The organism is Lysobacter sp. M2-1, from assembly GCF_022662495.1.
Classification (GTDB): domain Bacteria; phylum Pseudomonadota; class Gammaproteobacteria; order Xanthomonadales; family Xanthomonadaceae; genus JAKPBU01.
This window is the reverse complement of record NZ_JAKPBU010000011.1, coordinates 56,790-113,727: the sequence shown is the minus strand read 5'-3', so window position 1 is coordinate 113,727 and position 56,938 is coordinate 56,790. Positions and strand designations below refer to the sequence as shown.

48 protein-coding genes, 2 tRNA genes and 1 pseudogene (2 of these 51 only partly in view) are annotated in these 56,938 nt (G+C 67.1%); 23 read left to right on the top strand and 28 right to left on the bottom strand.

The window, feature by feature from the left end; translation table 11 throughout:
• The 5 genes from dapD to asnB all read left to right on the top strand — a co-directional run.
• A protein-coding gene (gene dapD / locus MC375_RS15785) for a 2,3,4,5-tetrahydropyridine-2,6-dicarboxylate N-succinyltransferase (protein ID WP_242104378.1) crosses the window boundary here: on the top strand, window positions 1–735 show its 3' portion. 198 nt of this gene lie to the left of the window's left edge; only the last 735 of its 933 coding nucleotides appear in the window; the start codon falls outside the window, past its left edge; it ends in the stop codon at window positions 733–735.
• Window positions 732–1,742 carry a glycoside hydrolase family 43 protein gene (locus tag MC375_RS15780; RefSeq protein WP_242104377.1) on the top strand — a complete coding sequence of 337 codons (1,011 nt, stop codon included), beginning with the start codon at window positions 732–734 and terminating at the stop codon, window positions 1,740–1,742. The genes dapD and MC375_RS15780 overlap by 4 nt, the downstream gene beginning before the upstream one ends.
• Window positions 1,739–2,101, top strand: a complete 363-nt coding sequence (locus MC375_RS15775) for a Spx/MgsR family RNA polymerase-binding regulatory protein (RefSeq protein WP_242104376.1) — start codon at window positions 1,739–1,741, stop codon at window positions 2,099–2,101. Before MC375_RS15780 ends, MC375_RS15775 begins: the two co-directional genes overlap by 4 nt.
• Entirely contained in the window at window positions 2,098–3,225 is a 1,128-nt protein-coding gene (gene dapE, locus MC375_RS15770) for a succinyl-diaminopimelate desuccinylase (RefSeq protein WP_242104375.1), read from the top strand. Before MC375_RS15775 ends, dapE begins: the two co-directional genes overlap by 4 nt.
• Window positions 3,226–3,545: 320 nt before the next feature.
• Window positions 3,546–5,240 carry an asparagine synthase B gene (gene asnB, locus MC375_RS15765; protein WP_242104374.1) on the top strand — a complete coding sequence of 565 codons (1,695 nt, stop codon included), beginning with the start codon at window positions 3,546–3,548 and terminating at the stop codon, window positions 5,238–5,240.
• Window positions 5,241–5,430: 190 nt separating this feature from the next.
• On the opposite strand, the gene MC375_RS15760 is transcribed toward asnB, so the two are convergent.
• The 5 genes from MC375_RS15760 to MC375_RS15740 all read right to left on the bottom strand — a co-directional run bounded on the left by MC375_RS15760 (window position 5,431) and on the right by MC375_RS15740 (window position 13,827).
• Window positions 5,431–7,932, bottom strand: a complete 2,502-nt coding sequence (locus MC375_RS15760) for a penicillin acylase family protein (RefSeq protein ID WP_242104373.1) — start codon at window positions 7,930–7,932, stop codon at window positions 5,431–5,433.
• 92 nt (window positions 7,933–8,024) lie between these two features.
• A complete protein-coding gene (locus MC375_RS15755) occupies window positions 8,025–8,681 on the bottom strand; it encodes a thiopurine S-methyltransferase (protein WP_242104372.1) in 657 nt (218 codons plus the stop codon).
• A gap of 145 nt (window positions 8,682–8,826) precedes the next feature.
• A complete protein-coding gene (parC, locus tag MC375_RS15750; RefSeq protein WP_242104371.1) occupies window positions 8,827–11,073 on the bottom strand; it encodes a DNA topoisomerase IV subunit A in 2,247 nt (748 codons plus the stop codon).
• A 91-nt stretch (window positions 11,074–11,164) separates the two neighbouring features.
• Entirely contained in the window at window positions 11,165–13,471 is a 2,307-nt protein-coding gene (locus MC375_RS15745) for a glycoside hydrolase family 3 N-terminal domain-containing protein (RefSeq protein ID WP_242104370.1), read from the bottom strand.
• A 269-nt stretch (window positions 13,472–13,740) separates the two neighbouring features.
• Window positions 13,741–13,827: transfer RNA gene (locus tag MC375_RS15740), tRNA-Leu, on the bottom strand.
• 194 nt (window positions 13,828–14,021) lie between these two features.
• Here MC375_RS15740 and rnr point away from each other — a divergent pair.
• The 3 genes from rnr (at window position 14,022) to MC375_RS15725 (ending at window position 18,457) form a co-directional block, all read left to right on the top strand.
• The gene (rnr, locus tag MC375_RS15735; RefSeq protein WP_242104369.1) at window positions 14,022–16,358 is read left to right on the top strand and encodes a ribonuclease R; all 2,337 of its coding nucleotides are present in this window, start codon (window positions 14,022–14,024) and stop codon (window positions 16,356–16,358) included.
• Between the two features lie 109 nt (window positions 16,359–16,467).
• Window positions 16,468–17,217 carry a 23S rRNA (guanosine(2251)-2'-O)-methyltransferase RlmB gene (rlmB, locus tag MC375_RS15730; RefSeq protein WP_242104368.1) on the top strand — a complete coding sequence of 250 codons (750 nt, stop codon included), beginning with the start codon at window positions 16,468–16,470 and terminating at the stop codon, window positions 17,215–17,217.
• 13 nt (window positions 17,218–17,230) lie between these two features.
• A complete protein-coding gene (locus tag MC375_RS15725; RefSeq protein WP_242104367.1) occupies window positions 17,231–18,457 on the top strand; it encodes a P1 family peptidase in 1,227 nt (408 codons plus the stop codon).
• A gap of 76 nt (window positions 18,458–18,533) precedes the next feature.
• Here MC375_RS15725 and rnt read toward each other — a convergent pair whose 3' ends face one another.
• The 10 genes from rnt to pstS (MC375_RS15675) form a co-directional block, all read right to left on the bottom strand.
• The gene (gene rnt, locus MC375_RS15720) at window positions 18,534–19,160 is read right to left on the bottom strand and encodes a ribonuclease T (protein WP_242104366.1); all 627 of its coding nucleotides are present in this window, start codon (window positions 19,158–19,160) and stop codon (window positions 18,534–18,536) included.
• A 41-nt stretch (window positions 19,161–19,201) separates the two neighbouring features.
• Complete coding sequence (locus MC375_RS15715) at window positions 19,202–19,948, bottom strand: putative DNA-binding domain-containing protein (protein ID WP_242104365.1); 747 nt, start codon at window positions 19,946–19,948, stop codon at window positions 19,202–19,204.
• On the bottom strand, window positions 19,945–20,769 hold the full coding sequence (locus MC375_RS15710) for a DUF692 domain-containing protein (RefSeq protein WP_242104364.1): 825 nt from the start codon (window positions 20,767–20,769) through the stop codon (window positions 19,945–19,947). The genes MC375_RS15715 and MC375_RS15710 overlap by 4 nt, the downstream gene beginning before the upstream one ends.
• Before the next feature lie 126 nt (window positions 20,770–20,895).
• Window positions 20,896–21,258: a hypothetical protein gene (locus tag MC375_RS15705; RefSeq protein WP_242104363.1), complete on the bottom strand. Its 363-nt coding sequence runs from the start codon at window positions 21,256–21,258 to the stop codon at window positions 20,896–20,898.
• A gap of 114 nt (window positions 21,259–21,372) precedes the next feature.
• The gene (phoU, locus tag MC375_RS15700) at window positions 21,373–22,083 is read right to left on the bottom strand and encodes a phosphate signaling complex protein PhoU (protein ID WP_242104362.1); all 711 of its coding nucleotides are present in this window, start codon (window positions 22,081–22,083) and stop codon (window positions 21,373–21,375) included.
• A 97-nt stretch (window positions 22,084–22,180) separates the two neighbouring features.
• The gene (pstB, locus tag MC375_RS15695; RefSeq protein WP_242104361.1) at window positions 22,181–23,008 is read right to left on the bottom strand and encodes a phosphate ABC transporter ATP-binding protein PstB; all 828 of its coding nucleotides are present in this window, start codon (window positions 23,006–23,008) and stop codon (window positions 22,181–22,183) included.
• Between the two features lie 19 nt (window positions 23,009–23,027).
• Window positions 23,028–23,879 (bottom strand): phosphate ABC transporter permease PstA, encoded by an 852-nt coding sequence (gene pstA, locus MC375_RS15690; RefSeq protein ID WP_242104360.1) that lies wholly within the window; start codon window positions 23,877–23,879, stop codon window positions 23,028–23,030.
• Window positions 23,879–24,847, bottom strand: a complete 969-nt coding sequence (pstC, locus tag MC375_RS15685; RefSeq protein WP_242104359.1) for a phosphate ABC transporter permease subunit PstC — start codon at window positions 24,845–24,847, stop codon at window positions 23,879–23,881. The genes pstA and pstC overlap by 1 nt, the downstream gene beginning before the upstream one ends.
• A gap of 79 nt (window positions 24,848–24,926) precedes the next feature.
• The gene (pstS, locus tag MC375_RS15680; protein WP_242104358.1) at window positions 24,927–26,015 is read right to left on the bottom strand and encodes a phosphate ABC transporter substrate-binding protein PstS; all 1,089 of its coding nucleotides are present in this window, start codon (window positions 26,013–26,015) and stop codon (window positions 24,927–24,929) included.
• Window positions 26,016–26,270: 255 nt separating this feature from the next.
• The gene (pstS, locus tag MC375_RS15675) at window positions 26,271–27,338 is read right to left on the bottom strand and encodes a phosphate ABC transporter substrate-binding protein PstS (RefSeq protein ID WP_242104633.1); all 1,068 of its coding nucleotides are present in this window, start codon (window positions 27,336–27,338) and stop codon (window positions 26,271–26,273) included.
• Window positions 27,339–27,476: 138 nt separating this feature from the next.
• Here pstS (MC375_RS15675) and MC375_RS15670 point away from each other — a divergent pair, with 138 nt between their 5' ends.
• Window positions 27,477–28,268 (top strand): hypothetical protein, encoded by a 792-nt coding sequence (locus MC375_RS15670; RefSeq protein ID WP_242104357.1) that lies wholly within the window; start codon window positions 27,477–27,479, stop codon window positions 28,266–28,268.
• Between the two features lie 89 nt (window positions 28,269–28,357).
• Here the strand turns inward: MC375_RS15670 and MC375_RS15665 are convergent, their stop codons facing one another.
• The 4 genes from MC375_RS15665 to MC375_RS15650 all read right to left on the bottom strand — a co-directional run bounded on the left by MC375_RS15665 (window position 28,358) and on the right by MC375_RS15650 (window position 31,574).
• The gene (locus tag MC375_RS15665) at window positions 28,358–29,500 is read right to left on the bottom strand and encodes an OprO/OprP family phosphate-selective porin (RefSeq protein WP_242104356.1); all 1,143 of its coding nucleotides are present in this window, start codon (window positions 29,498–29,500) and stop codon (window positions 28,358–28,360) included.
• A gap of 236 nt (window positions 29,501–29,736) precedes the next feature.
• Window positions 29,737–30,423 carry an endonuclease III gene (gene nth / locus MC375_RS15660; protein ID WP_242104355.1) on the bottom strand — a complete coding sequence of 229 codons (687 nt, stop codon included), beginning with the start codon at window positions 30,421–30,423 and terminating at the stop codon, window positions 29,737–29,739.
• Complete coding sequence (locus MC375_RS15655) at window positions 30,420–30,764, bottom strand: hypothetical protein (protein ID WP_242104354.1); 345 nt, start codon at window positions 30,762–30,764, stop codon at window positions 30,420–30,422. The genes nth and MC375_RS15655 overlap by 4 nt, the downstream gene beginning before the upstream one ends.
• A 27-nt stretch (window positions 30,765–30,791) precedes the next feature.
• A complete protein-coding gene (locus MC375_RS15650) occupies window positions 30,792–31,574 on the bottom strand; it encodes an enoyl-CoA hydratase-related protein (protein WP_242104353.1) in 783 nt (260 codons plus the stop codon).
• A 174-nt stretch (window positions 31,575–31,748) separates the two neighbouring features.
• Between MC375_RS15650 and MC375_RS15645 the strand changes: the two genes are divergently transcribed.
• The 3 genes and pseudogenes from MC375_RS15645 (at window position 31,749) to MC375_RS15635 (ending at window position 34,263) form a co-directional block, all read left to right on the top strand.
• Window positions 31,749–32,450 (top strand): FKBP-type peptidyl-prolyl cis-trans isomerase N-terminal domain-containing protein, encoded by a 702-nt coding sequence (locus tag MC375_RS15645; RefSeq protein WP_242104352.1) that lies wholly within the window; start codon window positions 31,749–31,751, stop codon window positions 32,448–32,450.
• 109 nt (window positions 32,451–32,559) lie between these two features.
• Window positions 32,560–33,380, top strand: a pseudogene (locus MC375_RS15640) (DUF1289 domain-containing protein).
• A 37-nt stretch (window positions 33,381–33,417) separates the two neighbouring features.
• Window positions 33,418–34,263, top strand: a complete 846-nt coding sequence (locus tag MC375_RS15635) for a sulfurtransferase (protein ID WP_242104632.1) — start codon at window positions 33,418–33,420, stop codon at window positions 34,261–34,263.
• 52 nt (window positions 34,264–34,315) lie between these two features.
• Here the strand turns inward: MC375_RS15635 and MC375_RS15630 are convergent, their stop codons facing one another.
• Together MC375_RS15630 and MC375_RS15625 are read right to left on the bottom strand one after the other, a co-directional pair.
• Window positions 34,316–35,074 (bottom strand): enoyl-CoA hydratase/isomerase family protein, encoded by a 759-nt coding sequence (locus MC375_RS15630; protein WP_242104351.1) that lies wholly within the window; start codon window positions 35,072–35,074, stop codon window positions 34,316–34,318.
• Window positions 35,075–35,084: 10 nt separating this feature from the next.
• Window positions 35,085–36,644: a DUF4139 domain-containing protein gene (locus MC375_RS15625; RefSeq protein ID WP_242104350.1), complete on the bottom strand. Its 1,560-nt coding sequence runs from the start codon at window positions 36,642–36,644 to the stop codon at window positions 35,085–35,087.
• A 37-nt stretch (window positions 36,645–36,681) separates the two neighbouring features.
• Here MC375_RS15625 and MC375_RS15620 point away from each other — a divergent pair, with 37 nt between their 5' ends.
• The gene (locus MC375_RS15620) at window positions 36,682–37,128 is read left to right on the top strand and encodes a copper chaperone PCu(A)C (protein ID WP_242104349.1); all 447 of its coding nucleotides are present in this window, start codon (window positions 36,682–36,684) and stop codon (window positions 37,126–37,128) included.
• Between the two features lie 58 nt (window positions 37,129–37,186).
• On the opposite strand, the gene MC375_RS15615 is transcribed toward MC375_RS15620, so the two are convergent.
• From MC375_RS15615 to MC375_RS15595, 5 genes are all read right to left on the bottom strand, one after another.
• Window positions 37,187–37,606 carry a thioesterase family protein gene (locus tag MC375_RS15615; RefSeq protein WP_242104348.1) on the bottom strand — a complete coding sequence of 140 codons (420 nt, stop codon included), beginning with the start codon at window positions 37,604–37,606 and terminating at the stop codon, window positions 37,187–37,189.
• Between the two features lie 68 nt (window positions 37,607–37,674).
• Entirely contained in the window at window positions 37,675–40,554 is a 2,880-nt protein-coding gene (gene uvrA, locus MC375_RS15610; RefSeq protein WP_242104347.1) for an excinuclease ABC subunit UvrA, read from the bottom strand.
• A gap of 156 nt (window positions 40,555–40,710) precedes the next feature.
• A complete protein-coding gene (locus MC375_RS15605; RefSeq protein ID WP_242104346.1) occupies window positions 40,711–41,631 on the bottom strand; it encodes a hypothetical protein in 921 nt (306 codons plus the stop codon).
• Between the two features lie 95 nt (window positions 41,632–41,726).
• Window positions 41,727–42,695, bottom strand: coding sequence for a hypothetical protein (locus MC375_RS15600; protein ID WP_242104345.1), 969 nt, complete (start codon window positions 42,693–42,695; stop codon window positions 41,727–41,729).
• A 69-nt stretch (window positions 42,696–42,764) separates the two neighbouring features.
• The gene (locus MC375_RS15595) at window positions 42,765–44,831 is read right to left on the bottom strand and encodes a S8 family peptidase (protein ID WP_242104344.1); all 2,067 of its coding nucleotides are present in this window, start codon (window positions 44,829–44,831) and stop codon (window positions 42,765–42,767) included.
• 424 nt (window positions 44,832–45,255) lie between these two features.
• Between MC375_RS15595 and rplU the strand changes: the two genes are divergently transcribed.
• The 3 genes from rplU to cgtA all read left to right on the top strand — a co-directional run bounded on the left by rplU (window position 45,256) and on the right by cgtA (window position 47,064).
• Window positions 45,256–45,591: a 50S ribosomal protein L21 gene (gene rplU, locus MC375_RS15590; protein WP_242104343.1), complete on the top strand. Its 336-nt coding sequence runs from the start codon at window positions 45,256–45,258 to the stop codon at window positions 45,589–45,591.
• A gap of 12 nt (window positions 45,592–45,603) precedes the next feature.
• The gene (gene rpmA, locus MC375_RS15585) at window positions 45,604–45,864 is read left to right on the top strand and encodes a 50S ribosomal protein L27 (RefSeq protein ID WP_242104342.1); all 261 of its coding nucleotides are present in this window, start codon (window positions 45,604–45,606) and stop codon (window positions 45,862–45,864) included.
• Between the two features lie 156 nt (window positions 45,865–46,020).
• Window positions 46,021–47,064, top strand: coding sequence for an Obg family GTPase CgtA (gene cgtA / locus MC375_RS15580; protein ID WP_242104341.1), 1,044 nt, complete (start codon window positions 46,021–46,023; stop codon window positions 47,062–47,064).
• Between the two features lie 104 nt (window positions 47,065–47,168).
• Here cgtA and rpsT read toward each other — a convergent pair whose 3' ends face one another.
• Entirely contained in the window at window positions 47,169–47,438 is a 270-nt protein-coding gene (rpsT, locus tag MC375_RS15575) for a 30S ribosomal protein S20 (protein WP_242104631.1), read from the bottom strand.
• A gap of 323 nt (window positions 47,439–47,761) precedes the next feature.
• Between rpsT and murJ the strand changes: the two genes are divergently transcribed.
• The 7 genes from murJ (at window position 47,762) to MC375_RS15540 (ending at window position 55,385) form a co-directional block, all read left to right on the top strand.
• A complete protein-coding gene (gene murJ, locus MC375_RS15570) occupies window positions 47,762–49,399 on the top strand; it encodes a murein biosynthesis integral membrane protein MurJ (protein ID WP_345779294.1) in 1,638 nt (545 codons plus the stop codon).
• Between the two features lie 87 nt (window positions 49,400–49,486).
• The gene (locus MC375_RS15565; RefSeq protein WP_242104340.1) at window positions 49,487–50,470 is read left to right on the top strand and encodes a bifunctional riboflavin kinase/FAD synthetase; all 984 of its coding nucleotides are present in this window, start codon (window positions 49,487–49,489) and stop codon (window positions 50,468–50,470) included.
• Between the two features lie 59 nt (window positions 50,471–50,529).
• Window positions 50,530–53,358, top strand: coding sequence for an isoleucine--tRNA ligase (gene ileS, locus MC375_RS15560; RefSeq protein ID WP_242104629.1), 2,829 nt, complete (start codon window positions 50,530–50,532; stop codon window positions 53,356–53,358).
• A gap of 87 nt (window positions 53,359–53,445) precedes the next feature.
• Entirely contained in the window at window positions 53,446–53,943 is a 498-nt protein-coding gene (gene lspA, locus MC375_RS15555) for a signal peptidase II (protein ID WP_242104339.1), read from the top strand.
• Window positions 53,944–54,017: 74 nt separating this feature from the next.
• Complete coding sequence (ispH, locus tag MC375_RS15550; protein WP_242104338.1) at window positions 54,018–54,977, top strand: 4-hydroxy-3-methylbut-2-enyl diphosphate reductase; 960 nt, start codon at window positions 54,018–54,020, stop codon at window positions 54,975–54,977.
• Between the two features lie 54 nt (window positions 54,978–55,031).
• Window positions 55,032–55,107: transfer RNA gene (locus MC375_RS15545), tRNA-Thr, on the top strand.
• 20 nt (window positions 55,108–55,127) lie between these two features.
• Window positions 55,128–55,385 carry a hypothetical protein gene (locus tag MC375_RS15540; RefSeq protein ID WP_242104337.1) on the top strand — a complete coding sequence of 86 codons (258 nt, stop codon included), beginning with the start codon at window positions 55,128–55,130 and terminating at the stop codon, window positions 55,383–55,385.
• 93 nt (window positions 55,386–55,478) lie between these two features.
• Here MC375_RS15540 and MC375_RS15535 read toward each other — a convergent pair whose 3' ends face one another.
• Window positions 55,479–56,938 carry the 3' portion of a GMC family oxidoreductase gene (locus MC375_RS15535; RefSeq protein WP_242104336.1) on the bottom strand. Its footprint extends 211 nt past the window's final position, so only the last 1,460 of its 1,671 coding nucleotides appear in the window; its start codon lies beyond the right edge, outside the window — the gene reads right to left on this strand; it ends in the stop codon at window positions 55,479–55,481.

Below are 56,938 nucleotides of genomic sequence, written 5' to 3'. Positions count from 1 at the left end.
CGCGTGATCGACGGCCTGGAGTCGGGCGAGTTCCGGGTCGCCGAACCCGACGGCAAGGGCGACTGGACGGTCAACGAATGGCTGAAGAAGGCCGTGCTGCTCTACTTCCGCACCCAGGACATGCAGCTGATCGAGGCCGAGCCGGCGCCGTTCTGGGACAAGATCCCGATGCGTTTCGCAGGCTATGGCGAAGCGCAGTTCCGCAAGCTCGGGGTGCGGGTGCTCCCCGGCACCGTGGTCCGGCGCGGCACCTACCTGGGCAAGGACGTCGTGCTGACGCCGTGCTTCGTCAACATCGGCGCGCATGTCGGCGCCGGTACGATGGTGGACACCTGGGCCACGGTCGGGTCCTGCGCGCAGGTCGGCAAGCATTGCCATATTTCCGGGGGTGCCGGCATCGGCGGTGTGCTCGAACCGTTGCAGGCCGCGCCTACGATCATCGAGGATCACTGCTTCATCGGCGCGCGCTCGGAAGTGGTCGAGGGCGTCGTCATCGGCCACCACAGCGTGATCGGGATGGGCGTGTTCATCGGCCAGAGCACCCGCATCTACGATCGCGCGACCGGCGAGATCAGCTACGGACGGGTTCCGCCGTACAGCGTGGTCGTCTCCGGATCGCTGCCGGCGAAGGACGGTTCGCATTCGCTGTACTGCGCGGTGATCGTCAAGCAGGTGGATGCGAAAACCCGGGCGAAGACTTCGATCAACGATCTGCTGCGCGGGCACGCCGAATGAGGCGAGGTCGCGACACAGCGCTGGCCTTGCTGGTCCTGGCGTTGTCGTGCGTGCCATGGACGCGCGCCGCCGCCGGCAACCCGGCGTTTCCGGGCTGGTACGCGGATCCGGACGCGCACGTGTTCGCGAACCGCTACTGGATCTTCCCGACCACCTCCGCGCGCTACGAAGACCAGACCCGGTTCGACGCGTTTTCCTCGACCGACCTGGTGCACTGGACCCGGCATCCCGACGTGCTGACCGCTGATGCGGTGAAGTGGGCGCGCCGCGCGATGTGGGCGCCGTCGGTGGTGGAGAAGGACGGCCGTTACTATTTCTTCTTCGGTGCCAACGATATCCAGAGCGACAAGGAACACGGCGGCATCGGCGTGGCCGTGGCGGACCGGCCGGAAGGGCCGTATCGCGATCTGCTCGGCAGGCCGCTGATCGACAGCTTCCACAACGGCGCGCAGCCGATCGACCAGGCCGTGTTCCGCGACGGCGAGGACTGGTACATGGTCTACGGCGGCTGGAAACACGCCAACCTGGTGCGGCTGAAGGACGACTTCACCGGCCTGCGGCCCTTCCCCGACGGCACGCTGTACAAGGAAGTCACGCCGGCGCCCGAATACGTGGAAGGCTCGCTGATGTTCGAGCGCGATGGCCGCTGGTACTACATGTGGTCCGAAGGCGGCTGGGGCGGTCCGGACTACTCGGTCGCCTACGCGATGGCGGACTCGCCGATGGGTCCGTTCAAGCGCATCGACAAGGTGTTGCGACAGGATCCGGAGGTGGCGACCAGCGCCGGCCACCATTCCGTGATCCAGGTGCCCGGGACCGATCGCTGGTACATCGTCTATCACCGCCGTCCGCTCGGGGATACCGCGCGCGATCACCGCCAGGTGTCGATCGACCGCATGCAGTTCGACGAACAGGGCCGCATCCTGCCGGTGAAGATCACCCACGCCGGCGTCGACGCCGATCCGCTGCCGGCGGCGAACGGCGCGCGATCGGATTCCGCACCATGACCACGATCCTGTACGGCCTGCAGAACTGCGACACCTGCAGGAAGGCGCGCAAGTGGCTCGACCGTTTCGGCATCGCGCATGCCTTCGTCGACTATCGCGAGCAGCGGCAATCGCCGGAGACGCTCATCGCGTGGAAGGACGCGCTCGGCGGCTGGGACGCGATGGTCAACAAGTCCTCGACTACCTGGCGCAACCTGCCAGCGAACCGCAAGATGCCCGGCAGCGACGCAGAATGGAAACTGCTGCTCAAGGAGTACCCGCAGCTGGTTCGCAGGCCTGTTGTCGTCACCGAGGATGGCCGGGTCACGCAGGGCTTCACCGATAACGGTTTCAAGCAGCGCTTCGGCGTCGCGAAATGAGCGAAGTCCTGGCCCTGGGCAAGGAGCTGATCCTGCGTCCGTCGGTCACGCCGGACGATGCCGGCTGCCAGGCGCTGATTGCCGAACGCCTGCAGCGCGCCGGATTCGCATGCGAGCATCTGCGTTTTGGTGAGGTGGACAATCTGTGGGCCACCCACGGCAGCGGCGGGCCGGTCCTGGTGTTGCTGGGACATACCGACGTGGTGCCACCGGGTCCGCGCAGCGCGTGGTCGAGCGATCCCTTCATTCCGGAAGTCCGCGACGGGGTGCTGTATGGCCGCGGCGCAGCGGACATGAAGGGCAGCGTGGCGGCATTCGTGATCGCGCTGGAGCAGTTCGTCGCCGCGCATCCGGATCATGCCGGCACGGTCGCGCTGCTGCTGACCTCGGACGAGGAGGGCGATGCGGTCGATGGCGTGCGTGAGGTTGCCGAACTGTTCCGCGCGCGCGGCCAGGCCGTCGACTGGTGCATTACCGGCGAGCCATCCTCGAAAGCGATTCTTGGCGACCTTCTGCGCGTGGGCCGGCGCGGCACCCTGTCGGCGACGCTCACCGTCCATGGCATCCAGGGCCACGTCGCCTACCCGGAGAAGGCGCGCAATCCGGTCCACCAGGCGATGCCGGCGCTGGTGGAATTGGTGGCGCGCCATTGGGACGATGGTTACGAGACCTTCCCACCCACCAGCCTGCAGATCAGCAACGTGCAGGCGGGTACCGGCGCCAACAATGTGATCCCGGGCGAACTGCAGGTGCTGTTCAACCTGCGCTACAACCCGCATTGGGACGCGTCGCGGCTGGAGACGGCGTGCGCTGCGATCCTGGACGCGCATGGGTTGGAATACGACATCGCCTGGCAGCGCGGCGGTGAACCCTTCCATACGCCGGAAGGGCCGCTGCGAGCGGCGGCGCGTGAGGTGCTGGCGGCATTTGCCGGCGCGCCGCCGGAGGAGAGCACCGGCGGAGGCACCTCGGATGCGCGTTTCATCGCCCCGCTTGGCGCGCAGTGCATCGAGATCGGCCCGGTCAACGCCAGCATCCACAAGGTGGACGAGCACGTGGCGGTGGCCGACCTGGAGGCGCTGCCCGAGCTGTATCTGACGCTGATCGAACGGATGCTCCGGTAGCTGCGGTCTTCGGCATCGCGACCGCGTCGGGCGGTTCGTCGTGCTCCGGTCCGGAACGTTCCGGCACACCCTTGCCGGGGAGGCTCGCCCAGTTGGAAGCACCAGGTTTCCAGCGCAACCATTTGCCGCTTGCCCGCGAGCCCGGCATGGGTTAGCGTCGCCGCATGCATCGCGCTGCCCGCAATCGCCGCAACAACAACCGGACGCCCTGGGGGCGGGACGGCGGTTAGGCGCGGCTGCAAGCACGCACGACACTTCCGAAACCCGCGCCTGGCGCGGGTTTTTCGTTGTTCGCTTCCTGATAATGCTGGAGAAACCTGATGTGCTCGATCCTTGGCGTGTTCGACTTCCGCCCCGGCGCGGACCTGCGTCCGCTGCGTCCGCTGGCGCTGTCGCTGTCCGCGCGCCAGCGTCATCGCGGCCCCGACTGGAGTGGCGTGCATAGCGACGCGAATGCGTTGCTGGTGCACGAGCGGCTGGCGATCGTCGATCCTGCCGGCGGCGCGCAGCCGATCCTTTCTGGCGATGGCGCACTGGCGCTGGCGGTCAACGGCGAGATCTACAACCATCGCGATCTCGAGCGCCGGCTCGCGCATCCCTATGCGTTCCAGACCGGTTCCGACTGCGAGGTGATCAATGCATTGCATCGCGATGGCGAAGCGCCGGAAACCTGGCTGGGCCGGCTCAACGGCATCTTCGCCTTCGCGCTGTGGGATGCCGACGCCAGGCGCGTGCTGATCGCGCGCGATCACATGGGCATCTGTCCGTTGTACTGGGGCCATGATGCCGACGGCCGGCTGTGGGTGGCATCGGAGATGAAGGCGCTAGTACGCGTGTGCGACGACGTGGCCGCGTTCCCGCCCGGCCATGTCTACGACAGCGCCAGCGGCACTCTGGTGCGCTGGTACAAGCGTGCCTGGCGCGAATACGACGCGGTGCAGGGCGTGGCCGCCGACAGGGCCGAGCTGCGCACGGCCTTCGAACGCGCGGTCCACCGGCAGATGATGAGCGACGTGCCCTACGGCGTGTTGCTGTCGGGCGGCCTGGATTCGTCGCTGGTCGCCGCCTGCGCGGCCAAGTTCGCGCGCAAGCGGATCGAGGATGACGATCGCGGCGAAGCCTGGTGGCCGCGGCTGCACAGCTTCGCCATCGGCCTGGAAGGCTCGCCGGACCTGGCCGCCGCCCAGGTCGCCGCGGACGCGCTGGGGACCGTGCATCACGGGTTCACCTATACCTTCGCCGAAGGCCTGGACGCACTGCCGGAGGTGATCCGCCATATCGAGACGTATGACGTCACCACCATCCGCGCATCGACACCGATGTACCTGCTGGCGCGGCGGATCAAGGCGATGGGGGTGAAGATGGTGCTGTCGGGTGAGGGCAGCGACGAGCTGTTCGGCGGCTATCTGTACTTCCACAAGGCGCCGAACGCGCGCGAGTTCCACGAAGAGCTCGTGCGCAAGCTCGACGCGCTGCACAGCTTTGATTGCCTGCGCGCGAACAAGTCGATGATGGCCTGGGGAGTTGAGCCACGGGTGCCGTTCCTGGATATCGAGTTCATGGACGTGGCGATGCGCATGGACGCGCGGCACAAGATGGGCGGCACGGCGCCGGACGGCAGCAGACGGATCGAGAAATCCGTGCTGCGCGAGGCGTTCGAGGGTTACCTGCCGCACGAGATCCTGTGGCGGCAGAAGGAACAATTCAGCGACGGCGTCGGCTACGGCTGGATCGACGGCCTGAAGGCGCATGCCGGGGCCAATGTGAGCGACGCCGAATTCGCCGAAGCCGAACGCCGCTTCCCGTTCAACCCGCCGCAGACGAAGGAGGCGTATTTCTACCGCCGCATCTTCGAGGAGCTCTTCCCGGGCGAGGCCTGCGCGCGCACGGTGCCCGGCGGCAAGTCGATCGCCTGCTCCTCGCCCGCCGCGATCGCCTGGGATGCGGGTTTCGCGAACGCGGCCGATCCGTCGGGGCGTGCGATCGCCGGCGTGCACAACGCCGCACTCGCCTAGATCGAGGAACCACCTGTGGGAGCGGCCTTGGCCGCGATTGCTTTTTGCTACTCACCCCGGGGGACCATCAAAACCGGGCCAAGGGGCGCCCACGCGGGGGCGCGCGCTCTCTTTTTTTTTTCCCCTCCCCCCGTCCCCACACACCCCCCCCCCCCCCCCCCCCCCCCCACGATGTGGGGTGGAGCGCGACCTACGGCGTGAGCCGCAGCGTGTGCTCCGCCTTGCCGGGCAGGAACGGCGTCGGCCGGCCATGCACCCAGTCGTCGTGGCCGGCGCCCCAGAAGGGCGAGAGGAAATGGCCGCTCTGGCCGCCGGGCATGTGGATGATGCCGTCCTCTTCGTGCCCTGGCGACACCACCATGCGTTCGGACGCGCCGAAGCGCGGACCCTGCACGCGCGGCATGGCCGTGTCGCCGGGCAACTGGTCGGCCGGCATGCACAGCATCCGCCTGCCGACCAGCGGAATCGCATTCGCCAGCGGATGGCAGATGTCGGCGGTATTGCGCTCGCCCCAGGTGCGGGCGGACAGCGGCCCCTGCGATGCGAGTTCGTCGTGGACTTCCTTCGCGGCATCCTCCAGCAGCGCGTCCCAGCTGTCGTAGCGGCGCGAAAGCAGATGCTGCGGGCGCTGGCGCAGCAGCGGCCAGACCACGCCCTCCAGCTGCGGCAGGTCGGGCATGACGAAGTCTTTGCCGAGCGCGGCCTGCGCCGGGGCGGTCAGGCCGTCGGCGATGCGCGCGTGCACGGCCAGGCGCCAGGCGCGGACGACCCGGTAGGCGACCGAACCGGTGCTCGCACGCCCGGTCCAGTCGCTGGCGGCATCCGAGAGCGCAGCCAGCGCCGGAGTGCGCGACACCGCGGCCTGGTGCACCAGCAGCTTCCACCAGCGCTCCAGGAACACGGCGCGGTCGTCGAGCTGGATCGCCAACAGATCGCGTTCGGTGAGCTTGTCCTTTGCGAAGAGGTCGTCGCGGATCTGCTTTGCACGCGCACCGAGTGCGTAACCGCCGTCGCCGACTTTCTGCAACGCTTCGCCGTCGAGGGTGCGGTTGTTGGCGGTCCAGAGGCGGTGCGAGTCCGGATCGGCAAGCATTGGCGTTTCCGCCGCTGTCATCGGGCGACCTTCGCAACCTTCACCTTCGCGCACAGCTTCCGTTGGGTCCGGATGCGTGGACTGTTGCCCTGCACCGATGCTCGGAAGTGAAGCGCCTTTGGCTTTGATGTCGCGAACTTCGTTCAACACAGGTCTGGGCTGCCCCAGCAATGCAAGCGCATAGCGATCGCATCCCGGGACGTGAGTCGGAACGTTTCCGGAAATCATCCAGGCGATACGCCCAGTCCGATCCGCGATGACAAAATTTTGCGCCGGCAATCCGATCAGCGGGCTACCGAGGACATTGTCGACCGAACGCATCGTGGCGGTCCTGGCCAGATCGAGCGAGATCGCGTCCGGAGAGTAGGCCGACCACAGGTTCGCGACCCAGATATCGCCGGGTGGAGTCTGCGTGATCGGAATGGCCGACCGAGTGCCGGGCCATTGCAAGGGCTGAAATTCCGGGATGTGCAGGTCCAAGGGCGGCGAACCGCGGACGAGGATGCGTTCGATATCGATGCGTGCGTTTTCGGATTGTGCTTCCAGACACGAGTCATGTGCTTTAACGCAGGGAACTCCGGCATCCGAGTTATCGACATAACCGTTGGTGAAACCCCAAGCCACATGACCGTTGCTGCCAACGATGACGGCCGGTAACCCAGGCAGCGTGAATCCTTGCACGTCGGTCCTACCGCCAGGTGCGGCCGGATCGCGATAGCGCAGGCGTGCACGAAACCAGATATTGGGTGCGCGCAGTCCTAGATGCATGTCATCGGCAACGATCGCGCGCCCATCAGGAGTCAGTTCGCCAGAAACGGCGAAGTTGTTGCTTCCTGGGGTGCCTTTGGACGCCAGCGCTTGCACGCCGTCGCGCGGCGGCGCGGGCAGATCGCGCAGATCGACAAGAGCTGCCTCAGGCAGCTGCGCATCGCCTCGCGGTTCGCCGAAGAGGGGTGCGTCCCAGCTGGTGCCATCGCGGGCGAGCAGTGCGAACAGCGCAGGCGGCAGATGCGGCCGGATCTTTATCAATGCGAGTTCGCGCGTGTTTTGCGCATCCTGCAGATCGAAATACATGGCGAATCCGACCAGTGCGGAATCCACCATCTGCCACGGTTCCGGTTTTGCGCGCAGCAGCAGGTAGGGCCATGGGCGTACATCCAGGGCGAAGAGTCCGGCGTGGACGCCGTCGGTGTATGCCTGCAGCTGCGGGAGTTTGTCGCCCGCGATCCGGTCGAGGTTCTGCATCACCCGCGCCCGCATCCGATGCATACGGTGCTTCTTGTCGGTCTCCAGCGCGATCGGCCCGAACAGCTCGGACAATTCCCCCGCGGCAGTGCGCCGCATCAGATCCATCTCGAAGTAGCGCTCCTGCGCATGCACGTACCCGAGCGCGCGCATCGCGTCGGTTTCGTTGGCCGCATCGATGGTGACCACGCCCAGCGCGTCGCGCTGGATCGTTACCGGTGCGGACAGGTCGCCGAGGACCACCTCTCCGTCGAGCTGCGGCAGGCTGGCGCGAAGCAGCCACCAGGCGAGGATGGCGAATACAAGGATCAGCCCGAGCAGCAGCAATGCCAGACGCCTGAACCAGCGGACCATGCGTTTACTCCCCAGATGCATCCGTCATTGTAGGAGCGCCGCTACGGTGCGACGGGCTTTCGTGATGCGGGCCGTCGCGGCCAGGGCCGCTGCTACAGGCGGCGCTCGATCCGGTAGGCGCAGGTGACCAGCGCGGTGACGCCTTCGGCCACGAAGCCCGGTTCGCGCGCGAGGATGTCGCGTTGCTCGAGCAGCGCAACCGACCATTCGGCCTGGAACAAGGAAACAACCTCGGCTTCGCTCACCGAGAACGGCGGCCCCGACTTTTCGTGCTGGGGGTATTCCAGCGTGACCACCAGGCCGCGGCAGTGTGCGGGCAACAGGGCGTACACACCGGCGTAGCGCCGGCGCATGTCCGGCGGCAGCGCGATTAGGGCGGCTCGGTCGAACACTGCGGCGCACCCGGCCAGAGCATCCGCATCGAGGTCGAAGACATCTCCGCAGATGATCTCGACGCTGCCCGCCGCGTAGTGGCGCCCGTACCTGGAGTCGCGGACCTCGGGGTCGAGCCCGTGCTCGGCGAAAAACTGCTCCACCGCCTGTTGCGACAGCTCCGCGCCGAGCACGCGATGGCCACGCGCGGCGAGCCAGGACATGTCCAGGCTCTTGCCGCACAGCGGCACGAACACGCACGATCCGGCCGGCGCGTCGATTGCGTCCCAATATTGCTCGAGCAGCGGGGTGGCCTGCTGCTGGTGGAAGCCGATCTGTCCATCGCGCCAGCGTTGCAGCCAAAAATCAGCCTTCATCCATCCTCCATTGCGTGCACTGTATGCACGATGCCGTGGGAGCGACATCTGTCGCGAACGCTGTCGGGGCTGTCGGAAGCGGTAGCGAAGGCATTCGCGGCAAAGCCCGCTCCCACGGGTACATCGTGCCGGGGGTAACCCCGACCTACTCGACGGAGAGACCGTCGACCTTCTGCCATCCTCGCGGCAACAGTCCGCCGCGCTGCCCACGACTGCCGAGGTAACCGTCCAGTTCCTTGAACGACAGTGTCATGGTGCGCGTGCCGGATTTGAGCGCCAGCTTGCTTCCCGGTGGAACCACCGCCACCGCTACCACGCGTTCGGTGCCGCGCTTGGCCTTGGGGATCTCGATGATCTTGTTGCCCTTGCCCTTGTCGAGTTCCGGCAGCTCCGCCACGGGGAAGGCGAGCAGATGACCGGCACTGGTGACCGCGACGATGCGGTCGGTGTCGACCCCGGCGACCATCGCCGGCTGCAGCACCTTCGATCCCGGGGTGAGCGAGAGCATCGCCTTGCCTGCCTTGTTGCGGCCGGTCAGGTTCTCGAAACGGGTGACGAAGCCGTAGCCATGCGATGAGGCGATAACGAAACGGTCGTCGTTGCCGCCGCTGGCAAGCGCCTGGAACGTGCCGCCAGGCGCGGGCGAGAAGCGGCCGGTCAGCGGTTCGCCATTACCGCGCGCGGAAGGCAGGGTATGGGCGAGGGTCGAGTAGCTGCGGCCGTTGGAATCGAGGAACGCCACCTGCTGTGTGCTGCGCCCCTTCACCGTCGCCAGCAGGCTGTCGCCATCACGGTACGAGAGCGTGGTGGCATCGATGTCGTGGCCTTTGGCCGCACGGACCCAACCCTTCTCGCTCATCACGATGGTGACCGGCTCGCTGGGGACCAGTTCGGTCTCGTCCAGCGCCTGCGCCGCGCCGCGCGCGACCAGCGGCGAACGCCGCGCATCGCCGAACTTCTTCGCGTCGGCGAGCAGCTCGTCCTTGATCAGCTTCTTCAGCTTGGCCTTGCTGCCCAGTGTAGAGATCAATCGGTCGCGTTCGGAGTCGAGCTCGTCCTGCTCGCCCCGGATCTTCATTTCCTCCAGCCGCGCCAGCTGCTTCAGCTTGGTATCGAGGATGTAATCCGCCTGCTCCTCGCTCAGGTCGAAGCGGGCGATCAAGGCGGGCTTGGGCTCATCCTCGCTGCGGATGATGCGGATAACCTCGTCGAGGTTGAGGAAGGCGACCAGCAACCCTTCCAGCAGATGCAGGCGGCGTTCTACCTTGTCCAGCCGGTGCTTGAGGCGACGCGTCACCGTGTCGGTGCGGAACACCAGCCATTCGGACAGGAAGGTCTTGAGGTTCTTGACCTGCGGGCGGCCGTCCAGGCCGATGATGTTGAGGTTGACCCGGTAGCTCTTCTCCAGGTCAGTGGTGGCGAACAGATGCCCCATCAACTGCTCGACATCGACCCGGTTGGAACGCGGGATCAGCACCACCCGCACCGGGTTGGCGTGGTCGGATTCGTCGCGCAGGTCTTCCAGCCACGGCAGCTTCTTGGCGCGCATCTGCTGCGCGATCTGCTCGATCACCTTGCTCGGGCTGACCTGGTAGGGCAGCGCGGTGATCACGATGTTCTGGCCTTCCCTGACAAACGTGGCGCGGGCGCGCACGCCGCCGTTGCCGGTTTCGTAGATTGTGCGCAGGTCCGCTGCCGGCGTGATGATTTCGGCCGTGGTCGGGTAGTCCGGCCCGAGCACGTGTTCGCACAGGTCGCGCACGCTGGCATCGGAGTCGTCGAGCAGGCGGATGCAGGCACTGACCACTTCGTTGAGGTTGTGCGGCGGCACATCGGTGGCCATGCCCACCGCGATGCCGGTGGTGCCGTTGAGAAGCAGGTGCGGCAGCCGCGCCGGCAGCCAGGTCGGTTCCTCCAGGGTCCCGTCGAAGTTGGGGTCCCAGTCGACGGTGCCCTGTGCCAACTCGCCCAGCAGCACTTCGGCGATGGGCGTGAGCTTGGACTCGGTGTATCGCATCGCCGCGAAGCTCTTCGGGTCGTCCGTCGAGCCGAAATTGCCCTGGCCATCGATCAATGGATAGCGGTACGAGAACGGCTGCGCCATCAGCACCAGCGCTTCGTAACATGCGCTGTCGCCGTGCGGATGGTATTTGCCGATCACATCACCCACCGTGCGCGCCGACTTCTTTGGCTTGGCGCCTGCGGCCAGGCCCAGCTCGCTCATCGCGAAGATGATGCGCCGCTGCACCGGCTTGAGCCCGTCGCCGATGAAAGGCAGGGCGCGGTCGAGCACCACGTACATCGAATAGTCGAGATACGCGCGCTCGGCGTACTCGCGCAGCGGGATCTGTTCGAAGCCGTGGAAGGCGGGGCGCGGCAGATCGTCGGTCATCGAGAAAGGGCAGATTCGGTCGTGATGCCGATTCTACCGGTGTTGCCCGGATGGCGATCGCAGGAGCCATCGCAGGCGTGACCGTACAGCGTCAGGTGATCAGTTCGAACGTCCCGGACACGCCCTCCGCCTCCGCCGACGGCGCAATCCAAAGGTCGAAGCTGCCCGCTTCGACCGTCGGTTTCAGGTCCTGGCCGATGAACTGCAGGTCCTCGCGGCGCAGGGTGAAGCGCACTCTCTGGCTCTGGCCGGGCTTGAGCGTGATCTTGCGGAAATCCTTCAGCTCGCGCACCGGGCGGGTGATGCTGGCCGCGCGGTCGCGCACGTACAGCTGCACCACTTCCTCGGCCGCGCGTGTGCCGGTGTTGCGGATCCTGGCGCTCACGACGAGCTCGCCGTTTGCCATCAGCTTGCCTTTGCCAATGTCGAGATCGGAGTACGCGATCTTCCCGTAGGTCAGCCCATGCCCGAAGGGGAAACGCGACTCGTTGAGCAGGTTGCGGAAGCGCGCCTTGTATTCCTCGAGCTTTTCGGGCGTCGGATTTGGACGGCCCGTGGGCTTGTGGTTGTAGTAGTAGGGCGATTGCCCGGACTCCTGCGGGAAACTCACTGGCAGGCGGCCCGAGGGGCCGTAGTCGCCGAGCAGCACGTCGGCCAGGGCGTTGCCGGTTTCCGAGCCGAGGAACCAGCCGACCAGGATCGCGGGCGCGTCGAGCACCGCGCCCTCCAGGGCCAGCGCGCGGCCGTTGCGCAACACGACGACGATCGGCTTGCCGGTTTTGGCGACCGCTTCGGCCAGGGCCTGCTGCGCCGCGGGGATGACGACTTCGGTCCGCGACTGGGCTTCGCCCGAGAAGTTCGAGGGCTCGCCCAGCGCCAACACCACGACATCGGCGGCATTGGCGGCAGCGACCGCGGCCTCGATGCCGCCCGCGACCGGCGCCTCGATGCCGCTGCCTGCTACCACCGTCAACTGCGCCCTGGCGTTGCGCAGTCCGGTGGCCAGATCGATGGCGTCGTCATCCTTGCCGAAGACGGTCCACGGCCCGACCAGGTCGCGCTGGCCGCTGGCGAAGGGACCAATCAACGCGATCTTCTGCGACTTCTTCAACGGCAGGACGTCGCCCTCGTTCTTCAGCAGCACGATCGAACGCCGGGCGCACTCGCGTGCGAGTTCGCGGTATGCCGGTACGCGTTCACGCGTGACCTGCTGATCCTTCGGCGCCACTTTGATCCGCCGGAACGGATCGTCGAACAGCCCCAGCGCGTGCTTGACCGCCAGCACCCGGCGGACCGATTCGTCCAGTTTTTCCATCGGCACCGCGCCTTCGGCCACCAATGCCGGAAGGTGCTTCAGGTACAGCCCGCTCTGCATGCTCATGTCCACGCCGGCCAGGAAGGCGAGCTTCACCGCTTCCTTCTCATCCGCGGCAAAGCCGTGCGCGATCAGTTCCTGGTCGCCGGTGTAGTCGGAGACGACCAGACCGCGGAAATTCCATTCGCCGCGCAGCACGTCGCTGAGCAGCCAGGTGTTGGCAGTGGCGGGCACGCCGGAGAGCTCGTTGAACGAGGCCATGGTCGACAGCGCACCCGCTTCGAAGCCCGCCTGGAACGGCGGGAAATAGACCTCGCGCAGGGTCCGTTCCGACACGTCGACGGTGTTGTAGTCCAGGCCGCTTTCGCCCGCGCCGTAGGCGGCGAAGTGCTTGGGGCAGGCCAGCATGGCGTCGCGATCCGACAGTGATTTGCCCTGGAAGCCGCGGACCCGCGCCTGCGCGAAGCGCCGACCCACCAGCACGTCTTCGCCCGCGCCTTCCACGCCGCGGCCCCAGCGCGCATCGCGGGCGATGTCGACCATCGGCGCGAACGTCCAGTCCAGGCCGGCCGCTGTGGCTTCGACCGCCGCCGCGCGCGCGGTGCGTTCCGCGAGTTCCGGCTCGAAACTCGCGGACTCGCCCAGCGGGACCGGGAACACGGTGCGGAAACCGTGGATCACGTCGGCGGCGAAGATCATCGGGACCTTCAGGCGGCTTTCCATCGCCGCCTGCTGCAGGCGCTGGTGCCAGTCGACCTGGGAGCCGTTGAAGATGCCCGTAAGCCGGCCGGCGCGGGCGGCGGCCAGCTGGCCTTCCACTGACGCCTCGACCTGCGGGTTGATCGCCGCTGCCGCCGCGTCACCGAACAGGGCGGTGCCCAGCAGGGTGAGCTGGCCGGCTTTCTCCTCGACCGTCATCCGGCCGATGAGGGCCTCGATGGATGCGGGCAGGACCACGCTGGACGGGCCGAGCGCCCAACCCAGCGGCGAGCGGCCGAGCAGGGCCAGCGCACCGGCCCCGGCAATGAACCCGCGGCGGGAAAAGCGCGAAGCCGGCGGCGCGGCGGACGTCGGTAGGGTCATGGCGGCTCGGGTTGTAAACGGTTACAGCGACCTTAGCGGAGGCCGCTCCCATTGCAAAGTCCCTTCAGATGGACCGCAGCTTGGGCCCGCGCGAAGGGTGGGGAAGCGAACGCATGCGAACGCGGCGCAACGCGCGGGGAAATCGGGTTCGAAACCCGGACAAGTGCGCCGCGTTGCGCGATCCATGGCGGATGCACACGCGTGTGCATCGGAGGCGAATACGGGCAACAAAAAACCCCGCTTTCGGCGGGGTCTCTTGAATCTGCATATGGTGCCCGGGAGAGGACTCGAACCTCCACGAAGTTGCCTCCGCTAGCACCTGAAGCTAGTGCGTCTACCAATTCCGCCACCCGGGCGGGTGGGCGCGTATGTTGCGGTGCGGGGCAGGCGATGTCAACGCACACCGGGGCTTGCCGGAGCGCCGTGTACCATCCGCGCGATGACCAAATCCCCAGGCAAGCGCGGCGGTGGCCGCCGCGGCTCGACACCGTCAAAACCGTCGCCGTCCGCACCCCAGAACAGGCGCGCCCCTTCCAAACGACCGCCGTGGATGCCCGAGCCGGGTCCGTCCGATGTCCCGGGTCGCACCGGTCGGGGCCGCTCCGACCGGTCGGCCTCCGCGCCACGCAACGACGGACCGTTCCGTGACCCACATGCCGGCCGCGAGGCCGAGCGTTATGCCGACCCCATCGCCAGCCGCGAGGCCATCCTGCAGGTGCTCGCCGCCGCGGACGGCCCCATGGATGCCGACGCGCTGGCCGCGCACCTCGGCCTGGACGCCCCGGACCGGCGCGCCGCACTCGACAAGCGGCTCTCGGCGATGCGCCGGGATGGGCAGCTGCTGGAAAACCGGCGCGGCCACCTGGCACCTGCCACCCAGCTCGACCTGATCCCGGGCACGGTGATCGCCAATCCCGAGGGCTTCGGCTTCCTGCGGCCCGACAGCGGCACCGGTGACGATCTGTTCCTGCCGCCCTCCGAAATGCGCAAGGTGCTGCATGGCGACCGCGTGCTGGCCAGCGTCACCGGCGTGGACCGGCGTGGCCGCAGCCAGGGCGCGATCGTGGAAGTTCTCGAGCGCCGCATCAGCCGTCTGATCGGTCGCTTCGAATCCGAGGCCGGGATCAGCTACGTCGTGCCCGACGATCGCCGCATTCAGCGCAACGTGCAGATTCCCGCCGACGCGAGCCAGGCCGCCAGGCACGGGCAACTGGTGGTCTGCGAGATCGTGCAGCCGCCCACCGCGCAGCGCCCGCCGATCGGCCGGGTGCTTACGGTGCTCGGCGACAAGCTCACGCCCTCGCTGGTGGTCGAGGCCGCGATCCACGGGCACGACCTGCCGCACGAATTCCCATCCGCGGTGCTGGCCGAAGCCAGCGCCGTGCCGCTGGAAGTCGATGCCGCGACCGCGGCGCGGCGCGTCGACCTGCGCGCCCTGCCGCTGGTCACGATCGACGGCGAGGACGCCAAGGATTTCGACGATGCGGTGTATTGCGAACCCAACCGCCATGGGTTCCGGCTCGTGGTCGCGATCGCCGATGTGTCCCACTACGTCCGTCCCGGCACGGTGCTGGACGAGGAGGCGACCCGGCGCGCCACGTCGATCTATTTCCCGGGTTTCGTCGTGCCGATGCTGCCCGAGACCCTGTCCAACGGCATCTGCTCGCTCAATCCGCAGGTCGACCGGCTGTGCATGGTCTGCGACATGCAGGTGGGGCGCGATGGCGAGGTGACCGAATCGAAGTTCTACCCGGGGGTGATGAACTCGCACGCGCGCCTGACCTACACCCAGGTATGGAATGCGGTCGCGCCGGAGACCGCGGTACCGGTGGATGATCGCGACGCCGCGCTGGCGCGCATCGGTCGCCTGCTGCCGCAGGTCGAGCGCCTGCACCAGCTCTATCAGGTGCTGGCGAAGGCGCGCAGGAAGCGCGGAGCGATCGAATTCGAATCCTCGGAAGTGCGCTTCGTGATCGGCCCGCAGGGCGAGGTGGTGCAGGCCGGCATGCTCCAGCGCAACGATGCGCACAAGCTCATCGAGGAATGCATGATCGCGGCCAACGTGGAGGCGGCGAAGTTCCTGCTCTCGCGCAAGGTGCCGGCGCCGTACCGCATCCACGACCGGCCGCCCGAATCCAAGTACGCCGACCTGCTCGAGTTCCTCAAGGAATTCAAGCTGTCGATGCCGGCATGGTCCAAGGTCCATCCCGGCGATTACACCCGCCTGCTGGAGAAGATCCGCGACCGCCCCGACGGTGCGCTGATCGAGTCGGTGCTGCTGCGCAGCCAGTCGCTGGCGGTGTACCAGCCCGACAACCTCGGTCACTTCGGCCTGGCGCTGGGCGCCTACGCGCACTTCACCTCGCCGATCCGGCGCTACCCCGATCTGCTCGTGCATCGCGCGATCAAGCATGCGCTCGATCCGCAGGATCCGACCGGGCATGCCTACACCCCGCGCGAGATGGCCACGCTGTCGCTGCAGAGCTCCGAGCGCGAGCGCCGCGCCGACGAGGCCGAGCGCGAAGTGGACGAGCGCTACCGGGCTGCGTGGATGGAGCAGCACGTGGGCGGTCAGTTCGACGGTGTGATCAGCGGCGTGACCAGCTTCGGCCTGTTCGTGGAGCTGGACGATTCCAAGGTGAACGGCCTGGTCCACGTCACTCAGCTGGCGAACGACTTCTACCATTTCGATCCGATCCGCAAGACCTTGAGCGGCGAACGCCGCGGGCGCGAGTACCGCCTGGGCGATCGGGTGCGGATCGTCGTGCTCAAGGCTAGCCTGGAAGAGCGCAAGATCGATTTCCGCCTGGTGGAGGAGGGCGTCGGCGAACCGAAGCCGCGTCCGCCCCGCGGCGCGCCGGCGAAGCGGAGCAAGAAGAAGTATTGACATAGGGCGGGCCCAGGCCCGCCATCGGATGGACCTCGGGCGGCCCCTGGCCCGCCATCGGGATAATGAGAAAGCGACGGCGGGCCAGGGCCCGCCCTACGGACGAGAGATGAGCAAAGATTCCCAATGGATCGCCGGCATCAATGCGGTCGCCTCGGCGATCGAGCATGACGCCGACAACGTGCGCGAAGTCCTGCTGGAAGCCGGCGCGAAGAACCCGCGCATCGGCGAGATCGAGGGCAATGCACGCCGCCATGGCATCGATGTGCGTCGGGTCGCGCAGCAGGCGCTCGATGGCGTGGCAGGCGGACTGCGCCACCAGGGCGCGGTCGCGCGCTATGCCGCCGCCAGGACCTGGGACGAGCACGAGCTGCCGGCGCTGGTCGAAGCCGCCGCGGGCCGGGCGCTGGTACTGGTGCTCGACGGCGTGCAGGATCCGCACAACCTCGGCGCCTGCCTGCGCAGCGCGGCAGCCGCCGGGGTCACCGCGGTGGTGATCCCGAAGGACAAGGCGGTGCAGGTCAATGCGACCGTGCGCAAGACCTCGGCCGGTGCCGCAGACAGCATCCCGGTGTTCCGGGTGACCAACCTGTCGCGCACCCTGCGCGATCTGCAGAAGCTGGGGGTGTGGATCTACGGCTTGGCCGGCGATTCGGATGCAACGGTCTATGCCACCGACCTGACCGGCAACGTGGCCCTGGTGCTCGGCGGCGAGGCCGACGGCCTGCGCCGGCTCACCCGCGAGTACTGCGACCGGCTGGTGTCCATCCCCATGCCCGGAGCGGGCAACGTCGAGAGCCTCAACGTGTCGGTGGCTGCCGGGGTGTGCCTGTTCGAGGCGGTTCGCCAGCGTCAATAAGGAGGGTGGGTGCATGGCCTGTTGCACGAAGCTGCGCGGCTGCCTGGTGCTGGCGGTTGCTCTGCTGGCGATCCCGATTTCGGTTCAGGCGCAGGAACGTCAGCGTGCGCGCGATCTCGGCGTCGCGCCGGGCATCTTTGCGCCCGGGCGCTGGAACGCCATCACCGACGTGGCGGGCGTGCGGGTCGGGCAGGTCACCCTGCACGAAGGCGAACGCATCCGCACCGGCGTCACCGCCATCCTGCCGCATGAGGGCAACGCCTACCGCTCACGGGTACCCGCCGCAGTGCATGTCGGCAACGGTTTCGGCAAGTTCGTCGGCATCAGCCAGGTCGCCGAACTGGGCGAACTGGAAACGCCCATCCTGCTCACCTGCACACTGTGCGTGTGGAAGGCGGCCGATGCGATGGCGGAATGGATGCTGGAACGGCCCGACATGCGGCAGGTGCGCTCGATCAATCCGGTCGTGGGCGAGACCAATGATGGCGGACTCAACGACATCCGTGCGCGCCCGCTCTCTGCCGAAGCGGTGCGCCGCGCGCTGGAAGGTGCGCGCACCGGCCCGGTGCAGGAAGGCAGCGTGGGCGCGGGAACGGGCACCGTCGCATTCGGCTGGAAGGGCGGCATCGGCACTTCATCCCGGGTCCTGCCGGAATCGCTCGGCGGCTGGACCGTCGGGGTGCTGGTGCAGAGCAACTACGGCGGGGTGCTCCAGGTGCTCGGGGCGCCGGTCGGGCGCGAGCTGGACCGTTACGCCTTTCAGAATGCGGTCGCGCAACAGCGCGGCGATGCGAGTCAGGCTTCGGGTCCGGCCGACGATCGCGGCGACGGTTCGGTGATCGTGATCATCGCGACCGACGCCCCCGTCGACGATCGCAACCTCGGTCGGATCGCCTCGCGCGCGATGATGGGCCTCGGGCGCACCGGCAGCTCCGCCTCCAACGGCAGCGGCGACTACGCCCTGGCGTTCTCCACCGCCGCGTCCGTGCGCCGCGCCTACGACGCGACGCGCCTGCAGACCGCGCAACTCGCGAACGAAGAGATGAGCGCGCTGTTCCAGGCCTCGGTCGACGCGGTGGAAGAGGCGGTGTACAACTCGCTGTTCATGGCGACCACGGTCAGCGGCAACGGCAAGACGGTCGAAGCGATTCCGCTGGACCGGGTGCGCGAGATCCTGTCCCGCCACGGCGTTCGATCGGCACCCGGCGATGATCCGGCCGCGGCCGGCGACGCACGCTGAGCGCGGGAGCCGGCGACATGCGGGCCGTAGCCCGCCCATGATCTCCGAGTCTTTGGTGCGGAGATTCGCTGTGCGGTTACGGCGCCGGCCAGGCGTTGGCGATGGTGCAGAACAACCGCGCGGTTTTTTCCGCGTCGTAGACCGCCGAATGCGCCTCGTCGCTGTTCCAGGTGTCGCCCGAGGCCTGCACGGCGCGCGCGAGCACGGTCTGCCCGTAGGCGACTCCGGCGAGCGAGACCGTATCGAACACGCTGAAGGGATGGAACGGATTGCGCTTGTGACCGCTGCGCGCGACCGCAGCGTTGACGAAGTTCAGATCGAAGTGGGCGTTATGCCCCAGCAGGATCGCGCGCTGGCACTCGTGCTTGCGCACTGCCGTGCGGACCGCTGCGAACACATGGTCCAGCGCCGCACGTTCGGGCTTGGCAAGGCGGAACGGATGATCGAGGCGGATGCCGGTCACTTCCAGCGAGATCGGATCGATCTCGGTGCCCGGCGCCGGCTCGAGGTGCGCGCTGGCGGTTTCACCGCACACGTAGCGCCCGGACTCGTCCAGGTCGATCGGCACCACCGCGATTTCCAGCAGCGCATGCCGGTTCCAGTCGAAGCCCCCCGTCTCCACGTCCACCGCAACCGGCAGGAAGCCGCGGAAGCGCTGTTTCATCGGCCGGATCGCGGCTTGCGTGGCGAGGAGATTTTCCATGCAACAAGCCTAGCAGAGCCGTTCGAGTTGACTTGCGGGCGCTACCGGACGCCGAGGAGCACGCCTTCGCCGCGCAACCGCTCCAGCATCGCCGCGCCTTCCTGCAGGAATGCATCGCGATCGGCGGCCTGCGCTTCTTCGGCGAGCCGGGACAGCGTTTCCGCGCCCGTGCGGGCAGCGTCCTCTTCCAGCAATTCAAGCAACCGGTAGACCAGCGGCGAGAGTTCGGAAAAATGCACCTCGCCGTCGGCGCCTCGGCGTACCAGCAGCAGAGTGGGCGCGGGCGGAGGTTCATCAGGCAGCTGGTCCGGCCCAATCGCATGCACCGGCCAGCGATAGGCCAACGGCCAGGCCAGCGGCGAGGCGACCGGGATGCCAGTCAGCAGGTTTCCGTGCGGGTCGTGAGCTGGCACGGTGGTGGCGGAGATCTGCAGCGCCAGTTCGATCCATTCGTAATGGGCGAGTTCGGCCAGCCAGGCCGGGTCGTCGGCGCCGGCCTGCTGCCGCTGCTGCAGGTAGCGGACGAATTCCTCGCCGATCTGCGGAAACAGCGGCGTGTGGCTGCGAAAATCCGCGAAGAAGTCGTGCACCAACGCAGCCCAGCGGTCCTCAGCGAGGGTCCGGCGGATCACCGGAAAATTGCCCGCAAGCAAGGTGCGTATGTTGTTGGCGAACAGGTCGCGATAGACCGCCAGCCGCCGGTCTTCGATGCCCTCCGGCGGCGGACTCCGCGCCGGATCGCGCAGGTGTGCGGCGAAAGCATGCAGCTGCCGACCGAGTTCGCTCACGGCGACGCAGCCTGGAGTTCGCGGATCCGGGCGACTTCGGCCAGCAACTCGGCAAGCGGTGGAAAGTGGAAGTCGCGTTCAAGCAGGGTCGGACGCACTCCGTGCAGGCGATAGGCGTCGCCGAGCAGGGACCACACGTCGTCCTTCACAGCGGTTCCGTGGGTATCGATCTTCAGATCCTCGGCCTGGTCGTAATGGCCGGCAATGTGATAGCTGGCGATGCGCGATGCCGGCATCCTGGCCAGGAAATCGCGCGCGTCGTAGCCGAAGTTGATGCTGTTGACGTACACGTTGTTGACGTCCAGCAGCAGGTCGCAGTCGGCTTCCTCGAGCACGGCGTTGATGAAGTCCGCCTCGTCCATCGCCTGCCAGGGAGCGGCGTAATAGCTCACGTTCTCCACCGCGATCCGACGCCCGAGCGCGTCCTGCGCCTGGCGGATGCGCGCAGAGACGTGTTTCACCGCTTCCTCGGTGAACGGAATCGGCATCAGGTCGTAGAGGTGCCCGCCGTCGGTGCAATAGCTCAGATGTTCGCTGTACAGACTTACGTCATGACGGTCGAGGAACTCGCGCGTGCGGCGCAGGAACTCCTGGTCCAGCGGGTCGGGGCCGCCGAGCGACAGCGAGAGACCGTGGCAGGTGAGCGGATGGCGTGCGGCCAGCACCTCCAGTGCCGCGCCGAGTTTTCCACCCACGCCGATCCAGTTGTCGGGCGCGCACTCGAGGAAATCGATGCTGCCGGGCGCAGCTTGTCCTAGCGGTTCGAGCAGGGCGCGGCGCAGGCCCAGGCCGGCGCTCTTGTCGGGCGTGATGGCGTTCACGCCGGTGACGCTATCTCAAACATGGGGCGATGTCCGGTGCGACGGCGGTCTGCGGGCGTGAGCCCGCGCCTCGCCGGAAACGCGAACGCCCGCGCGGTGCGCGGGCGTTCGGTCTGTCGCAAGGGCTCAGGCGCTGCCGCCGCACTTGCCCTCGCCGCACTTGCCTTCCATCTTGGCCTTGTCGCCCTTGGCGTCCATGTGCGCCTTCATCTCGTCGGCGTCGACGAAACCGTCGCCGTTCGAGTCGTGTGACGCGAACTGGTCGTCCTTGCCGTCATGGGCGGCGGCGAACTCGGCCTTGGAGATCTTGCCGTCCTTGTCGGTGTCCATCTTGTCCATTCCGCACTTGCCTTCGCCGCACTTGCCTTCGGCGGTTTTCTCCCCGCCGGGGGCATTCATGTAACCGCCGGCCAGGGCGTTGAAAGCGAAGGAAGAGCCGGCCAGGACCAGACCACCGGCAACCACGAGGGCGAGGGGTTTCTTGTTCATGCGTATGCTCCGCTGGGGCGGGCGCCGCGCCCGCTGGGAGGGGCATCCTACCGCTTTGGCCGGACCTGCGCCCCTGCCGGAAGTGCTGGCGTTTCGGCCTTCCTTAAGGGTTCGTTATTCGACCCCGAAGGTATTGGATTCGTCCCGCTTTTCCCGGGGCGGCAGTACCTGTTCGCCGTGCAGCCGGAACCAAATGTTTTCGGCGATGTTGGTGGCATGGTCGCCGATCCGCTCGAGGTTCTTGGCCATGAACAGCAGGTGCGTGCACGGCGTGATGCTGTGCGCATCCTCCATCATGTAGGTCAGCAGCTCGCGGAACAGGCTGGTGTATTGCGCATCCAGCTCGGCATCCCGGGCGCGTACGCGCAGCGCGGTGTTGTCGTCCAGGTCGCGATACGCCACCAGTACGTCGCGCACCTGTTGCAGGGCCAATTCGCCGAGCGAGCGCAGGCCGCGGGTATGCGGCAGCGGTGGCGTGCGGTTGAGCGTGAGCGAGCGCTTGGCCACGTTGGCCGCGTAGTCTCCGATGCGCTCGATGTCGGCCGAGATGCGCAGCGCCGCCAGGATGATCCGCAGGTCCGCGGCCAGCGGTCCGCGCAGGGCCAGGCGCATCACGTCGTGACTTACCTCGCGCTCGAGCGCATCGATCGCCTCGTCGTTGGCGATGATGCGCTCGGCCGCCTTGTCGTCGCGTCGTTCCACCACGTCCAGGGCGGCACTGAGCTGGGCGCAGGCCATCTCGCCCATGCGCAGGATCTCGCCGGTCAGGCGTTGCTGTTCCTCGTCATGGCTCTTGACGATGTGGTCGTGGGGCTGGTTGTTCATGGTCTGGAATCCTGTGAGCGTCGCTTAAGGTGGTATCCGCAGCCGTCCATGGCGGGCGTTCGGCAAGCTGCGCGGCAATGCCGCGCGGGCAACTGCCTCACCCAAACCGGCCGGTGATGTAGTCCTCGGTCTGCCGCTTCGAGGGATTGGAGAAGATCGTCTCGGTCGTGTCGTGCTCGATCAGGTCGCCCAGGTACATGAAGGCGGTGAAGTCGGACACGCGCGCCGCCTGCTGCATGTTGTGGGTAACGATGGCGATGGTGTAGTCGGCTTTCAGTTCCTCCACCAGCTGCTCGATGCGGCTGGTGGAGATCGGATCCAGGGCCGAGGTGGGTTCGTCGAGCAGCAGCACGTCCGGCTTCAGCGCGACGGCGCGCGCGATGCACAGGCGCTGCTGCTGGCCGCCGGACAGACCCAGCGCGCTCTGGCCGAGCTTGTCCTTGACCTCCTCCCACAGCGCGCCCTGCCGCAGCGCGTGCTCGACCCGGTCGTTCATCTCCGACTTGGACAGTTTCTCGTGATGACGGATGGCATAGGCGACGTTCTCGTAGATGGTCATCGGGAACGGCACCGGCTTCTGGAACACCATCCCCACCTTGCTGCGCAGCCGGTTCATCGGATATTTCGGCGAGAGGATGTTCTCGCCGTCCAGCAGCACCTCACCGGTGGCGGTCATCTTCGGGTACAGGGCATAGATGCGGTTGAAGATGCGCAGCAGGGTCGACTTGCCGCAGCCTGATGGCCCGATCAGCGCGGTCACACGCTTCTCCGGGATCTCCAGGTTGATGTTCTTCAGCGCATGGAACTTGTCGTAGTGAAAGTCGAGCCCGCGTGCGGCCAGCTTCACGGGCGAAGCGTTGGCGGCTGCGCGCTGGGGTGTGGCGATGCGCGGTTTGGATGCGGTGCTGGCGTGGACATCGTTCATGACGGGCGATCCGGTCGGTTTAATCGTGGACCATCTTGTTGCGCAGCACGATGGCGCGCGCGACCAGGCTGATCAGCAGGACGAACAGGGTCAGGACGAAGGCGCCCGCCCAGGCAAGGGTATGCCAGGTGTCGTAGGGACTCATGGCGTACTGGAAGATCACGACCGGCACATTGGCCATCGGCTGGAAGATGTTGGTCGTCCAGTACTGGTTGTTGAGCGCGGTGAACAGCAGCGGTGCGGTTTCGCCGGTGATGCGTGCCAGCGCGAGCAGGATGCCGGTCACGATGCCGGGCAGGGAGGCGCGATAGAGCACCTGCAAGATCACCTTCCATTGCGGTACGCCAAGCGACAGCGCAGCCTCGCGCATCTGCGCCGGAACCAGGCGCAGCATCTCGTCGGTGGTGCGCACCACGACCGGCAGCACGATGAACGCAAGCGCGATGCCGCCTGCGAGCGCGGAGAAATGGCCCATCTGCGCGACCACCACGGTGTAGACGAACAGGCCGAGTACGATCGACGGCGCCGACAACAGGATGTCGTTGACGAAGCGCACGGCCTCGGCCAGCAAGCTGCGCTTGGAGTACTCGGCCAGGAAGGTGCCGGCGAGCACCCCGATCGGAGCACCCATCGCGATGCCCAACAGGCTCATCAACGCGCTGCCGGCGAATGCGTTGAGCATGCCGCCTTCGTCGCCGGGCGGCGGGGTCATCTCGGTGAACAGGGCGAGGTTCAGCGATCCGAGTCCTTTGCTCAGCGTGGTCCACATGATCCACACGAGCCAGAACAGCCCGAAGATCGTCGCCACGGTGGCCAGAATCTGGGCCGCGGCGTTCTTGAGCTGGCGCCGTGCGTGCAGCGAAGTCGACATCAGGTGCCCTCGCGTTTCTGCAGCTGGCGCAGCATCAGCCGCGCCACCGTCAGCACGACGAACGTGACCAGGAACAGGACGAACCCCAGCGCGATCAGCGCGGAGCGATACATCGCAGAATCCGCTTCGGTAAATTCGTTGGCGATGGTGGCGGCGATCGAATTGCCCGGTTCGAGCAGCGACAGGGTCATGAAGTGCGCGTTGCCCAGCACGAACGTCACCGCCATGGTCTCGCCCAGCGCGCGTCCGAGCCCCAGGAAGATCCCGCCGATCACCGCCGAGCGCGTGTAGGGCAGGACCACGTCCCACACGACTTCGGTCTTGGTCGATCCCAGTGCGTACGCGGATTCCTTCAGCCGGCCGGGCACGGTGAGGAACACCTCGCGCATCACCGACGAGATGAACGGGATCACCATGATCGCCAGGACCAGACCGGCGGTGCCCATGCCCAGGCCCAGCGGCGGGCCGGAGAACAGCGTGCCGAGCAGCGGCATCTGGCCCAGGTGGGCATCCACCCAGGGATAGACGTGCTCGGCCAGGAACGGAACCAGCACGAACAGGCCCCACATGCCGTAGATGATCGAGGGGATGCCGGCAAGCAGTTCGATCGCGCTGCCCACCGGGCCGCGCAGCCACTTCGGCGCGATCTCGGTGAGGAACATGGCGATGCCGAAGCTGACCGGCACCGCGATCAGCATCGCGATGAGCGCCGTGACCAGGGTGCCGTAGATCGGCACCAGCGCGCCGAACTGCTGCTGCACTGCATCCCACTGGTCGGTCCAGAGGAATGCGATGCCGAACTTCGCGAAGGCTTCGCGTCCGCCCCACAGCATCGACAGCGCTGCGGCGGCGAGCGACACCAGCACGAAGACGCCGGCAGCCGTGACCAGCCAGCGGAATCCGCGATCGGCACGCTGATCTAGGCGGTCGCGTTCGCTGCTGGGCAGAGGGACTGCGATGCTGTTCATTCGATTGCGTTCCTGGTGCTCATGCACGTCGAACGGTGGCCCGCCTCATGCACGTGGGCCGACTCGATCGTCCTTGCGGTCACGCCTTGATGTCGGAAGCCCAGTACGCTTCGACCTGCTCGACCAGTTCCTTGGGCAGCGGCACGAAGTGCAGCGCATCGGCCTGCGGCTGGCCGTTCTCGAGCGCCCACTTGAAGAAGTCCAGCGCGTTGCGGCTGCGCTTTGCGTCCTTGGGCTGCTTGTACATCAGGATGAAGTTGGTCGCGCTGATCGGCCAGGCCTGGGCCGCGGGCGAGTTGGTGATCACCAGGCTGAAGTCCTTGGCGTTCTTCCAGTCCGCCCCGGCCGCCGCCGCCTGGAAGGTCTCGGCGCTCGGCTGCACCCAGTTCCCGGCCGCGTTCTGCATTGCGGTATAGGCCATGTCGTTCTCGGTGGCGTAGGCCAGTTCCACATAGCCGATCGAACCCTTGATCTGCTTCACGTACGCGGCCACGCCTTCGTTGCCCTTGCCGCCGACGCCGGTGGGCCAGCCGACCGAGGTGCCTTCGCCCACCTTGGCCTTCCATTCCGGACTGACCTTGGACAGGTAGTTGACGAAGTTGAATGTGGTGCCCGAGCCGTCGGAACGATGCACGACGCTGATCTTGGCCGAGGGCAGGGCGACGCCGGGATTGAGCGCGGCGATCGCTGGATCGTTCCAGGTCTTGACCTTGCCTAGGAAGATGTCCGCGACCAGCGGGCCGGTCAGGCGCAGCTTGCCGGGCTCGATCCCTTCCACGTTCACCACCGGCACGACGCCGCCGATGGCGGACGGGAACTGCGCCAGGCCGGACTCGGCCAGTTCCTCGGGTGGCAGCGGCTTGTCGGACGAACCGAAATCCACCGTGCCCGCCTTGATCTGGGCGATCCCGCCGCCCGAGCCGATCGACTGGTAATTGATCTTGGCGCCGGTGGCCTTGTTGTAGTCGTCGGACCACTTCGACAGCAACGGATAGATGAAGGTGGCGCCGGCGCCGGTGATCTCGGCGGTGATCCTGTCGCCGGTCGGCGCCGTCTGGGCGCCAGCGGCCGTGTCGCCGGCTGCAACCGGGGCGTTGTTGTCCGCCGGCTTGCAGGCGGCGAGGGAAACGGCGATCGCCGCGGCGATGAGGGCGACGCGAACGTTCATACGGAACTCCGAGGGCATCGGGCGGCGACTGCCGCCGGGAGCCGCTATGAAATGATGTTTTTGTTACAGCCCAATGACATGCCCTGCGCGTGTGTTCTGCCTGCTCCGGGAGCGGCTTAACCACGTCGTGATGCCGGATCTCGCGTACAACCGGTTCTGCCCGGCGATGCATCGCGCAAAAAAAGCGGGCCCCTAAGGGCCCGCAGTTGCTCACTAAGCGAGAGAAGATTGTTCTGGGTAACGTCCGGGCCCGGATCAATAGGCCATGTTCTGCGACCAGTAGGCCTCGATCTGCGAGACCAGAGCGTCGGGGAGCGGCACGTAATCGAGCTTCTTGGCCTGCTCGTCGCCGTTGGCGTAGACCCATTTGAAGAACTCCTTGGCGGCCTTGGCGCCTTCGACGTTCTTGGGCTGCTTGTACATCAGGATGAAATTGGTCGCGGCGATCGGCCAGGAGTTCTCGCCGGGCGCATCGGTCATCACCAGGTGGAAGTCCGTGGCGCTGGCCCAGTCGGCGCCGGCGGCGGCGGCCTGGAAGGTCTCGTCGCGCGGCTGCACGAAGTTGCCGGCGGCGTTCTTCAGGCGCGAGAACGTGAGCTTGTTCTGCAGCGCGTAGGAGAACTCGACGTAGCCGATCGAACCCTTGATCTGCTTGACATAGGCGGCCACGCCTTCGTTGCCCTTGCCGCCGATGCCCGCCGGCCAGTTCACGCTGGTGCCTTCGCCGACCTTGGACTTCCAGTCGCCGCTGACCTTGGACAGATAGTTGACGAAGTTGAAGGTGGTGCCGGAACCATCTGAGCGATGCACCACTGTGATCTTGCTCGAAGGCAGATTGACGCCGCTGTTCAGCGCGGCGATCGCCGGATCGTTCCAGGTCTTGATCTTGCCCAGGAAGATGTTGGCCAGGGTGGGGCCATCGAGCTTCATCGCGCCTGACTCGACGCCCGGCAGGTTGACCACGGGCACCACGCCGCCGATCGCGGAAGGAAACTGCGCCAGTCCGGCCTTGGCCAGTTCATCGGGAGGCAGCGGCTTGTCCGACGAACCGAAGTCCACGGTACCCGCCTTGATCTGGGCGATGCCGCCGCCCGAACCGATCGACTGGTAATTGATCTTCTTGCCGGTGGCCTTGTTGTAGTCGGCCGACCACTTGGACATGACCGGGTAGATGAAGGTCGCTCCCGCGCCGGTGATGTCGGCGGCGAAGGCATTGGCTGCGAAAGCCGTCGCCAGGGCGAGCGCGGCGACGCGGAATTTCAGGGTCTTGAACACGAAAGCGCTCCAGTGGTGAATGCGGATCAGGGCCGCACTGGCGTGCATTCCATAACGGTTGTGTGACAGTGGCATGCCAGCGGCATGTCGCTCGCGTGACAGTACCTAGGGCCGGCCCCAGTTCCCGGCGTCGATGCGGCACGGGATGCTTCCCGTGTCGGAACCACACGCAAGCAGGAGGCCGCAATGGGGACCGAACTTTCATCCGCGCCGCCCTATCAGGGCAATCCCGACGTCAGCTATACCTCGGTGATGGAGGCGCAGCAGGGACAGGGGCCGGAGGGTCAGCAGGCTCCGGCGGGCACGGTGCCGGTGGCAGTGGAGCCAGGCGATACCATCAGCGGGCTGATGGCCCAGCAGGGTCTCGACTGGAACGACCCTGCGCAGCGCGCGCAGTTCATGGCCGACAACCCGCAGTTTGCGGATGCGGCGGGTGGCCGCAATCCCGACCTGATCTGGCCCGGCGAGGTCCTTTACGTCAGGCCCGTGTCTCCGCACAACGGCGCCGTGCCCGTCGGCGGCCCGGACGGAAACGGGCAGGTCGCCTACCAGAACTATCAGAATGGCCAGCCGGTCGGCGAACCCTACAAAGCCACGCCTGCCGCGAACGGCCAGCCGACGAATGCCGAGACCTTCGCTCCCAACGGCAATGCGATCACCACCGACAAGCAGGGCAATCCAAGGGATGGCTACTTCGTAGTCGACGGCGACAGCCGCGGCAACTGCCGCTGGGTCCGTTTCGAGAATGGGGTTCGAACCGAAGATTCGTTCATGACTTCGCCTTACGACGACACCGCCGATCCGGAGATCGATCCGGCGACAGGGGCAGCGCGGATCGAGACCGACGGAAACGGCATGGCCTTGAACGGACCGGTGAGCAGCACCGAACGCACGCCCGAAGGCACCTACCAGTCCGTGACGTCGCACTACGTCAATGGCGTTGTGGTCCGGACCGAGCGAGGACCCGAGTACGAATGACCGCGGCGCAAGCGCCCTGCGGCCAGCCTCCTGCACAAAAAAAGCGCGGCCTGAGCCGCGCTTTTTGTTTCGTCCGTTTGCTGGGTTGATTACCAGTAGAACTGTGCGCGTGCCTCGATGATGTTCGGATCGTCGCTGACGTCCTCGCGCTCGCTGTTCACCATCACGTAATTCAGCATGAACTTGAAGTTGGAGCGCCAGTACCAGTTCACGCCGGCGGTCCACGCATCCATCTTGCCGCCTTCGACATCGCCGTCGTTCAGGTCGATGGTGTCGTAACGCAGGCCCAGCTGCCACATGCCGCTGGCCGGTTCGCTCGGCAGCGGAGTGGTGGGCACGCCTGCCTTGTACCCCCAGGTCTCGCCGGTGATGTTCCACACCCCGCTGATGTAGCCGCCGGTGCTGGTGTAGTCGCCGCTTTCCATGCGGTCGATGGTGCTGGTGTAGTACTCGCCCTGCAGCTTGAACGGACCGTGCACCCACATCGCCTCGCCGCTGGTGGTGGCGATGCGGTCGGTGTCGGTCATGGTGCCGGCATCGATCAGGCGCACCGTGGCCAGGTCGGCATTCGGGCGCGAGCGCACGCGGAAGGTATCTGCATCGGTGTCGTAGTTCACGTACGCCAGGCCGAAGTGCAGGATGTTGCCGCTCTCGTTGACCGGAGCGAAGTTGCCGCGCACGCCCCAGCCCGAGCCGTGCGCCAGGTTGCGGGTCAGCTCGCGGCCGAAGTAGCTGGCGGTGATGCCCCAGTCGCTGGTGCCATAGCCGTAGGCGGCGCCGAGGCGACGGGCCACGGCGTAGGTATTGGTGACCGCGGCCTTGGAGATGAAGTCGTTGTTCTTGGTCGAGGACAGTTCTTCCAGGCTGTTGGGCTGCTTGTACTGGCCCACCTGCAGGAAGTGGTTGCTGTCACCGCCGAGTTTGTACTTGGCGTTGACGTCCAGGAACTTGTCGGCCTTGGCGTCGTAGCCCAATACCCATTCGAAGTTGCCGGGGCCCTTGCCCTTGAGCACGATCTCGGCGCGGCGCAGCTCGTACTCGCTGTCGTCGCCGTTGGCGCCGACGCCGTTGAGGTCCGCCAGATCGTTGTCGAACCAGTTGCCGTCGGCCTGGACCAGGCCTTCGAGACTGACTTCGGAGCCACCGATCACGTCGATGGCGATTTCCGCGTGGGCGGCGGGCGCGATCGCGGCGAGCAGGGCGACGGCGAGGAGATGGCGGGTGGCTTTCATGTTGGCAATGCCCTTGGGGCCTGGAAGATGAGCCGCAAGGCTAGGGCGTGAATATTTCGTTGCGATGACAACAACGCCGGCTCCACCGTCGCACCGACCTTCAGGCGGTCAAATGCTGCCTCATAAGTTCGTGAGCTTGTCAGGAAATCGACACAATTCGCCATTCGCATGTTCTGGACCGACTGGTTGCGCGCGCGGCCCGGGAGATTCCCGATCCGCCCGTGCATGCTGGCTGCTCACAGAAGAGGACTGTCGCCTGGTGTCTTGTCCGGATAGCGGCACAGGTCGCGGATCACGCACTTCGGGCAATCCGGTTTGCGCGCCCTGCAGGTGTAGCGACCGTGCAGGATGAGCCAATGGTGCGCGTGCAGCCGGTAGGCGTCGGGCACGCGTTTCTCCAGCGCGTCCTCGACCGCGCGCACATCCTTGCCCGGGGCCAGGCCGGTCCGGTTCGAGACCCGGAAGATGTGCGTGTCCACGGCAATGGTGGGCTCGCCGAACGCGACATTCAGCACCACGTTGGCGGTCTTGCGGCCGACGCCCGGGAGCGATTCGAGCGCCTCGCGGCTATTCGGTACCTCGCCGCCATGTCGCTCGATCAGCAGCCGGGACATGGCGATTACGTTGGCGGCCTTGGCGTTGAACAGGCCGATGGTCGAGATGTGGCGCTTCAGGCGTTCTTCGCCCAACGCCAGCATGGCCGCGGGCGTATTGGCGACCGGAAACAGCCGGCGCGTGGCCTTGTTCACGCCTACGTCGGTGGCCTGGGCGGACAGGATGACCGCGACCAGCAGCTCGTAGGGGCTGGAGTACTCGAGTTCCGTCGCCGGCTCGGGGTCGAGTTCGGCCAGTCGGGCGAAGAGCTCCTCCACTTCCGCCGCGGACAGCTGCGCGGTGCGGCGCGGCTTGCGCGCGGCACTCAAGGCTTGCCGGCCCTGGTCCTGGCCCGGGCCAGCGCCGCGGCAGCAGCGGGAGGCAGTGCCGATACGGGCGGGAGTCTTCTGCTTGCGCGTTCTTCGGCGCGTCGCTGCAGGCGCTGCTCGCGGGTGCGGAAGCGCTGACGCGCCTCCAGTGCCTTCAATCGGGAGGCGCGGGTCGACGAAAGCATGGCGATCTGTTCCAGGGAAATCCCCATGGAGCGAGCGCAATCCTCGCAGCCGTTCCAGTCCAGCAGGCCGCGGTCTAGCGCCAGGGCCACGTCGCCCTGCGCCAGCGCCTCCGCGACGCGAGGCAGGGCGTCAGCTTGCCCGGTGTCGATACCCATGCCGCAGCGGCTGCAAGCCGACATCGTTCAATGCCCCGCGAACGCCGGCTTGCGCTTTTCCAGGAAGGCGCGCGTGCCTTCGCGCATGTCCTGGGTGGCGAACACCAGCCCGAATTGCGCGGATTCGTATTCCAGGCCTTCCTCGATGCCGCATTCGCCGCCGATGTTGACGCAGTCGAGCATGCTGCGCAGCGCATGCGGCGCTGAACTGGCGAGCTGGTTTGCTAGCTGCATCGTTTCCGCTTCGAGTTCGGCCGCCGGAATTACCCGGTTGACCACGCCCAGCTGCAGTGCGCGGTTTGCGTCGATTGGCGCGCCGGTGAGGCACAGTTCCAGGGTCGCCGCGCGTCCGGCCAGACGCAGCAAGCGCTGAGTGCCGCCGAAACCCGGGATCAGACCGAGGTTGATTTCCGGCTGCCCGAGCCTGGCCGTGTCGGCGGCGACGCGCAGGTGACAGCACATCGCCAGTTCCAGGCCGCCGCCCAAGGCGAATCCATTGATCATCGCGATCACCGGTTTGGGCATGCGCTCGGCCCGTCGCATCATGCGCTGTCCGCGCAGCGAGAAATCGCGTGCTTCCATCGGCGTCAGATCCGCCATCTCGGCAATGTCGGCACCGGCGACGAAGGCCTTCGGCCCCGACCCCGTCAGCACCACCACCCGCACCGCCGCATCCGCCGCGGCCTGGTCGAATGCGCGGTGCAGCGCCTCCAGGGTTGAAGCATTCAGGGCGTTGAGCTTGTCGGGGCGATCGATGGCGATGACGCGCACGGCGCCGTGATCGGCGATCTTCAGGACGTTGTCGGACATTGTGAAAGGCTCGTAAATCGGGGTTCGGACGCGGAACTTGTCAGGCCCGGCGCAGTCGTAGGGGGTCGGTGTCAGTGGCGGTTAAGCCGGCTGCCCGGTATCCTAGCGTGTCCATTTCGAGTTACGTGCCCTCGGCGCCACGCGCCCGCACACCCCACCTGGAGGTTGTACCGCATGAAGTTGCGTTTGCTTGCCGCCGCGTTGACGGCCATTACCCTGACCGCCGGCGCTGCCAGCGCGCAGGACACCGCGTCCGAGAAGGGCAAGCTGAGCTACGCGCTTGGCTACGACCTCGGCCGCAATCTGGTCGAGAGCGGTGAACAGGTGGATCTGGCCACGGTTTACAAGGGCGTGCAGGACGGCTTCGGCAAGAAGCAGCCGACCGTGCCGGTGGAGCAGCTGCGCACGGCCGTGCAGGCCATGCAACAGCGCCAGCTGGCCAAGGCCAAGGCCCAGTTCGACAAGGCTTCGGCCGAGAACAAGACCAAGTCCGATGCATTCCTGGCCCAGAACAAGGCCAAGGCGGGCGTGAAGAGCCTGCCTAGCGGCGTGCAGTATCGCGAGGTGGAGAAGGGCTCGGGCGCCAAGCCGACCCAGAACAGCGACGTACAGCTGCAGTACAAGGGTTCGCTGGCCGACGGTCGTACGTTCGTCGATACCAACACGCCGCAGCAGGGCCAGCCGGCAGGACCGGTGACCATGAAGGTCAGCCAGATCCCGCTGACCGGCCTGCGCGAGGCGCTGGTCATGATGCCCGCGGGCGCCCGCTGGGAAGTGGTGCTGCCGGCCGACAAGGCCTACGGCAACACGCCGCAGTCTCCGATCGGCCCGAACCAGGCTGTCGTCTTCGACGTCAAGCTGGTGAGCGTGAAGTAAGCCCGAACGCAGCAGGTCGCCCGCCTCGGCGGGATGCGGTGAATCAACCTGCTGGTTTCATGGACCTGCTGGCGCCGACCACGAAGGTCGGCGCTTTGCTATCCGGAAGATGAGTTCCTTCTATCCCCCGTATCGCGCTGTTCTGAGCCCGTGCACCGGCGTATGCATGCTGGGCGAGGACGGTTATTGCCTGGGCTGCCATCGCACCGGCGCGGAGATCGCCAGCTGGCTTCAGATGGGTGACGACGAACGGTTGCGACTGATGGAGACCGAGCTGCCGCAGCGCGAAGCAGGTCGCGGATGAGTCCACATGCGGCCCGGATCGATGCGATCCGGCGTGCACTGCATCCGCCGCACGCCATCCCGACGGGTCCGGCCTGGAACCAGGCGGAACTGGAGGGTTTGCTGCCAGGTAACAGCGCCCTGGTTCCCGCGGCCGTACTGGTGGGCCTCGTGGCCAGGACCGATGCGCTCAATGTGCTGCTGACCCTGCGCACCGACGATCTGCGCAACCACGCCGGTCAGGTGAGCTTTCCGGGTGGACGGGTCGAGGCAGCCGATCCGGGCCCGGCAGCGGCAGCGCTGCGCGAAGCCCGCGAGGAGATCGGCCTGCAGCCGGCCCAGGTGGAGCCGCTCGGCTGGCTGGATCCGCTGGCCACGATCACCGGGTTCCGGGTGCTGCCGCTCGTGGGTCTGGTGCATGGGGACGCGGAACCGGTTCCCGACCCGCGCGAGGTTGCCGCGGTGTTCGAGGTCCCGCTGGCGCACCTGCTCGCCCCCGCCAACCTGCGACGGGTGCCGATCGACTATCGTGGACGCACGCGGTACGTGCTGGAATATCTACCGCACGACGGAGGGGCCCGGATCTGGGGAGCCACGGCGTCGATGCTGCACAACTTCATGGACCGGATGGACCGGCGCGCCTCCTGAGCGCGCGTTGGTGCGCCAGACAAGAGAAGGGATCCCAATGGCAGGTTGGACCACGCTGGTACAGGCCGAAACGCTGGCGATCGCTCTGCAGCGCGACGACGTGATCGTTGTCGACTGCCGTTTCAGCTTGGTGGATCCGAACGCGGGGGAGTCCGCCTACCGGGAGGCGCACATTCCGGGCGCGGTGTATGCGCATCTGGAAAGCGACCTTGCCGCGCCGGGCCAGGCAGGCGCCGGGCGCCACCCGTGGCCTGATGCCGAACAGTTTCGCGCGCGGCTGGAGCAATGGGGTATCAACGCCCAAAGCCAGGTCGTGGCTTATGACGATGCCGATGGCGCCTATGCGGCGCGCTTGTGGTTCCTGCTGCGCGTGTTCGGCCATGAGAAGGTCGCCGTGCTCGATGGCGGCTGGAAGCGCTGGACTTCATTGGGCCTGCCGTCGGAAAGCTTCACTCAGCGTCGGCTGCCGACCTCCTATCGCGGCGCTTTCGATCCGGCGCGACTCGTCGATGCCGGGCAGGTACAGGCGCATGTGGAGGCTGGTGGCCTGCTGCTGGACGCGCGGGCCGCTGAGAGGTTCCGCGGCGAGCAGGAGCCTATCGACCGGGTCGCAGGCCATGTGCCGGGCGCGGTCAACCGCCCCTATGCCGACAACCTGAGCGCTGGCCGGTTCAAGCCGCCGGCCCAGCTCGCGGACGAATACCGCGCCCTGATGCGGGGACGTGCCCCGGAGGACGTGGTCGCGATGTGCGGTTCGGGCGTGACCGCCTGCCATCTGCTGCTGGCAATGGAACGCGCCGGCCTGAAGGGGGCGAAGCTCTACCCGGGCTCCTGGAGCGGATGGATCGGCGATCCGTCGCGGCCGGTCGCCACCGGCGACTGACCGGATCGGGCCGACCGGTCCGGCCCATTCGCACCGCATCGCCGGCGCCGGACTATTTGCCCAGCTTCGCCACCAATGCGCGCAGTCCCGCCTGTGTGTCGGGTGCGCTCCAGGCGTCGAGGAACGTCTCCAGGCGAATGCGTTCGGGCGCCAGCGCCGCGACCAGGTCTGCGCGGGCGATGGCGCGGGTCTGCAGCATCGGCGTGCGCGGCAGCTGCAGCAGCGGTTCGAGCCAGGCGCGGGCGCGCTGGGCGACGTGATCGATGTCGGTCAGCTCGTCCACCAGGCCCAGGGCCAGCGCGGTCTCCGAGTCGACCATCTCCCCGCCGACCAGCAGCCGTTCCGCGCGATATGGACCGACCACGCGCCGCATCAGGTGCTGGATGCCCTCCGGAGCGACCAGCCCGACCTGGGTTTCGTTCAGGCCGATCCGGTACGGCCCCGAGGCCATCACCCGGTAATCGCAGCACAGCGCCAGCACGCAGCCGCCGGCGGGGGCGTGTCCGGCGATCGCCGCGACCACCGGCACCGCACTGTTGGCCAGCGCGCGCGCCGCCTGGAAAAACGCGTCCCAGGCTGCGGCGAGCGCAGCGCGGTTCTCGCCCAAGGCCAGCAGGAAGGGCACGTCCAGGCCGGCGGAGAAGACCTTCGGCCCGCCAGACAACACCAGTCCTTGCGCTCCCGCCGCCGCAGAACCGGTGATCGCACTCGTCAGTGCGCCGCACAGGTCCGGGTTCAGCGCATTGACTGGTGCACGGGCCAGCCGCAACTCGTGGATGGTGCCGTGATCGATGGTTTCGACGAATGTCATGGATGGTGCGTCATGGACGGATGCCGGGTGCCCAGCGGTAGCGGGCAGTGTAGGTGACGCGTGCCTCACCGTTGGCGGGCACCGTAACTTCGAACTCGGCGCGGTGGGCGTCGCGTTTCTTCGCCGGCACGCTGCTGTCGACGATCTCCCATGCGCTCCAGCGCGGGATCGGCTCGACCACCAGCACCGGCGTGGCAATCGGCTTGGCGTTCTTCAGCGTAATGGAGAAGGACTCGGTCATCGTGCGCCCGGTGCGATCGACGCGGAACGCGGTGCGCTCACGTTCGGCGGTCAGGTCGAACGCAGTGCCCACTTCGAGCCGGATCTGCGCACCCTTCGGCGTGTGCGCCAGCGTCGATTCGCCGAGGAAGTCGCGTCCGTCGAAGACGCGAACGCGGCCGCCCGGCAGGGCGCGATCGAGCGCCGAGGCCTTGTCCTTGTTCAGCGAGACGGTGCTCTTTACCGGCTGCGGTCCGGTCTGGTTGTTGAAGCCGGGTTCGATCAGCGGCTGCGGTGGTTCCCACAGCCCGATTTCGGGCGTGGTCTCGTAGGCACGTTCGCAGGCGACGTCGTTCAGCCGTGCGAACAACGGCACCCGTTCGGTGCTGCCATTGGCGATCTCGAAGCCGCCTGGCAGCTCGTAGGCGTGGTATTCGCCCGAAGTGCGTTCCTGCGGCACGTTGCCCGCCATCTGTTGCATCTCGGGTGCCGCGGAAGCCGCCGCGTCGTACCCGAATTCTTCGCGCTGACGCTGTTCGCGCGCCGGCTGACCGGCGACCAGCGTCAGTCTCGCATCACCGAAGGTGACGCCAGAACGGTTCGCCACCAGCGCCGCGCCGTCGAGATCGAGCCTGCAGCCACCGCCAGGCACCAGCGTGGCCAGGTATTCCGCGCGCCAGGCCATGCCGCCCATCGGATAGGACAGTTCGAAGCGGCCTTCGCCGGACTTCGCCGACTGCACGGTCCATTGCAGGGCCGCCTGTTGCGGTATGAGCGCTTCGGCTTCGACCAGGCTGAAGTTGTCGTACTCGCGAATCACCTTGATCCGCCCGTCGTTCAGCGCGAGGGTCAGCCCGTCGCTGGCGCTGACCAGGGTGCCGGTGTCGGTTTGCTTGGCGCCGCCGGAGGTGTGTTCGACCGTCACTCTCCTGCCGGCTGCAGCGGCCAGCACGTCGCGCGAACCTTTCGGTGGGGCGATATAGCGCTGCGACAGGATGCCGATGCCTGCGCCCAGCGGCCGCAGTGTCACGGCTTCGGCATCCATCGCGCGCGGGACGCCGGTGGCGCTGATGCGATTGACGCCGGACTTCAACGTGTATTTCAGCGCACGCTCCACCAGCACGAAACCGGGTGCCGGCCCCTGGAAATCGGCGCCGGCGGCGAGCTGTTCGTAATCGCCGCTGTAGATCGTCAGGTGGGTGCCGGGCTGGGCGGCTTGCGGACTCCTGGACGCCGCGAGGGGGAGCGGGTCCGCTCTGTCGGACTGCGGTGCCGCAGAAGGCGATGCTTGTTCGCGGGTACAGCCTGCCATGGAGCAGGCGAGGGCAAGCAGGGGTAGCGCACGATGCATGAGCGGTTCCTGTGAGGCCTGTCGTTATGATAGGCCGATGAACGCTCATCGCTTGGCTTCGGGGTTGGCTGCGTTTTGGATGTGTTGCATCGCGTTGAGCGCATGCGCAAGCGATTGCGCGCCGCGGGTGCGCGAGGGCTGGGTCAGGCTCACGCCAGGCGGCATGCCGATGCACGCCGGGTTCGGCCGGATCGAGAATTCCTGCGCATCGGCGGTGACGATCGTGGCCGCGAGCAGTCCGGCTTACGCCAGCGTGGAGTTGCATGAAACACGCATCGATGGCGGCGTGAGCCGGATGCGCGCGGTCCCCACGCTGCGGATCGCCCCAGGCGATGCCGCAGTGCTCAAGCCCGGCGGGCTACATTTGATGCTGATGCAGCCGAAAGCAGCGCTCAAGCCGGGCAGCAAGGTGGCGATCGAGTTCGAGCTGGCCAGCGGCGGCAAGCTGCTCGGCGAATTCGAGGTGCGCAAGCCGGCGTTGTAGGCGCGTCGCTTTAGCGCGACTGGAGAGCTGGTGAGGCGGTCGCGTCGAAGCGGCGCTCCTACAGCTCCTGCATGGACACGGCCTTCCGGATCGAGTCCGGCAACGGCCGTGGACGCCCGCTGGCACGATCGATCCACACCGCGACCACGTGACCATCGCAATACAGGATCGTTCCATCGTCGCTGGCGATGGCATGGCCGATCGTGACGCTGCTCGTGCCGACGCGATCGACGAACAGCTGCACGACGACCTCCGACGGATACGGAATCGGCTGCCGGTAATTGAGCTGGACCGCCGCAAGCAGCGGCGCGAACTCGTCGGTCACCCAGGCCTCGCCGATGGAGTCGAACCAGCGGATCCGCGCTTCCTCCAGGTAGGTGAGGAAGTTCGAGTTGTTGACGTGATTGAACGCATCCAGGTCGCCCCAGCGCAGTTGCAGCGGCAAGCGGAACAGGGCGGTGCGGTTGTCGAGGCTCATGCGGGCAGGATGTGGGAGGAAGAAAACAGTGACTGCTGGCGGCGCGCGCGCAGCGCCCGCCGCGTTGCTCAGGCCGCCGACCTGCGCCTGGCAGGCTTGGTGTCCAGGTTAAGCGCCTTGGCCAGGAACCGGCCGGTGTGCGATTGCGGCATCCGCGCGACGTCCTCGGGTGTGCCTTCGGCGATGATCTGGCCGCCACGATGGCCGCCTTCCGGACCCAGGTCGACGATCCAGTCGGCGGTCTTGATCACGTCGAGGTTGTGCTCGATCACCACGATCGTGTTGCCGTCGTCACGCAGCTTGTGCAGCACGGTCAGCAGGTGCTCGATATCGTGAAAATGCAGACCGGTGGTCGGCTCGTCCAGGATGTAGAGCGTGCGCCCGGTGTCGCGCCGCGACAGTTCCTTCGACAGCTTCACCCGCTGCGCTTCGCCGCCGGAAAGGGTCGTGGCACTCTGGCCCAGCTTGATGTAGCTCAGGCCCACGTCCACCAGGGTCTCGAGCTTGCGTGCGATGCTGGGGACCGGTTCGAACAGCTTGAGTGCGTCCTCGACCGTCATCTCGAGCACGTCGTGGATGCTGTGTCCCTTGTACAGGATCTCCAGTGTCTCGCGGTTGTAGCGCTTGCCATGGCACACGTCGCAGGGCACGTACACGTCGGGCAGGAAGTGCATCTCGACCTTGATCAGGCCATCGCCCTGGCAGGCTTCGCAGCGACCGCCGCGCACGTTGAAGGAAAAGCGGCCCGCGGCATAACCGCGTGCGCGCGATTCGGGCACCTGCGCGAACAGCTCGCGCAGCGGCGTGAACAGGCCGGTGTAGGTGGCGGGATTCGAGCGCGGCGTGCGGCCGATCGGCGACTGGTCGATGTCCACCACCTTGTCGAACAGGTCCAGCCCCTGCACGTCGCGGTAAGGCGCGGGCTTGTGCGAGGCACCGTTGATCTCGTTCGCGGCCAGTGCGTACAGCGTGTCGTTGATCAGAGTCGACTTGCCGGAACCGGAAACACCGGTGATCGCGGTGAACAGGCCGGCCGGGATTTCGACGTCCACGTTCTTGAGGTTGTTGCCCGAGGCACCCTGCAGCGTCAGCAGCATCTTGCGGTTGGGCTTGTGCCGCGATTTCGGCACCGCGATCTGGCGCTTGCCGCTGAGGTACTGGCCGGTGACCGAACGCGGCGCCTTGAGCACGTCCTCGAACGAGCCCTGCGCCACCACCTCGCCGCCGTGCACGCCGGCGCCCGGGCCGATGTCGACGATGTGGTCGGCCAGGCGGATCGCATCCTCGTCGTGCTCGACCACGATCACCGTGTTGCCCAGGTCGCGCAAGCGGGTGAGCGTGCCCAGCAGGCGCTCGTTGTCGCGCTGGTGCAGGCCGATCGAAGGCTCGTCGAGCACATACATCACGCCGACCAGGCCGGCGCCGATCTGGGAGGCGAGGCGGATGCGCTGCGCTTCGCCGCCGGAAAGCGAATCGGCCTTGCGTTCCAGGGTCAGGTAGTCGAGTCCGACGTCGACCAGGAAGCTCAGCCGCTCGGCGATTTCCTTGACGATCTTGGACGCGACCTCGCCACGCCAGCCGGACAGGGTCAGCTGGCCGAAGAACGCCAGCGCCTCGTCGATCGGCAGCACCACCAGGTCCGGCAGCGGCCGGTCGGCGACGAACACGTTGCGGGCGGAGCTATTCAGGCGCGCGCCGCCGCATTCGGTGCAGGGGCGTTCGCTGATGTATTTACTCAGTTCCTCGCGCACCGCGGACGATTCGGTCTCGCGGTAGCGCCGCTCCAGGTTCGGCACGATGCCTTCGAACTTGTGCTTGCGCTGATGGCGGCTGCCCGAATCGGAGATGTAGGTGAAATTCACCACATCGCGGCCGCTGCCATAGAGCACGGCCTGACGCACGTCCTCGTCCAGATCCTGCCAGGCGGTGTCGACCTTGAAGCCGTAATGCTTGGCCAGCGACTGGATCATGTGGAAGTAATACGCGTTGCGACGGTCCCAGCCGCGCACCGCGCCGGCGGCCAGCGACAGCTCGGGATGCACGACCACCCGTGCTGGGTCGAAGAATTGCGCCACGCCCAGACCATCGCAGGTGGGGCAGGCGCCGACCGGCGAGTTGAACGAGAACAGCCGCGGTTCCAGCTCCGGCAGCGAGTAGTCGCAGACCGGGCAGCTGTACTTGGAGGAGAACAGGATCGGGGCCGCGGTCTCGTCGTCCATCGACGTGACCAGTGCGCTGCCTTCGCCCAACTTCAGCGCGGTCTCGAAGGATTCGGCCAGGCGCTGCTTGAGATCCTCGCGCACCTTGAAGCGGTCGATCACCGCTTCGATGGTGTGCTTGACCCGCAGGGCTAGCGGCGGGACCGCATCGATCTCATGCAGTACGCCGTCGACCCTGACCCGCACGAAGCCCTGGGCGCGCAGCTGGTCGAAGACCTGGGCGTGCTCGCCCTTGCGATCGCGCACCACTGGCGCCAGCAGCATCCAGCGCGTGTCGCGGGTCTGCTCGTCCGCCCCCAGTGCCAGCACGTGATCCACCATCTGGCTCACGGTCTGCGCTTCGAGCGGGTAGCCGTGGTCGGGGCAGCGCGGGATGCCCACGCGCGCGTACAGCAGGCGCAGGTAGTCGTAGATCTCGGTGATCGTGCCCACGGTAGAGCGCGGATTGTGCGAGGTCGACTTCTGCTCGATCGAAATCGCCGGGCTGAGCCCTTCGATGTGATCGACGTCGGGCTTCTCCATGACGCTCAGGAACTGGCGCGCATAGGCCGACAGCGATTCCACGTAGCGACGCTGGCCCTCGGCGTAGATCGTGTCGAAGGCCAGCGAGGACTTGCCCGAGCCGGACAGTCCGGTGATCACGATCAGCCGCTCGCGCGGCAGGTCGAGATCGAAATTCTTGAGATTGTGCGTCCGCGCGCCGCGGATGCGGATCGTATCCAGCGCCATCAATGGGTCCGGGTTGCTGCGGAGAAGGGCATCACGCCCGCGAACGCCGGGCGATCGACCAGCGTAGCGACTGGGTGAGGTGGGGGCAAACTTGCCATTCGGCAAGATCGCCTGGCGGCGTCTCGCCCGCTGAGACGGCGGGTTGTGCGGCGCGGTTCAGTCGACGGGCGTGGGCGCCGCCGGTCCGGCCTCGCCTTCCGCAACCGGCTCGGTGCCGGTCGCAGGCTGGTCCGTCGCAGCGTCCAGCGGCGGCGCGATCGTGAATTCGACGATGTCGGCCTTGCCTCCACCGTTTGGCTCCGCCACGACGGCCTCGACCTGGTCCGCCCCGATGCCGCGCAGCGCCAGCTGGGTGGCGATCGCTTCGGCGCGCTGTCGGGCAATGGCAGCGCCTTCGCCGTCGCGCTCCGGGTAAACCCGCAGTCGCAGCCGCGCGACCGGTCCAGCAGCGCGGATCGCGCGCGCGCCGCGCGCCAGGCCTTCGATGCTGGCAGGGACGAGCAGGCCACTGTTGTCGTGGAACCGGATTGGAATGGCGTTCAAGAAGGCAAGCAGTCCGTCCCGATCGCCCCGCTCCGGTAGCGCCTGGCGCAGGTCGACGCCCATGAACTGTCCCGCCAACGCATACCCGGGATACAGGCGCTGTGCCTGCCTGAGCAGGGTCGCCCGGTGCTCCTGGCTGAGTTCGCCGATAAGCTCGATCCGTTTGCCCTGCAACTGCAGCTGCCCGCCGCTGCGCCTCAGGGCGCCCGCCAATGGGCCCAGCTCCGCGGCCCAGGGCGGGGGCAGGGTGGCCGGGTCCACGTCGATCGTGCCCTGCGCCGGTCCGGTGCCGTCCAGCGCATCGGTCAGCCGCCGGCGCGTGGCGGCGTCTGCGACGACTCCCAGATAGCGCAACGTGCTGCCCTCGGCGACCAGGGTCAGGCTGGCCTCGGCTTTCGGAATCGGCGTGTGCGGCAGCTCGGAAGCCTGCTGTGGGCGGCTGCAGCCAGCGATCACGGCCATCAGCCCGGCCAACGCAGCGACGAGCGCTGTGCGTCCGCGGCAGGCGGTGGCATACGGGATCGTGGGTGTCATCGGGTAGCGTCTGCGCCGGCTCGCGGCCGCGATGGAATCCGCACCTTACGACAGAGCGCATGACGCGCGACACCTTTGCGCGGTGCAACACCCTGTCAGGGCGTCGCCTGGGCGTTCACCAATGGTGAGGACTGTCCACTGCCCGGCCTGGCGTTGGCGGCCGCAGGCTCGGCTCGCGCCAGGCCCCTCGGTACGACCTCGGCCAGGGCGAATTCGACACGCCCGGCTTTGCCAGCCGGGCCGCCGTCCAGCACGGTCGCATCGAGCCTGCCGGGACCGATGCCGCGGATCGCCAGCTGCACCTTGATGGAGTTCGCGCGCTGGAAGGCGATGTCGCGGTCGTAGTCCGGCATGTCGCTGCGTTCCGGGTGAACGCCCACCTGCAGGCGGAGCTCAGTGTCCGCCGCCTGGATTGCGCGTGCGGCGCGGCTGAGGCCATCCAGACTGCCGGGGGAAACCACCCCGCTGTCGGCCTGGAACGAGATCGGGATGCGGTTGAGGAGGGCCAGCAAGGCAACGTGGTCATCCCCCTCAGGCAGCGCGTGATTGGTATCGACGCCTTCGAACAACCCGGTCAGCGCATGGTCCGGATAGAGTTCGCGCGCCTTGCGCAGCAGAGCGGCCCGGTTTTCGTCGGGCACCGCACCGCTGAGTTCGATGCGCTTGCCCCGGAAATCGAGCATGCCGCCGGGCACGCGGAAAACGAGGAACAGCTTGTCGAGCGCGCCCACCCAAGGCGCCGGATGGGTATTGGGGTCGAGCGCGATCGTGCCTTGGGCATCGCGGCCGTAGACCGATTCGAGACTGCGCAACAAGGACTCGCGCGTCGCCTGGTCCGCCACGATGCCTTCGAAATGGTAGCGCCCGCTGTTGTTGGCCACGGTCAGCCGCGCGTCCGTCTTCGGCAATGGACTGACCTGTGGTGCCTGCGCGAGTTCTCCGCTCGGCTGCTGCCCGCAGCCGGTGCCGATGACGAGCAGCGCAACCACTGCGAACGGCTGCGCAGCACGCAGCGCGGATCGTATGACCGTGCGGGCCTGAAGCGGAAGCGTAACAGCAGACATGTCGCCCCTCATGCTGGAAGTACTGGCAAGTCGAGGGCCCGGCGAACCGGGCCCTCGTACTGGCGGCAGTCAACGTCGCGAGTTGAACTCGATCTCGACCTCGTCCGAGCACTCTTCGGTGCCCTTGTTGCAGATCATGTAGGTCTTGGTGCCGGTGCCCACGATCCGGAAGATGTCGGTATACGCTCCGGTGTTGCGAGTGGTGGCATAGATCGCGCCGTCGCGGTAGATATCCACCTGGCGCTTGCCCGCATCCCAGGTCAGCAGCACCCGGGTGCGGTGTCCGGACAGCTGGGTCACCGTGGCCGCTTCGCCGCGCGGCCAGTTGGCATCCACGAAGCTCGGATATAGCGAAACGCCGGTCGCGGCGGAGAAGCCCTTGATCCGCACGTAGTAGGTGCCGCTCTCCGGCGCGGGGAAGTAGCAGGTTTCCTCGTTCCCGGAGCGGAACGGCCGGCAGTCGTAGGCCGTGTCGGTCGGTCGCTGGCCCCGGCGAACGTACATGTCGGCATCGCCGGTGCCGCCGGACATGCCGAAGAACAATTGCGACGCGCCGTTGGGCACCTGCAGTTCGTAGACGATGTCCGTGCCTTGGGCGACCTGGATTCCGGTCACCACCACGCCGTTCTGCAGCGGGATGCCCGGCGGCGGCGGCGGCGGCGGCGGGGGATCCGGCGGCAGCGGCTCGGATCCATTGGCCACCGCGATCGCCGCGCGCGCGTCGATGATGCCGGTGCCGCAGGGCTTGTCATAACTGCACCCGCCGGCGAAACCGCCGTTCGCGTAGGCGGTGTTTTCGAGAATTTCCTCGATCACATCGGGCGTCTTCGGCGTGTCGGCTGCGGCTTGCATCAGCGCGACAGTCCCGGCGACGTGCGGCGCCGCCATGGAGGTGCCCGCATACCAGGCATAGCCTTCGGTCGTCGGTCCCTGCGTGCCCAGGTTGAGTGTAGACAGCACGTTGTCTTCTGCCGGCGCCACCCCCGATCCGCCCGGGGCCGCCACGTCGACCAGGTTGCCAAAATTGGAATAACCCGCGAGCGCGCCGGTCGGACCGACCGCGGATACCGCGATCACGTTCTCGCAGTTGGAAGGGGTGTGGCCCGCGACGTCGCTGCTGCCGTTGCCGGCCGCAGTGACGATCGTGGTGCCGCGGGAGACCGCTCCGTCGATCGCGTCCTGCATCGCCACGGGGCAGGCGCCGCCGCCGCCGAGACTGAGGTTGATCACCTCGGCCGGGGTGGCGTTGTCCGGGACGTTGGCGACGCTGCCGCCTGAGGCCCAGGTCACTGCGTCGACGATGTCGGAGAAGAAGCCGCCGCACTTACCCAGCACGCGCACCGGCTGCACCCGCGCGCCCGGAGCCACGCCGGCCACGCCCGCGCCGTTGTTGGTCGCCGCGGCCACGGTGCCGGCGACGTGGGTGCCGTGCCAGCTGCTGTCCTCGGGGATGCCGAAGATGTTGCATTCGCCGTCGTGCCAGTCGCCCGGATCGCTGGGGTCGGCGTCGCGGCCGTCGCCGTCGACAGCGGTGTCGATGTCGGCGATGAAGTCGTAGCCGGCCACTTTCTGACCGTCGAGTTCGGAATGCGCGGTGATGCCGGTATCGAGCACCGCGACCACCACGCCGTCGCCCTGGCTGAGGTCCCACGCCGGCTCCAGATTGATCCCGCCGGCACCATTGCCGTAATGCCACTGCTGCGTGTACAGCGGATCGTTCGGGACGAAGGCGGGCTTCACGCGGGCGTCGATGTCGACCGCACGCACGTTCGGATCCTTGAGCAACTCGATCATCAGGCGTTTGGCGGCGGCCCTGCCGAGCTTGCGCTCGGTCCGGATCAGGCTCGCGCCGGTCGCCAGAGTGCGGACCGGCCTGATGCGCACGCCGAGCGCGACCGCTGCTTTGGACAGGGCCTCGTTGCGCGTAGCCGCGGTGAGCCGGGCGCCGCCGTCGCGATAGGTAACGATGAAGCGGTCGGTGCTGACCTGCTGTTTGGCCGCGAGCTGCGAACTGGCCGGCAGGCCGCGTTGGGCGAAGGTCGCCAGCTTGCCGCCGGAGTAAGCCACCGGGGCGATGAACACCGCGGTCGCCACGGCAAGCGCCGTGAGACCGGTGGAACGGGTGATGCGGATCATGCTTCTCTCCCGAACATCGTGAAGGGGCGTCCCGAGGGTCCCCCCTGTCCTTCGGGAAGTGCCTGATCGCCCCGCCATCCCGGCGGGGCACAATTGGTTGTAGGAATCGACCCGGACGACCCCGTTTGACCCACCCAGCGGTACGCGGCTGGGCATCCCCATCCCGGCGCCAGCGTTCAGGACCCGCTCGGCTGGCGTTCAGGTTTGACGACGCAGCCGATTCTCGATCGGCGCGGCGGTCCTGCAAGCTGGGGCTGACCCTAGGATCGACCGCGGATGCCGGCCGCCGCCGCTGTCGCGCCTGGTTGCCTGCCTGCGCGCCTTGCTGCAACTCGTTGTTCTGGATACAATTCCGCTTCTGTCCGCCCGGCTTTGCACCGGGCAGGGCGGGTCACCATTAGAAGAACTACAGAAGGAAACACCCATGTACGCAGTCCTCGTCACGGGCGGTAAGCAGTACCGCGTGATGCAAGGCGAGACGATCCGCGTCGAGAAGCTCGACGTCGAAGCCGGCAAGGAGATCAGGTTCGATCAGGTCCTGATGCTCGGCGACGGCGAAGGCGTGAAACTCGGCGATGCGCTCAAGGGCGCGCTGGTCACCGCCACCGTCAAGTCCCACGGCCGCGCCGACAAGGTGCGTATCGTGAAATTCCGCCGCCGCAAGCATCATCGCAAGCAGATGGGCCACCGGCAGCACTACACCGAAATCGAGATCACCGGTATTTCCGGTGACGGCGACAAATCCGATAAGAGCAGGTAAGGAGCAGCAGCCATGGCACACAAGAAGGGCGTAGGTTCCTCGCGCAACGGCCGCGACTCCAACCCGAAGTACCTGGGCGTCAAGATCTACGGGGGCCAGTCGATCGAAGCGGGCAACATCATCATCCGCCAGCGCGGCACCCAGTTCCATCCGGGCATGGGCGTCGGCCTGGGCCGCGACCACACGCTGTTCGCGCTGGTCAACGGGACGGTGGAGTTCTCGACCAAGGGCAAGGAAAAGCGTCGCACGGTCAGCGTGGTGACGGCCGCCTGATCCCGGCGACATCCGCGGAAAACCCCGCTTCGGCGGGGTTTTTCATTTGCGGAGGGCGCAATTGCCGCCTTGCCTTGGAGCGCCGGTGAAGCCGCGCTCGGACGACCCACTAGAATTCGCTGAACCCCGCTCACCGAACCTCGATTCCCACCAGCAATGAAACTCGTCGACGAAGCCGAAATCACAGTCACCGCCGGAAACGGCGGCAACGGCTGCGTGAGCTTCCGTCGCGAGAAGTTCATCCCGCTGGGCGGGCCGGACGGTGGCGACGGCGGCAAGGGCGGCGATGTCTGGCTGCAGGCCGACGAAAACCTCAACACCCTGGTCGACTTTCGCCACCAGAAGCAGTTCCGTGCACGCCGCGGCGAAGGCGGCATGGGCAGCCAGATGTACGGGAAGGGCGGCGAAGACGAGGTTATCCCGGTGCCGGTGGGCACAGTCGTGCACAACGTCGATACCGATGAGGTCATCGGCGACCTGACCGAGCACGGGCAGCGTCTGCTGGTTGCGCGCGGCGGGCATGGTGGCCTGGGCAACATGCACTTCAAGAGTTCGGTCAACCGGTCCCCGCGCCGCTCGACGCCTGGGGGCGAGGGCGAGCAGCGCACGTTGCGGCTGGAGCTGAAGCTGCTGGCCGACGTGGGTCTGCTCGGCTTTCCCAATGCCGGCAAGAGCACCTTCATCCGCGCCGTGTCGGCAGCCACGCCCAAGGTGGCCGACTATCCGTTCACCACGCTCTATCCCAACCTTGGCGTGGTCAGCGTCGAGCCGCATCGCAGCTTCGTGATCGCCGATATTCCCGGCCTGATCGAAGGCGCCGCCGACGGCGCCGGCCTGGGCAGCGTGTTCCTGCGTCATGTGCAGCGCACGCGGCTGCTGCTGCACCTGGTGGACATCGCGCCGATGGAAGGCGGGGTGGAAGCCAGCCCGGTCGAGCAGGTCCGTGCGATCGAGCACGAACTGCGCAAATATGACCCGGCGATGCTCGACAAGCCGCGCTGGCTGGTGCTCAACAAGTCGGACCTGATGTTCGAAGACGAAGCGCGCACGCTTGCCGAGCAAGTGGTCGCCGAGCTGGGCTGGACGCAACCCTGGTTTCTGACCTCGGCGATCGGCCGCGAAGGCACATGGCCGGTCATGCTGGCCGTACAGACCTTCCTGGACCGGCAGCGTGAAGAAGAACAGGAAGCGAACGGGTGAGCGCTGGCGCGGCCGCCTTGCCACGGCATCGCCGCGGCGGTGCAACGCAGGCAACAAAAAACCCGGCCGGGGCCGGGTTCTGGACGCAGCGGGTTTCGCGCGTGTTAGGCGGCCTGCAGCGCCTTGATGCGTGCGGTCAGGCGGCTCTTGTGACGGGCGGCCTTGTTCTTGTGGATCAGGCCGCGGGCCGACATCCGGTCGAGCAACGGCTGGGCGGCGGCGAAGGCGTCCTGCGCGGCCTTGGCATCGTGCGCGCCGAGCGCCTTGATCACCTTCTTGACGGCAGTGCGGAGCATCGAGCGCTGGGCGACGTTGCGCGCGTTGCGCACGATGGTCTGCTTGGCGCGCTTCTTGGCGGACTTGATGTTGGCCACGTTCGGAATCTCTGGAAAAAGCGGGTTGGAATGGGCGGGTTCGAAAGCGACGGCGCGCGAAAAGCGCAGCCGGCCGGTCAAACGAAGCGGGAAAGTATGGGCGATTCAGGGACTTGGGTCAACGGCCCAGGCGCCTCACTCGGGTTGGCGGGCGGCGGACCTCCGGGGGGAGCAGGCCTCATGGCCGTCACATCTGTGAGAGCGGGCTCGGCCGCGATCGCTCTGGATTCGGTCGGGATGTTGGAAAAGACAATCGCGGCCAAGGCCGCTCCCACGGGGGCCGGGCGCGGAGAGAGCGCCGATCGCCACATCCGGGGGTTGGAGTGAGCGACCCGGTGGATCCGAAGCTCGATCCGGCGGTCGTCTCGCCGGGAGGCGAGGCCGAGGCGTCAGGCAAGCCGCTGCCCAAGGCCAGCTTGCTGCGCTCGACCTCGATCTTCAGCGCCATGACCCTGTTGTCGCGGATCGCGGGCTTCGTCCGGGATGCGCTGCAGTCGCGCATCTTCGGCACCTCGGCGGCGATGGACGCCTTCGTCATCGCCTACCGGATTCCCAACTACCTGCGCCGGATCTTCGCCGAAGGCTCGATGCAGATGGCCTTCGTGCCGGTGCTCAACGAAATCCGCGAGCGCGGCGACCAGGCGGCCCTGAAGGAGTTCATCGACCGCATGGCCGGCGCGCTGTTCGCCGTGGTCCTGGTGGTCGCAGCCATGGGGATGCTGGCCGCACCGCTGATCGCGGGCGCGTTCGCACCGGGCTCGATGGACGAACCACAGAAGTTCGAATGGATCACGCAGATGCTGCGGATCACCTTCCCCTACCTGGTGTTCATCTCGCTGATGGCGCTGGTGGCCTCGGTGCTCAACAGCTTCGGCAAATTCGCCCTGCCGGCGGTCACGCCGGTGCTGCACAACCTGACCGTGATTGCGGCGATGCTGTGGCTGGCGCCGTACTTCGAGGTGCCGGCCAAGGCCCTGGCCTGGGGCGTGCTGGCCGCGGGCATCCTGCAGTTGCTGGTGCTGTGGCCGGCGCTGGGACGGCTGGGACTGCGGCCGACCCTGAAACCCGGCTTCAATCATCCCGACGTGCGTCGGGTGGCGAAGCTGATGCTGCCGACCCTGTTCTCCTCTTCGGTGGGGCAGCTCAATCTGCTGGTGGGAACGGTGTTCGCCTCGCTGTTGGTGACCGGCAGCCAGACCTGGCTGTATCTGTCCGACCGGCTGGTGGAATTTCCGCTGGGCCTGTTCGGGGTGGCGATCGGCACCGTGATCCTGCCGCACCTCTCGCGCCGGCATGCCGCCACCGATTCCGCCGGCTACTCGGCCGCGCTCGACTGGGCCCTGCGCCTGGCGCTGCTGCTGGGCGTGCCGGCGGCGCTGGGCCTGCTGCTGCTTGCCGAGCCGCTGACATCGGTGGTCTACCAGGGCGGCAAGTTCACGGCGCACGACACCCGCATGGCGTCGATCAGCCTTGGCGCCATGTGCTTGGGCATTCCGGCGTTCATGTTGAGCAAGGTGCTGTCGCCCGCGTTCTACGCGCGCCAGGACACGAAGACCCCGATGCGCGCGGCGCTATGGACCGTGGCGGCGAACGTGGGGCTGACCATCGCCCTGACCACGCCGCTCTGGTACTACCGTGTGGACGGCGCGCACGGGGGAATCGCACTGGCGACTGCGCTGGCCGGCATCTTCAACGCATGGCTGCTGTGGCGCTACCTGCGTCGCGCCGGGATGTTGCAGCCGCAACCGGGATGGAAGGTCTTCACCGCGCGCCTGGCCACGGCCTGCCTCACCATGGCGGCGGTGCTGGTGGCGATTCGTTGGTGGGTGGGCGACTGGACGACGATCGCGAGCATGTGGCAGCGCACCGTGTGGTTGCTGGCCGCAGTGGCGGCCGGCGCGCTGGTCTACGGGGCGACGTTGTTCGCCACCGGCCTGCGGCCGCGGCATTTGCGGCATTGACAGCGAAGCGTCCCGCGGCAGTACGCGGCTTTGCCCGGTCGCGGCCTCCGTCGCCATGCTGCACCGCAGCTATACTCGCCGGTCCTTATGAACAACCTGCTTCGTGACCGCATGTTTCGCGACGCGCAAGGCGGGCCACTGTGCCCCCAGGGCAGCGTGGTCTGCATCGGCGCCTTCGACGGCCTGCACCTGGGCCATCGTGCGCTGCTGGGCCATGCGGTCGCGCGCGCGCGCGCAGCGGACGCGCCCGCAGTGGCACTGAGCTTCGAGCCGCTGCCGCGCGAGTTCTTCGCGCGCGACGCCAAGCCGCCAAGGCTGATGCTGCCGCGCGCCAAAGTGCAGGGTTTGTTCGGATCGGGGATCGACCGGATCGGCCTGCTTCGATTCAACGCCGCCCTGGCTGCGATGTCACCAGAGCAGTTCGTGCAGCGCCTGCTGGTCTCGCGCCTGGCAGCGCGCGAGGTGTGGGTCGGTCCGGAGTTCCGCTTCGGCAAGGGTCGCGTCGGCGATCTGTCCACGCTGCAGGCGCTCGGTGCGGAACATGGCTTCGCCGCCGGCGCGATCGACCCGGTCGAACTCGGTGGCGAGCGCGTCTCCAGCACCCGCATCCGCGCCGCCCTGGGACAGGGCGACTTCGGGCTGGCCGCGCGACTGATCGGGGCGCCCTACGCCATCGGCGGGCGTGTCGTCCGCGGTAGCCAGCTCGGGCGCACGCTCGGGTTCCCGACCGCCAACCTGCGCTTCGGCAACAAGACGCCGGCACTGCGCGGGATCTACGCCACGCGCGTGCATGGCGTGGGCGCGCAGCCGTGGCCATCGGTGTCGTCGTTCGGTACGCGCCCCACGATTGATGGCACTGAACCGCTCCTGGAAGCGCATCTGTTCGATTTCGACGGCGACCTGTATGGCCGTCGGATCGAGGTCGAGTTCGTCGCCAGGCTGCGCGACGAAGAGAAATTCCCGGACCTGCCGACCCTGGTCGCGCAGATGCATCGTGACGCCGCCCAGGCGCGCGCGGTTCTTCAGCAGAATTCCCTCCCACAGCCAGCACCCCGGCGAGCCAGCGCGTGAGCGAAAAACAAGACAACCCGTACAAGTCCACGATCCTGCTGCCGGAGACTGCGTTCCCGATGCGTGGCGATCTGCCCAAGCGCGAGCCGCTCACGCTCGCGCGCTGGGAGGGCGAGGACCTGTACGCGCGTATCCGCGAGAAGGTGCAGGGGCGGGCAAAACGCTTCGTGCTGCACGACGGCCCGCCGTACGCCAACGGCGAGATCCACATCGGCCATGCGGTCAACAAGGTGCTCAAGGACATCGTGGTCAAGTCGCGGCTGCTGGCTGGCTTTGATGCGCCCTACGTGCCGGGCTGGGACTGCCATGGTCTGCCGATCGAGCACAAGGTGGAGAAGGAATTCGGCAAAGTCGGCGACAAACTCGATGCCGCCGCATTCCGTGCGAAGTGTCGCGAGTACGCGACCACCCAGATCGATCTGCAGCGTCGCGACTTCCAGCGCCTGGGTGTCGTTGGCGACTGGCAGAAGCCGTACCTGACCATGGATTTCCGCTATGAAGCGGACATCCTGCGTTCGCTGGCCAGGATCATCGAACGCGGTCACCTGGTACGCGGGGTCAAGCCCGTGTACTGGTGCTTCGACTGCGGCTCGGCGCTGGCGGAAGCGGAGATCGAATACCAGGACAAGGTGTCGCCTGCGGTCGACATCGCATACCCGGCGCGCGACGCGCAGGCATTCGCGCGCGCCTTCGGCATCGAGATTCCGGCCGACGTCGAAGTCGCCGTACCGATCTGGACGACCACGCCATGGACGTTACCCGCCTCGTTGGCGGTGAGCGTAGGTGCGGAGCTCGAATACGCGCTGGTGGAAGGCCCCGCACACGGCGGCAGGCGGCGCTGGCTGGTCGTCGCCGAGGCGCTGGTGCCCAAGGCGTTGCAGCGCTACGGCGTGGACGAAACGGTCGTACACGGTCGCGCGACCGGTGCGGCCCTGGAACTGCTGCTGCTCGCGCATCCATTTGCTTCGTTGAGCAGCGCATATGCCGGGCGCGACATCCCCCTGCTGGTGGGCAGCCACGTGTCCGCCGAAGACGGCACCGGCGCCGTCCACACCGCGCCTGGCCACGGCCAGGAAGACTTCGCGGTGGGCCAGCAGTACGGTCTGCTCGAGAAGTACACCGCAGCGCAAATCAATCCGGTCGACGGCCGCGGCGTCTACCTGCCATCCACTCCGCCGCTCGGCGAGGTCGCACTGGCGGGCGTGCACATCTGGAAGGCGAACGAGCTGATCGTCGACGCCCTGCGCGACAGCGGCGCGCTGCTCGCGTTCGCCAGGTTCAACCACAGTTATCCGCACTGCTGGAGGCACAAGACGCCAGTGGTGTTCCGCGCCACGCCGCAGTGGTTCATTTCGATGGAGCAGGCCGGGCTGCGCCGCGATGCCCTGGCCGCAATCCCCGAAGTGTCGTGGGTGCCGGAGTGGGGTGAAGCCCGCATCTACGGCATGATCGAACACCGCCCCGACTGGACCATCTCGCGCCAGCGCTACTGGGGTGTGCCGATCGCATTGTTCTTCGATCGGGAAACCGGGGAGCCGCATCCGCGCACGGTCGAGCTGATGCACCAGGTCGCGGACCGGGTGCAGGTCGAGGGCGTCGAGGCCTGGTATGCGCTGAAGCCCGAAGAAGTGCTGGGCGAGGATGCCGCGCGCTACGAGAAGGTCACCGACATCCTCGACGTGTGGTTCGACTCCGGCGCCAGCCATGAATGCGTGCTGGCCCAGCGCCCGCAGGACGGTTTGCGCAAGCCGGCCGACCTGTACCTGGAAGGTTCCGACCAGCACCGCGGTTGGTTCCACAGCGCGCTGCTCACCGGCGTGGCGATGGACGGCACGGCGCCTTACCGGCAGGTGCTCACCCACGGCTTCACGGTCGACGAGAACGGCAGGAAGATGTCCAAGTCGCTCGGCAACGTGGTGGTGCCGCAGAAGGTCATCGACCAGATGGGCGCGGACGTGCTGCGCCTGTGGGTGGCGGCGACCGACTTCAGCGCCGAGATGTCGGTGTCGGACAAGATCCTGAAGCAGAACAGCGACGTCTATCGCCGGATCCGCAATACCGCGCGATTCCTGCTGGGCAACCTGCACGGTTTCGATCCGGCCGCGCACCTGCGACCGCTTGGCGACATGGTGGCGCTGGATCGCTGGATCGTGCATCGCGCCTTCGAAGTGCAGGAGCGCATCGCGGCCGCCTACGAACGCTATGACTTCGCCGAGATCGTGCAGCTGCTGTCGAACTTCTGCAGCGTGGATCTGGGGTCGCTGTATCTGGATGTCACCAAGGACCGGCTCTACACGATGCCGGAGGATTCGCACGGCCGGCGCAGCGCGCAGAGCGCGATGTTCCGCATCGCCGAAGCCTTCGTCCGCTGGATCGCCCCGATCCTGGCGTTCACCGCCGACGAGATGTGGAGTTTCCTGCCGGGCGAGCGCGAGGACAACGTGCTGTTCACGACCTGGTACGAAGGGCTGGCCCCGCTGGAAGGCGAAGCGGCCCTGTCGGCGGAGGACTTCGACCAGTTGCTGGCGCTGCGCGAACAGGTCAGCAAGGTGCTGGAGCCGATGCGCGCCAACGGCGAGATCGGCGCCGCGCTCGACGCCGAGATCACGCTGCGCTGCAGCCCCGCCGAGCAGGGCATGCTCGTTAGAGGTCGCCTGGCGCCGCTGGCCGACGAGCTGCGTTTCCTGTTCATCAGTGGCGATGTGCACGTGGTCGCCGACGAAGGCATCCAGGACCTTGCCGTGCTCGCCGTGCCGACCACGAAGATCAAGTGCGTGCGCTGCTGGCATCGGCGTGCGGACGTCGGTTCCGTCGCGGCGCATCCGCAGCTGTGCGCGCGCTGCGTCGGCAATATCGAAGGGCCCGGCGAGGATCGCCGCTGGTTCTAGCGTTCCGAGCCGAACTGGGCCGAACCGGTCCGGCTTCCTCAGCTTCCAGAAACAATGCCGCGCGAACGGCACCCAAACGAGCGATCCATGCCCAACCCGAAACCCAACGCCCTGATCTGGCTGCTCGCGTCCATCGCCGTGATCGCACTCGACCAGCTGACCAAGCAGTGGGTGCTGTCCTCACTGCCGGAGTACACCGCGATCCCGGTGATCGACGGGTTCTGGAACTGGTATCGCACCTACAACACGGGCGCCGCGTTCAGTTTCCTGGCCGATGCCGGCGGCTGGCAGACCTGGTTCTTCACCGGGCTCGCCTTCGTCATCAGCGGCCTGCTGGCGTTCTGGCTGTCGCGCACTCCACGCGCGGACTGGAAGACGGCGCTGCCGTTCGCGCTGGTGATCGGCGGGGCCGTCGGCAACGTGATCGACCGATTGCAGCATGGACACGTGATCGACTTCATCCAGTGGTACTGGCGGGACCATTACTGGCCGGCGTTCAACCTCGCCGATTCGGCGATCGTGGCCGGGGCGGTCGGGATCGCCTTGTTCGGCCTGTTCGACGGCAAGAAGGGCGCAAAGCGATGAACGCAGGCAGCATCCTGGGCATCATTTCCTCCCGGTCGCGGCCCGATCGGCGGCCCGGGGCGTAAAATTCCGCCATGGACATCGTCCTCGCCAACCCCCGCGGCTTCTGTGCCGGCGTCGATCGCGCGATCGAGATCGTCAAGCGCGCCATCGATCTGCTCGGCGCGCCGATCTACGTACGCCACGAAGTGGTGCACAACCGCTTCGTGGTGGCCGAACTCAAGCACCGCGGCGCGGTGTTCGTCGACGAGCTCGACGAGGTTCCGGACGGCGCCACGGTCATCTTCAGCGCGCACGGCGTCTCGCAGGCGGTGCGGGCCGAAGCGGCGCAGCGCAAGCTGAAGGTCTTCGACGCCACCTGCCCGTTGGTGACCAAGGTCCACCTGGAGGTCGCGCGCCAATGCCGCGCGGGGCGGGACATGGTGCTGATCGGCCACGCCGGCCATCCGGAAGTGGAAGGCACCATGGGCCAGTGGCAGGCCGATGGCGACGGCCAGGATTCGCCCGGGAAGATCTACCTCGTCGAAGACATGGACGATGTGGCCACGCTCGCGCCCGGCCAGCCCGACAACATGGCGTATACAACCCAGACCACGCTTTCGGTCGACGACACTCGCGAGATCATCGCGGCGCTCAAGGCCCGCTTTCCGGCAATCCAGGGCCCGCGCAACGACGACATCTGCTACGCCACCCAGAACCGGCAGGACGCGGTGCGTGAACTGAGCAGGGAATGCGACCTGGTGCTGGTGGTCGGCTCGCCCAACAGTTCCAATTCCAACCGTCTGCGTGAGCTGGCCGAACGCGAAGGGGTGGAAGCCCACCTCATCGATGGTGCAGCCGAAATCGATCCGCGCTGGCTCCAGGGGCGGCGCCATATCGGCGTGACCGCGGGCGCCTCGGCCCCGGACGTGCTGGTGCATGGCGTGCTCGAACGACTGCACGAACTGGGCGCGCACGCGGTGCGCGAGCTCGAAGGCCAGCGCGAGGACATGGTCTTCGCCCTGCCCAGGGAGCTCCGGATCCAGCTTGTCTGAACGCCTCAGGGCGGGTTTGGTGGGCCGCGCTTTCCCGGCTAGAATGCGCCCCTCGCCGGAATAGCTCAGTTGGTAGAGCGGCGCATTCGTAATGCGTAGGTCGCAGGTTCGACTCCTGTTTCCGGCACCATTTTTCGCGAAGGTCACCGCATGGATCCTATCCCGCTCGAGGACCTCGCCCTCCTCGAAGTTCTCAAGCGCATCGACCAGGGTGCCGAGTTGACCGTGTCCGATGCGCCGATCCGGCAGCGGCTGTACGAAAGCGCGCTGGCGATGGATGTCGAGGGCGGCATGCAGCTCACCGCCGCCGGGATCGAGATGTGCAAGTCGCTGCAGCATCGCGTCGCCGCCGATGCCCAGGCTGAGAAGATCCTGCAGAAGCGCGAAGGCAGTGACCTCACCGCCTGAGGCTGGTTAGCCAGATCCGCGGCCCAGGGGTCGTCACCGAACCGGTAACCGGACTTGCCTGGCGATCGTTCGGCGCGCGATCGCGCTTGCGGATCAACCCATCAACGGTGCGAACGTGTCCAGCCGGCTGCGCAGATGGTCGGCAAGGCGCAGGCTGAGCGCAATGATGGTGAAGGTGGGATAGGCCCAGCCACCGGTCGGGAAGACCGAACTGCCTGCCACGTAAAGATTGTCGATGCCATGGACCCGACAATGGCGGTTGACGACACCATCGTGCGGATTGGCCGACATGCGAGTGGTGCCGAGGTGATGCGCCGTGCCGTGCAGAACGGGCGCGTCCGCCGGATCTTCCACCCATGGTTCCGGTACGAACCTCGCCGCGTGGACGCGGGCGAGTTCGGCGCCGAACAGTCTTGCCGCGACCCGGTGCGTCGCCCGGTCCAGGTCGGTCAATCTCCAGTCCACGCGGACCCTGCGCTGCCCCAGGGCGTCGCGGCGATCTTCCAGGCTGATCCGGCTGTCCGGGTTGGGGGCCTGTTCGAAGAAGCCCATCACCTCCACCCGCTCCCGGCGCAGATGGGAATACCCGCGACATTTGCGCAGAACCATCCTGCCCACGTCTCCGGCATGACGCGCGAGATGCAGCGCAGCCCGCACCGGCTGCACGGCTTCGTGGTCTGGCTGCGGCAGCGGCAGCGGTAGTCCGCGGTCCAGCACCGCGGCAACCTCGCGTTCGATCCGGCTGTCGATCGCGCCCTCCGCTGGCCTGCCACGCAATCGCGCGCGGAGTTCGCGCAAGGCCTGCACGCCAGGGGAGGGAGCGGCATGGACCGCAAAGGGCCGAATCCGCGACGCGAGCACCTGGTGGCGGCGTTGGGCCTCGTTGGAGAGGCACGGTTCGGCGTACTCGCCGCGAGTGGCTTTGTCGAAAGGTCGCATCACCCGGTCCAGCCGCCCTTCGGCAAGCATCCCAAGGCGGCAGCGCGGATGATCCTGGAAGTAGCGGCCGACCATGTCGTGCCGGTTGCCCAGTCCGTCGCGGGCCACTGAATCGGAAAGCAGCAGCAGCCGGGCGTTCTCGATTCCGCCGGCGGCCAGGACGTAATGGCGGGCCCGGACCGTGCCGCGCCGTCCGCCCAGCGACCCGATGCTGGCCTCGACCACGTATTCCGCACTCGGCACCGGGTGCAATTCGATCAGGTTGGCATGCAGCAGCACGCGCACGTTGGCGGCGTTCGCGAGCGGCGCCACGGTCGCGCCGCCGAACTCCACGGGGCTCTGGACGAACACACGGTTCGCGAGGTCCATGGATGCGTGCGAATGCGGGAAACTGCTGGCGCGGGTATTGAACGAGCCGTTGCTGATCCTGTGGCGATGCAGGCCGCATACAGACAGCGCACGTCGATAGTAGGGTTCAAGATCGTGGTAACCGATCGGCCAGCCGCTGTAGGGAACCCAGTCCCGCGGCTGGAAGTCGTCGGGGGTCAGGGGCAGGCAGCCACCGCCCCATAGTCGGCAACTGCCGCCGTAAGCGCGCAGCCGGCTATGCGCAG

Bases quoted from the DNA above. Each gene is read 5' to 3' on its own strand.
- MC375_RS15745 (WP_242104370.1), bottom strand. From the start codon at position 13,471: ATGACCCTACCGACGTCCGCCGCGCCGCCGGCTTCGCGCTTTTCCCGC.
- MC375_RS15620 (WP_242104349.1), top strand. From the start codon at position 36,682: ATGAACGCTCATCGCTTGGCTTCGGGGTTGGCTGCGTTTTGGATGTGT.
- MC375_RS15615 (WP_242104348.1), bottom strand. From the start codon at position 37,606: ATGAGCCTCGACAACCGCACCGCCCTGTTCCGCTTGCCGCTGCAACTG.
- MC375_RS15625 (WP_242104350.1), bottom strand. From the start codon at position 36,644: ATGCATCGTGCGCTACCCCTGCTTGCCCTCGCCTGCTCCATGGCAGGC.
- pstA (WP_242104360.1), bottom strand. From the start codon at position 23,879: ATGTCGACTTCGCTGCACGCACGGCGCCAGCTCAAGAACGCCGCGGCC.
- MC375_RS15725 (WP_242104367.1), top strand. From the start codon at position 17,231: ATGGCCTGTTGCACGAAGCTGCGCGGCTGCCTGGTGCTGGCGGTTGCT.
- uvrA (WP_242104347.1), bottom strand. From the start codon at position 40,554: ATGGCGCTGGATACGATCCGCATCCGCGGCGCGCGGACGCACAATCTC.
- pstC (WP_242104359.1), bottom strand. From the start codon at position 24,847: ATGAACAGCATCGCAGTCCCTCTGCCCAGCAGCGAACGCGACCGCCTA.
- parC (WP_242104371.1), bottom strand. From the start codon at position 11,073: ATGACCGACGATCTGCCGCGCCCCGCCTTCCACGGCTTCGAACAGATC.
- phoU (WP_242104362.1), bottom strand. From the start codon at position 22,083: ATGAACAACCAGCCCCACGACCACATCGTCAAGAGCCATGACGAGGAA.
- MC375_RS15780 (WP_242104377.1), top strand. From the start codon at position 732: ATGAGGCGAGGTCGCGACACAGCGCTGGCCTTGCTGGTCCTGGCGTTG.
- MC375_RS15540 (WP_242104337.1), top strand. From the start codon at position 55,128: ATGGATCCTATCCCGCTCGAGGACCTCGCCCTCCTCGAAGTTCTCAAG.
- MC375_RS15645 (WP_242104352.1), top strand. From the start codon at position 31,749: ATGAAGTTGCGTTTGCTTGCCGCCGCGTTGACGGCCATTACCCTGACC.
- rnr (WP_242104369.1), top strand. From the start codon at position 14,022: ATGCCCGAGCCGGGTCCGTCCGATGTCCCGGGTCGCACCGGTCGGGGC.
- rpmA (WP_242104342.1), top strand. From the start codon at position 45,604: ATGGCACACAAGAAGGGCGTAGGTTCCTCGCGCAACGGCCGCGACTCC.
- pstS (WP_242104633.1), bottom strand. From the start codon at position 27,338: ATGCACGCCAGTGCGGCCCTGATCCGCATTCACCACTGGAGCGCTTTC.
- MC375_RS15600 (WP_242104345.1), bottom strand. From the start codon at position 42,695: ATGTCTGCTGTTACGCTTCCGCTTCAGGCCCGCACGGTCATACGATCC.
- MC375_RS15565 (WP_242104340.1), top strand. From the start codon at position 49,487: ATGAACAACCTGCTTCGTGACCGCATGTTTCGCGACGCGCAAGGCGGG.
- lspA (WP_242104339.1), top strand. From the start codon at position 53,446: ATGCCCAACCCGAAACCCAACGCCCTGATCTGGCTGCTCGCGTCCATC.
- ileS (WP_242104629.1), top strand. From the start codon at position 50,530: ATGCGTGGCGATCTGCCCAAGCGCGAGCCGCTCACGCTCGCGCGCTGG.
- MC375_RS15650 (WP_242104353.1), bottom strand. From the start codon at position 31,574: ATGTCCGACAACGTCCTGAAGATCGCCGATCACGGCGCCGTGCGCGTC.
- MC375_RS15630 (WP_242104351.1), bottom strand. From the start codon at position 35,074: ATGACATTCGTCGAAACCATCGATCACGGCACCATCCACGAGTTGCGG.
- ispH (WP_242104338.1), top strand. From the start codon at position 54,018: ATGGACATCGTCCTCGCCAACCCCCGCGGCTTCTGTGCCGGCGTCGAT.
- MC375_RS15655 (WP_242104354.1), bottom strand. From the start codon at position 30,764: ATGGGTATCGACACCGGGCAAGCTGACGCCCTGCCTCGCGTCGCGGAG.
- MC375_RS15670 (WP_242104357.1), top strand. From the start codon at position 27,477: ATGGGGACCGAACTTTCATCCGCGCCGCCCTATCAGGGCAATCCCGAC.
- pstB (WP_242104361.1), bottom strand. From the start codon at position 23,008: ATGAACGATGTCCACGCCAGCACCGCATCCAAACCGCGCATCGCCACA.
- MC375_RS15760 (WP_242104373.1), bottom strand. From the start codon at position 7,932: ATGGTCCGCTGGTTCAGGCGTCTGGCATTGCTGCTGCTCGGGCTGATC.
- rlmB (WP_242104368.1), top strand. From the start codon at position 16,468: ATGAGCAAAGATTCCCAATGGATCGCCGGCATCAATGCGGTCGCCTCG.
- pstS (WP_242104358.1), bottom strand. From the start codon at position 26,015: ATGAACGTTCGCGTCGCCCTCATCGCCGCGGCGATCGCCGTTTCCCTC.
- asnB (WP_242104374.1), top strand. From the start codon at position 3,546: ATGTGCTCGATCCTTGGCGTGTTCGACTTCCGCCCCGGCGCGGACCTG.
- MC375_RS15705 (WP_242104363.1), bottom strand. From the start codon at position 21,258: ATGAACAAGAAACCCCTCGCCCTCGTGGTTGCCGGTGGTCTGGTCCTG.
- cgtA (WP_242104341.1), top strand. From the start codon at position 46,021: ATGAAACTCGTCGACGAAGCCGAAATCACAGTCACCGCCGGAAACGGC.
- MC375_RS15665 (WP_242104356.1), bottom strand. From the start codon at position 29,500: ATGAAAGCCACCCGCCATCTCCTCGCCGTCGCCCTGCTCGCCGCGATC.
- dapE (WP_242104375.1), top strand. From the start codon at position 2,098: ATGAGCGAAGTCCTGGCCCTGGGCAAGGAGCTGATCCTGCGTCCGTCG.
- MC375_RS15635 (WP_242104632.1), top strand. From the start codon at position 33,418: ATGGCAGGTTGGACCACGCTGGTACAGGCCGAAACGCTGGCGATCGCT.
- MC375_RS15605 (WP_242104346.1), bottom strand. From the start codon at position 41,631: ATGACACCCACGATCCCGTATGCCACCGCCTGCCGCGGACGCACAGCG.
- rplU (WP_242104343.1), top strand. From the start codon at position 45,256: ATGTACGCAGTCCTCGTCACGGGCGGTAAGCAGTACCGCGTGATGCAA.
- rnt (WP_242104366.1), bottom strand. From the start codon at position 19,160: ATGGAAAATCTCCTCGCCACGCAAGCCGCGATCCGGCCGATGAAACAG.
- MC375_RS15775 (WP_242104376.1), top strand. From the start codon at position 1,739: ATGACCACGATCCTGTACGGCCTGCAGAACTGCGACACCTGCAGGAAG.
- MC375_RS15755 (WP_242104372.1), bottom strand. From the start codon at position 8,681: ATGAAGGCTGATTTTTGGCTGCAACGCTGGCGCGATGGACAGATCGGC.
- MC375_RS15595 (WP_242104344.1), bottom strand. From the start codon at position 44,831: ATGATCCGCATCACCCGTTCCACCGGTCTCACGGCGCTTGCCGTGGCG.